This is a genomic window from Streptomyces sp. NPDC088810 (assembly GCF_044750305.1).
Classification (GTDB): domain Bacteria; phylum Actinomycetota; class Actinomycetes; order Streptomycetales; family Streptomycetaceae; genus Streptomyces.
The window spans coordinates 246,781-301,355 of the sequence record NZ_JBIVJQ010000009.1; the positions used below are offsets into that span (position 1 = coordinate 246,781).

Below are 54,575 nucleotides of genomic sequence, written 5' to 3' on the forward strand. Positions count from 1 at the left end.
GCGCCCGGGGAGGGCGGGACGGGGTGCCGCGGCGGGGAGTTGGTCACCATCAGCTGCAGACCGTTCGGCAGGTGCCCGACCTCGACGTCGACCCGGGACCCCGGCGCGTGCCGCAGGGCGTTGCTGAGCGCCTCCTGCACGATGCGGTAGGCCGACAGCTCCACCCCCGGAGCGTACGGCCGGACCTCGCCGACGACGTTCGCGGTCACGTCCAGCCCGGCCGCGCGGGTGTTCTCGATCAGCGCGTCGAGCCGGTCCAGCGTGGGCTGCGGGGCGTCCGGGGCCGCTCCGGTGCCGGGGCCGCCCAGGCCGTAGGGGTCCTCGGGGTTCTCGGAACGCAGCACGCCCAGCACCCGGCGCAGCTCGGTGAGCGCCTCCAGGGCGTTGCCGCGGATGCCGGCGAGGTTCTCCAGCAGTTCCTCGGAGGGGTCCTTCACCAGGTGGGGGGCCACCTGGGCCTGGATCGAGATCACCGACATGTGGTGGGCGACCACGTCGTGCAGTTCGCGGGCGATCCGGCTGCGCTCCTCCAGCAGGGTGCGGCGGGCCCGCTCCTCGGCGGTGATCGTCGTCTGCTGGACCAGTTCGCTCCGGGCCTGCTGGCGGCTGCGCAGGATGCCGCCGATGGAGACGGCGACGCCGAACAGGCCGACGGCGACCGTGGCGGTGCCGGAGTAGTGCCCGGTCGCCAGGCCGGCTCGCAGGACGTAGGTCACCAGGGTGGTCACGGCGAGCACGGTCACCGTGCCGCCCAGCCGCACGCGCACTGCGACGAGCAGCAGGACGGCCGTGTGGGCCAGCAGCGTGGGCGTCGACCAGGGCCAGTTGGGCCCGGACGACGTGACGGACTCCAGATGGGGACGGGCCAGCAGGGCGGTGAGGGTGGCGGCGGTCAGGGACACCGCCCAGGCGGGCACGGGACGCCGGACGGCCAGGACGATGGCGGCGGCCTGGAGGGACGTGGTGAGCAGGGCGACGGGGTAGGCGAGGTCGTACGACTCGGAGACGTCGACGCCGCCGGCGAGGGCGATGGCCAGGGCCGCCCAGGTCAGGAGGAGGTAGGTGAGGAGGCGGACCCAGCGGTACCGGGAGAAGGGCGGCGAGTGGCGGGCGGGGGCCTCGCCCAGCCAGACGCGCAGGCGCCGGCGGAAGCGGACGGTGTCGCCGGACAGGAGCTGCGGGCCCTCGGCGGGGGCGCGGCTGGGGCTCGGGTCCGGGGGCGTCACGGGGCAACCTTAGGCATGGTGGGGCGACTTGGTCGGCGGGAGGTGGCGGTGGACCACCCGGGACGGGCGGTTGCGGGGGCGGCGCGGGCCCTGTTCGTGGTGCCGGAAGGCCGCCCGGCACACGGTCAGCGCCAACAGGAACAGGGGCAGCCAGGCGAGGCGGTACGCCACCCAGGCCGGGGAGTCGGGCGCGGTGTGCAGGCCGGGCAGGCGGCCGGCCAGGAGGCCCGTGGCCGTCACGGCCATCATGGCCGTCTGGTGCCAGAGGAATATCGTCATCGCCGACAGGTTGACCAGCGCCACCGCCGCCCACGCGAGCGGGCGGGCCAGCGTACGGCGCAGCCGGTCGCGCAGCAGCAGCGCCAGGCCGCACTGGGCCAGGCCGAACGTGACGGCCGCCAGGGTCGGGGGGTTCAGGTTGGAGACCGCGCCGCCGGGGACGCCGACCATGGACGCCGGGTAGCCCGCGCACCCGACGAGGGCCGCGGTGGCCGCCGTACCGCCGAGGAGCAGGGCCCACGCCGAGCGCCGGCTGTGCAGCTCGCCCCGGGCCCAGGCCGCGCCCAGGGTGTAGGGGACCAGCCAGCCGGCGGCCAGGTTCACCCAGCCGAGCCAGGACGGGCCGAGGTGCAGGCCGAAGCGGAGCAGGTCCACGTGCAGGACCACGGCGAGCGGCCAGAGCGGGTTGAGGCGGGCGACGAGCGGGGTGGCGGCCGTCAGCGCGGCGAAGACCAGCAGGAACCACAGGGGGGACAGCGCCAGCTTCAGCAGGGTGTGGAGGGTGGCCAGGGAGGTGCCGGTGAGCAGCAGGGTGGTGGCCGTCACCGTCCACAGGACGAGGAGGGCGGCGACGGGGCGGAGCAGACGGGCCAGGCGGGCCCGCAGCCAGTCGGCGTAGGAGTCGCCTCTCGCCCGGGCCGAGGCCAGGCCGCGGGTCGCCACCTGCCCGCCGACCAGGAAGAACACGGCCAGGGTCTGGAACAGCCAGGAGACCGGGGCCAGCCGGGGCATGTGCTGCAGCGGACTCGCCGTGTGCAGCGCGCCGTCCTGCGCGACCAGGGCGGTGACCAGCCAGTGGCCGAGGACGACACCGAGGATCGCTACGGCGCGCAGGGCGTCGACCGCACGGTCGCGGGAGGCGGGGGTGGCGGCGTCCACGCGGTGGGCGGCCCGGCGGATCGCGTGGAGGGTGCGGGGGCTCGGGGTCGGCTCAGCCACGGGTTACCTCCGAGGGGGTGTCGAGGGTGATCCGGGCGAGGTTGGCGAGGGAGGCCGAGCCCGGGGTGAAGTAGCCGCTGTGGTCGGCGCCGGCCGCGTCGAAGAGCCGGGCGCCGAAGGCGGGGGAGACGGGGTCGGTGCCGAAGCCGACGGTGGTGCCGAAGAGGTCCGCACGGAGGTGCGGGACGTCCGCCACCCAGTCGCCGGCGCCGCGGGCCGCCCAGATCCGGGCGCGGGTGTGCAGGGCGGCGACGGAGTCCGCGGTGGTACCGGGGCTGCCGACCAGGGCGATGTCGTCCGCGTCCAGGCCGGGGGCGGCCCGGCCGCAGACCACCGAGCCGTAGGAGTGGCAGAGGACGGAGACGTGCGCGCCGACGGGGGTCAGGGTGCGCAGCCGGCGGACGAAGTCCCGCAGGTGGGGGGCGGCCTCGCCGGCGCGGGTGGCGGTGGCCACGGTGGTGCTGACCGTGGCCGGGGTCTCGTAGCCGAGCCAGGCGACGACGGCGACCCGGGGGTTGCGGCGGGTGAGTTCCGTGTACAGGGACGCGGCGGCTCGGTGGAAGCGGGCGTAGGTGTCCAGGGAGGTGTCCGAGCCGGGGACCAGGACGGCGATGTGCCGTGCGTGCGTGAGGTCGCCGAGGACCTCGGTGGCCTGGCCCTCTCCCCGGCCGTCGAAGGTGAGGAGCCGGCGGGACGGGGAGGCGAGGGCGCGGTCCGCCGCGGCGCGGTGGGGGTCGCCGTGGGCGGCGGCCATGCGGGCGGCCTCGACGGCGTTCTCCCGGTTCGCCTCGTAGGCGGCGCGCAGGGTGGAGGGGGTGAGGGGGGTGGTGAGGGGTGCTGGGGGCGGGGCGGGGACTCCGGGGCGGGCCGCGCCGGCGAGGGGGATGACTATGGCGGCGGTGAGGAGAGCGGCCAGGAGGGCGCGGAGGGGGCGCGGGCGCGGAGGGGGTACGGCGTCGCGTGACCGTGCGGCACGCCCGGAACCCGCCACCGGGCCACGCCGGGCCGTGCCCCGCCGAAGTGCCGCCGGACCGAGCGAAGCCGAGCCGGCCCGAGGCGGAAAGGACGCCGGGACGGGGCGGGTCGGGCTGGGATGGGGGTGCCCCATGGGTGGCTTCCTTTCCGGGGGCCCGGGTGGTGGGCCTGGGTGGGAAGGAAGTTACGGAGTGGGGACGGTCGTCGGCGTCCCGCCAGGGAGCTGTCCCGGGGAGTAGCTCTCAGGTATTACGGGTAGCACCGGGGGCGTCCCGGAGGGGCTGAACCCGGTGGCCTACCAGGCCAGTTGGGCGATCTCCTCCGCCACCACCGCACACGCGTCGGCCGCCGGGTCGATCAGCGGGAAGTGGCCCACGTCCTCCAGCAGCGTCAGCCCGGCCACCTCCCCCGCCTTCGCCGCCGCCTCCGCGTACGACTCGGCCACCTGCTGCGGTACCACCAGGTCGCTCCGGCCCTGGACCAGGGTCGTGGCGATGCCCGTCGGCAGCAGCAGCACCGGGTCCGCGTACGGCCGGCGCAGGGCGAAACCGTCCTGCCCGCCGAGGAGTTGCAGGGACGCGTGCCCGCAGACGTCCAGCTTCTCCGCCACCTCGAAGTCCGCGATCGGCGCGAGCGCGACGACCCCGCGCAGCGGCGCCGGGCCGTCCGTGCGCCAGGCGGCGTCCGCGGGGAGGACATGGCGGGCCGCCGCCCACAGCGCCAGATGGCCGCCCGCCGAGTGCCCGGTCAGGACCGTACGACGGGGGTCCGCCTGCGGCAGCGCCTCGCGGACCAGCGCGGGCAGGGCGTCCAGGGCCGCCGCGATGTCGTCGAAGGTGTCGGGCCAGCGACCGGCCGGCGGTGTGCCGTCAGCCGCCGCGTCCTCGGCACCTCCCCGTCGGTACTCCACGTTCGCCACCGCGAAGCCCCTGCGGGCCAGGTAGTCCGCGAAGGGCGTGATGTGGCGGCGGTCGTAGCGGGCGCGCCAGGCGCCGCCGTGCAGGACCACCACCAGCGGGGCGAGCGAGGTCGCGTCCCGGCCGGGGCGGGGAGCGTAGAAGTCGATCACCTGGTCGGGGTGGTCACCGTACGCGGCCGTGACGTCGGGATCGACCGGGGAGTGCGAGAAGGCCGACTCCTCTTCGGCGGCGGCGCGGGCTGCTGCGGCGTCGTCCGGCATGCTCCAACCTCTCAGCGACAGAACACGTTTGGCGGACCAGGTGGCAGATCGGCCGTTGGCCGGGACGGTATCAGGACGGTGACGTGCGCGGATACGGGGATGTCACGCACGGTGAGGCTGGAACGGTTCCGGAGCGGATGCCGGGGCCCCGCGCCGGGCGGCGCGGGGCCCCGGCACCACCGGTGCTAGGCCAGCTCCTCCCCCAGCACCCGGGCCGCCCGCTCCACGTCCCGGAAGCCCACGTACAGCGGCGTGAAGCCGAAGCGGAGGACGTCCGGATGGCGGAAGTCGCCCACCACGCCCCGGGCGATCAGGCGTTTCATCACCTCGCCCGCGTCCGGGCAGCGCAGGGCGATCTGGCTGCCCCGCTCCGCGTGCCGCTCAGGGGTCACGCACTCCACCCGGCCGGGCTCGGTGTACTCGGCCACGCACCGCAGGAAGAAGTCCGTCAGCGCCAGGGACTTGGCGCGGACGGCGGCGACGGAGACCCCGTCCCAGACGTCGAGGGCGGCCTCGAGCGCCAGCAGGGACAGGATGTCCGGTGTGCCGACCCGGCCGCGCGGCGCGCCCGCCGCCGGGGTGTAGGACGGGCTCATGCCGAAGGGCTCGGCGTGCGAGTTCCAGCCGGGCAGCGGCGAGTCGAAGCGGTCCTGCAACCCCTTGCGGACGTACAGGTACGCCGGTGAACCCGGGCCCCCGTTCAGGTACTTGTAGGTGCAGCCGACCGCGAGGTCGACGCCGTGCTCGTCCAGGCCGACCGGCAGTGCGCCCGCGCTGTGGCACAGGTCCCAGACCGCGAGGGCGCCGGCGGCGTGGACCGCGGCGGTGAGCGCCGGGAGGTCGTGCAGCCGGCCGGTGCGGTAGTCGACGTGGTTGAGCAGCACCGCGGCCGTGCGGTCGCCCAGCGCCCCCGGCACCTCGGCCGGGGTCACCGGGCGCAGCGTACGGCCGGTCAGCCGGGCCGCCGACTCGGCGATGTAACCGTCGGTGGGGAAGGTCGTCGCGTCCACCAGGAGTTCGTCCCGGCCGGCGTCCGCCATGCGGATCGCGGCGACCACCGCCTTGAAGACGTTGACGCTGGTCGAGTCGCCGACGACGATCTGGCCGGGCGCCGCGCCGACCAGCGGGGCGATCCGGTCGCCGATCCGCTCGGGCGCCGTCCACCAGCCGCTCTCCTCCCAGGAGCGGATGCGCAGTTCGCCCCACTGGCGGCGGACGACGTCCGCGACCCGGTCGGGGACGTGCGCGGGCAGGGCGCCGAGGGAGTTGCCATCCAGGTAGACCACGTCGTCGAGGACGAAGCGGTCGCGCAGAGCCGCCAGTTCGTCGGCCTGGTCCAGCTCCTTCGCGAGCAGGGGCAGCTCAGACATGGGACCTCGCCGTCCACAGCTCGGGGAAGACGTTCTTCCGGGCGCGCTTCTCCAGCCAGGCCACGCCGGCGGAGCCGCCGGTGCCGGCCTTGGCGCCCATCGCGCGCCGGGTGGCGACCAGGTGGTCGTTGCGCCAGCGCCAGACCAGTTCGGCGACGTCGGTCAGCGCCTCGCCGAGCCGGGCCAGCTCGTCGCTCTCGTCGCCCGCGTAGACGGCGGTCCAGGCGGCCTCGACGGCCTCCGAGGGCTCGTACCGCTCGGAGACGTCCCGGTGCAGCACGGAGTCGGGGACGGCGTGGCCGCGGCGCGCGAGGAGCCGTACCACCTCGTCGTACAGGCTCGGCTCGTGCAGGGCCTTCTCCAGTTCCGCGTGGACGCGGGGGGCGCCGCGGTGCGGTACGAGCATGGAGGCGGACTTCTCGCCGAGCAGGAACTCCAGGCGCCGGTACATCGCCGACTGGAAGCCGGAGCCCTCGCCGAGCGCGCTGCGGTAGGAGTTGAACTGGGCCGGGGTCAGCTGGCCGAGCGGCTTCCAGGAGGCGTTCAGGGCCTCCAGTTCCCGCACGGAGCGCTTCAGCGCGGCGATCGCGGTGGGCACGTCGTCCGAGCGGAGCGCCTGGGCGGCGGTCTCCCACTCGTGCACGATGACGGTGAACCACAGCTCCATGACCTGGGTGGTCACCAGGAAGACCATCTCTCCGGGGTCGTCGGAGAGGGTGTGCTGGAGGTGGGTGAGGACGTCTGCCCTGACGTAGTCCTCGTACGGCGTCGTCCCCGCGAAATCCAGGTTCGGGGTCTCGGGCTCAGCGGCCTCGTAAGGGGGGTGAGCCTGTTGGGACATCGCTGTCTCCTGTTGTTACTCCGGGTAGCGGTCCGCCCCTGCCGATGCCGGCACGGGGGCCCCGGTCCCCACCCCGCATCCTCCGCAATGCCCCCGGCTACGGCAAGGCCCGCCTGCTGCCAGACGGGCCACACCGGTGTCCCGCCGCCGTCAGCCCAGGGTCTGGGCCGCCGTCGGCGAGGAGTCCTTCAGGAACTGCGTGCAGCGCTCGTACTCGTCCTGCTCGCCGATCGCCTGCGCGGCGCGGGCGAGGGCGTGCAGGGCGCGCAGGAAGCCGCGGTTCGGCTCGTGCTCCCAGGGGACGGGGCCGTGGCCCTTCCAGCCGCTGCGGCGCAGGGCGTCCAGGCCGCGGTGGTAGCCCGTACGGGCGTAGGCGTACGACTCCACGACCGAGCCCCGCTCGAACGCCTCGTCGGCCAGCTGGGCCCAGGCGAGCGAGGAGGTCGGGTGCTGGGCGGCGACGTCCGCGGGCGCGGTGCCGTCCGCCAGGGCCTGGCGGGGCTCCGGGTCGTCGGGGAGATGGGTGGGGGGCGGACCGCCAAGAAGGTTCTCGTGAATCGTCATGGGTTCAGTTTGGCGTACGGGGCGCTGCGCGGCTTGACCGGTGGGGCCGCCTGCCCACGCCGACGGCACCGCAGCTCCCCAGGGACGCGGGCAACTGCGCGACCGGCGGCAGCCGGGGCTCGGGGCCGCTCGCCCACGCCGACCGCACCGCAGCTCCCCAGGGACGCGGGGAACTGCGCGACCGGCCACGACGCACCCCACAGGCCAGCACGGCCCCCACGCCCACAGCGCAGCCGACCGACGGCAGCCAGGGCTCGGGGCCGCTCGCCCACGCCGACCGCACCGCAGCTCCCCAGGGGCGCGGGGAACTGCGCGACCCGCCACGACGCACCCCACAGGCCAGCACGGCCCCCACGCCCCCACGGTGCATCCGTCACGCCCCCCGGCTACCCCCGGCCCCCGCCTCCAGCGGCGGAGCCGTCACGCTGCCGTGGGTGCGGCATTCCGGGCGGCGGCAGCCGGGGCCCGGGCGGCGGACCAGGGCGAACGCCACGGCCGAGCCCAGCACCAGCACCCCCGCGCACATCGGCATCGCCCGGTCGAACGCCGCGTCGAAGGCGGCCGGGGAGCGGTACGCCTCCGGGCCCATCCCGGCGAGCAGCGGGAGCGCCGCCACCGCCACCAGGCCCGCCGCCCGCGCCGCCGCGTTGTTGATGCCGCTGGCCAGCCCCGCCCGGGTGGCGTCGACGGAGGCGAGGACCGTGGCGGTCAGCGGGGCCACCAGGGTGACCATGCCGGCGCCCATGACCAGCAGGGCCGGGAGCACGTCGGTGAGATAGTCCGCGTCCTTCCCCACCCGCAGCATCAGCAGCATCGCCGCCGCGCAGAGCAGGGGGCCCACCGTCAGCGGCAGGCGGGGACCCGTGCGGTCGGCGAGGGCGCCGGAGCGCGAGGAGAACAGGAGCATCAGGGCCGTGGTGGGCAGCAGGGCCGTACCGGCGGCCAGCGGCGAGTAGCCGGCCACCACCTGGAGCTGGAGGGCGGTGAGGAAGAAGAAGCCGCCGAAGGCCGCGTACACGCACAGGGTGACGAGATTGACCGCCGTGAACTGGCGGGACGCGAAGATGTCCGGCGGGAGCATCGGGTCCGGGCGGTGCCGCTCGACCCGGACGAAGGCGACGGCGGCCGCCAGGCCCGCCACCGCGGTCACCGCCACCGCAGCCGAGCCGCCCCGGGCCTCGATGAGCGCGTACGTCAGGAGGGCGAGGGCCAGGGCGCCCAGGGCCGCGCCGAGGACGTCGAAGCGGCCGTGGGCGCGCTGGTCGGCGGATTCCGGCACGTGCCGGAGGGCGACCGGCACGCACAGCAGCGCCAGCGGCACGTTGAGCAGGAACACCCAGCGCCAGCCGGGGCCGGCCACCAGCCAGCCGCCGAGGAAGGGGCCGACGGCGGCGCCGATGCCGCCGAAGCCGGACCACAGGCCGACCGCGCGGCTGCGGTCGTCGGGGTCGAAGGACGCCTGGATCAGCGCGAGGGAGCCGGGGGTGAGGAGGGCGCCGCCGATGCCCTGCAACGCGCGCGCGGCGATCAGTACGGCGGGGCTCGGCGCGAGACCGCACAGCAGGGAGGCGGCGGCGAACCACACCACGCCCAGCGCGAAGATCTTCCGCCGGCCGTAGCGGTCGCCGAGCGAGCCGCCCAGCAGGATCAGGCCGGCCAGCGTGACCATGTACGCGTTGACCGTCCACTGCAGGGCGGCGAGGTCGGCGTCGAGGTCGTGGCCGATGCGCGGCAGTGCGACGTTGACGACGGTGGAGTCGAGCATCGCCATGCTGGAGCCCAGGACCGTGGTGAGCAGGATCCACTTGCCCTGGGGCGAGGCCAGCCGGACGTCGGGCATGCCCCCAGGTATACAGCGGGCCCGGCGGCATGGACAGCCGCCGGGCCCGCCTCGAGCACCGCTTACTTGATCTTGTTGCCCGCCGAGCGCAGGTTCTGCGTGGCCTGGACGACACGCGCGGCCATGCTCGCCTCGGCCAGCTTGCCCCAGGTGCGCGGGTCGTAGGCCTTCTTGTTGCCGACCTCGCCGTCGACCTTCAGGACGCCGTCGTAGTTCTGGAACATGTGGCCGGCGACCGGACGGGTGAAGGCGTACTGGGTGTCCGTGTCGATGTTCATCTTCACGACGCCGTTCTCCAGCGCGGTGAGGATCTCCTGCTCGGTGGAGCCGGAGCCGCCGTGGAAGACGAAGTCGAACGGGGCGGCCTTGCCGAACCTGGCGGCGACGCCGTCGTTCAGCTCCTTCAGCAGCTCCGGGCGGAGGACGACGTTGCCCGGCTTGTACACGCCGTGCACGTTGCCGAAGGAGGCGGCCAGCAGGTAGCGGCCCTTCTCGCCCAGGCCCAGGGCCTCGGCGGTGCGGATCGCGTCGTCGACGGTGGTGTACAGCTCGTCGTTGATCTCGTGGGTGACGCCGTCCTCCTCGCCGCCGGTGGGGGTGATCTCCACCTCGAGGATGATCTGGGCGGCGCGGGCCTGCTCCAGCAGCTCCTGCGCGATCTCCAGGTTGTCGGCGAGGGTCTCGGCCGAGCCGTCCCACATGTGGGACTGGAACAGCGGGGTGAGACCGGCGTCGACGCGCTTCTTGGAGAGCGCCAGCAGCGGACGCACGTACCCGTCGAGCTTGTCCTTCGGGCAGTGGTCGGTGTGCAGCGCGATGTTGACCGGGTACTTCTCGGCGATGATGTGCGCGTACTCGGCGAGCGCGACCGCGCCGGTGACCATGTCCTTGCTGTACTGACCGCCGAGGAACTCGGCACCGCCGGTCGAGATCTGGACGATGCCGTCGCTCTCCGCCTCCGCGAAGCCGCGCAGCGCCGCGTTCAGGGTCTGCGAGGAGGTCACGTTGATGGCCGGGTAGGCGAACTTGCCTGCCTTCGCCCGGTCGAGCATCTCGTTGTAGACCTCGGGGGTTGCGATGGGCATCTGTCCGCTCCTTGTGTTGCGGGTTGGGTTCTGCGTTACGGCCCTGACCTAGACCTGGGGTTGCGACGTCATCGTCGGCCCCATCTTTCCAGACGAGGGGCGCGACGCGGCGCCCCCGGTCAAGTGCAGGTCACACCGCGTCGTCAGTCCAGACCCAGTTCATCCTTCGAGAAGGCGAACACGTACGGCACACCGGCCTGCTCGGCGATCGCCTCGGCCGCGCCGGTGGCCCGGTCCACGATCGTGGCGACGGCGACGACCTCCGCGCCGGCCTCGCGCAGCGCCTCCACGGCGGTCAGCACGGAGCCGCCGGTGGTGGAGGTGTCCTCGACGGCCAGCACCCGGCGGCCCTTGACCTCGGCGCCCTCGATACGGCGCTGCAGACCGTGCGCCTTGCCCTGCTTGCGGACCACGAAGGCGTCCAGCGTCTTGCCGCGCGCGGCGGAGGCGTGCAGCATCGCGGTGGCCACCGGGTCGGCGCCCAGGGTGAGTCCGCCGACGGCCTCGTAGTCCAGGTCGGCGGTCAGGTCCAGCATGACCTGACCGACCAGCGGCGCTGCCTCGCCGTCGAGCGTGATGCGGCGGAGGTCGATGTAGTAGTCGGCTTCCTTGCCCGACGACAGAGTCACCTTGCCGTGCACCACGGCCTTGTCCTTGATCTGCTGCAGCAGCGCGCCGCGTACATCCGTCATGCCGACCAGCTTAGAGGCGCCGCCAGCTCCAGGTGGTCGTGGCCTCCAGCGGGTCCAGCGGGGTGACCAGGCGCGGAAGGGTGTTCAGCCCGTTCGGCGGACCGGTCTGCGGCTCGACGCAGACGGCCTCGGCCTGCTCGTCGTAGATCACCACCCACTCCTCGCGGCTGGTCACCTTCAGCTCCAGCTGCTCCGGCCAGGTGAGGGTGACGTCGACGCCGCCGGGCATGCCGAAGCAGTCGTCCCAGGGGCCCGGCCGCGGGTCGATGCGGTTGCCGGTGGGCAGGTGGTCGGCGCCGCGCTCCTCCTGCCAGGCGGGCTTGAAGTCCAGCTGCACGTCCCGGCCGCCCAGGTTGCGGTGGAACCAGGGGTGCCAGCCCAGCTGGGCCGGGAAGGAGTCGTCGTACGTCTCCACGGACATCGTCAGCGTCAGGCTGTCCTCGGCGAGCGCGACGACCTGGGTGACGCGGCCGGGGTGCGGCCAGGGGTCGGTCAGCTCGTGCGTGATCACCGCCTCGTCCACCGTGACGCGCGCGGTGCGCCAGGCGCCGTCGCGTGCGGTGCCGTGCATGGCGTGCGGCGGGGCGTTCAGCGGCATCTGGCGGACGGTCCCGCCGTCCAGGAAACGGCCCTCCCGGGTCCGGCCGCACCAGGGCACCATCGGGAAGCAGCCGTAGCGCTCGCCCTGCCGCAGCAGCTCCACGCCGCCGATCCGGAGTCCGCCGATTCGGCCGCCGTTGCCGGGCCGCACGGTCACTTCCGCGTCGCCCGCGGTCAGCGTGATGTCTTCGTTACTCACGGAACCGACCCTACTGGGGCGATCAAGGGGGCGTGCGGGAAGCGTCAGCGGCGTTTGCGCAGGACGCGGGTGACCACGATCGCCGAGGCGAGGGCCAGCGCCGCGGCGGGGGCGGCCCAGCGCACGGCCGGGCTGCCGGTGACGGTCTGGGGGGCCGGTACGGGGGCGTAGCGGCCGCGGGGCGGGGCGTGGTCGACCTCCTCGGCGCTGCGGCCGATCATCGTGCGGCGCGCGTGCGCGGCCTCGGCGGGCGGTTCGCCCGTGTCGGCGAAGTCGCCGGAGAACCGGTCGGGGTGCAGGACGCGGGCGGGTTTGCCGGTGGCCCCCGCCACCTCCTCGTCCGTGTCCTCGGCTTCGGCGGCCGGCTTCGACGGCTCGTCGTCGTCCGCCGCCAGGGTTTCCAGGAAGCGGGTCAGCAGCCTGGTCGCCGCCACGCTCACCGTCTCCGCCGGCAGTTCCGTGATCCGGCCGGACACGTCCGCGGTGCCCTCGGCCGTGACCGTGCAGCCGCCTTCGGTGTCCGTGAGGGTCAGGGTCAGGGCGAGCTTGACCGCGCCGGTGCCGCGGGACTCGGTGGCGTCGCCGTCCACGGCGTACGTGCCGTCCTCCCGGGGGGTGATGCGGGCGCTGCCCCGGTAGGTGACGGAGTGTCCGCCGACACGGAGTTTCAGCCGGCCGGTGAGCGGTTCGGCACCGGCCTCCTGTTGCAGGCCGGGGACGGCCCGGGCCACGTGGGCCTTGTCGGCCAGCGCGGTGCGGAGCCGCTCTGCGGGGACCGGGACGAAGACCTGGTGCTCCATGGTCGGGGAGCCTACCCAGTTGTGGCCGGAACGCACCCGGCCCTGCCGAGGGCTCCGGCCCCGACCCCCGGTTCGCCACCCGTCCCGGTCGGCTGGAAGGCGTCCCCCCGGCACCGCTCAGTACCTCGGATGCACCAGCGTCGACGCCCGCACCCCCCGGACCCTCGTCCGCTCCGCCGCCCGGGCGTCCGCCGTCAGGTCGCTCTGGGTCAAGGTGGCCGAGTGGCCGGCGGGCACGCGCAGGGGCGGTGGGGCGGGGCCGGGGGCCGCGAGGAGGAAGCCCCAGTCGTGGGGGGCCCGGGACGTGCCGGTCGAGCGGTCGGGGCCGGGGGCGAAGCCGGTGTCGTGGCCGAGGACCCGGTAGGGGGAGACGGCGAAGCCGGCGGTGCGCAGGGTCACGGCGACGGTCCAGAAGGCGCGGGGTCGGGCGGTGACGGGGCCCGCGTGCACCACCAGGCGGCCGTCCCGGGCGAGGACACGGCGCGCGAGGCCGTAGAACTCCTGGGAGTACAGCTTGGTGCTGGCGGTGATGCCGGGATCGGGAAGGTCGGCGATGACGACGTCGTACGTCGGCCCGCGCGCCTGCCGCAGCCAGCCGAGCGCGTCGGCGGTGGTGACCCGGACGCGCCGGTCGGCGAAGGCGTGCCCGTTGGCGGCGGACAGGCCGCGGTCGCGGCGGGCCAGGTCCACCAGGCCGGGGTCGAGTTCCACGACGTCGACGCGGCGCACCCCGCGCCGGCGCAGCACCTCGCGGGCGGCCAGGCCGTCGCCGCCGCCGAGGATCAGGACGCGCGCGTGCGGGCCGGTCAGGGCGGGCCCGACCAGCGCCTCGTGGTAGCGGCGGGCGTCCCGGCCGCCGACGCGCAGGCGGCCGTCGAGGAAGAGGTCGAGGGGCCGGCCGTGGGTGCCGCCGGCCAGCACGACCTCCTGGACGTCGGTCTGTACGGCCACCCGGACGTCGGTGCCGTACACGGCGTGCCGGGCGGCCCGTTCGAAGTCGCCGGCGAGGGCGGCGGCCGAGGCGAGGACGCCGAGGACGACGAGACCGGTGAGCAGCAGGGTCCAGCGGGCGCGGCGGGTGAGGTCGCGGCGGAAGAGGCCGAGGACCAGGGCGCCGCCCGCGACCACGTTGACCGTGCCGGTCAGCAGCGCTCCGGTCAGCTGGCCCAGGAACGGCAGGAGCAGGAAGGGGAAGGCGAGGCCGCCGACGAGGGCGCCGACGTAGTCCGCGGCGAACAGGTCGGCCACCGCGCCGCCCGCGTCCTGCCGGCGGATGCGCTGGATCAGCTCCATGAGCAGCGGGACCTCGGCGCCGATGAGCAGGCCGATGGCGAGGGAGAAGGCGACCAGGAGGCAGCGCGGCCCGTCGGCCCACATCCCGCCCCAGCCGGCGGTCCAGGCGAAGACGGCGTACAGGGCCATGGCGCTGCAGCCGCCGACCAGCGCGAGGGCCGACTCGACGGCGCCGAATCCGGCCGCCGCGTGCCAGCGCAGCCGTTTGGCGGCGAGGGAGCCGATGCCCATCGCGAACACCATCACGGACAGCACCACGGAGGCCTGGGTGACCGAGTCGCCGATCAGGTAGGAGGCGAAGGCGACGAGTTCGAGTTCGTACACGAGTCCGCAGGCTGCGCAGACGAAGACACACACGAGGACCAGGAACCGCCCGGTGCCGGGCCGGACGGGCAGCCGGGCGGGGCCTGTCCAGGAGGGCGGGGCGCCCGGGGGCGCGGGGGCGTGCGGTTCGATCACGCTGCGACGTTACGTCACACACTCGGCACGCTTCGTCACCCACACGTGTGGATCTGAGGTCAGTTGACGCAGTGCGGGTTTATGCCGCCGTCACCGCGGCCGTGCCGCTTTCACTCGCGGTCCGACCCGGGTCCGGGTGGCCACCAACTGCCCGTCCTGCGGGTAGGCGTGCCACGTGCGCCAGTGCACCTGGCCCTCGTGCCACTGGGCCAGCAGCGCGGTGAACGCGTGCGGGCTGCCGGGGAAGACACCGGCGAGGCCGTGCGGATGGTCGGAGACGAGGGCCAGCAACTCCTGGGCGCGGCCGGCGAACGAGCCGGGGGTGAGCACCTCCACGCGGGCGGCGAACTCGTACTCCCAGTCGCCGACCCGCTTGGCGACGCCCAGCGGCAGCGGGGTGCTGGAGCCGGGGATGCACGCGACCGTCTCCGAACAGCTGCCCCGCTCCTCCTCCAGGAGCACCTGGTGCGACGCACCGAGCAGCCGCAACTGCAGTTTGGCGCCCGTGAGTTCGAGATCGAGCGTGGCCAGGGCGGGCAGCGGCTCGCGTCCCAGGGCCCAGGCGAGGTCGGCAGCGCGCGTATCGGTGTAGGAGGTGTTCAGGGTCGTGAGCATGGATCGGCTCCGCTAACACGCAAATGAGGGGGAGAACGGCCATGTCAGCCCAGCCGGTCCGGCCGGGGTGGGGAGTCTGGAGGACGTCCGAGGGGCTGCGTTGGCGATGTAGAGGGAATCATGAACAGTGGCGCCGCCACAGCGTTTTTACCCAACTTCGCCGGGTTTCCATCCCTCAGAGGGCTACACAGTTCAACTGTTCAACCATGGCGTGCGCCGGGCGCGGGGACGAACAGGCCGAGCGCCCGCCGATGGTCCCTCCGGCGGGCGCTCGGTGGTGTGCGGCCCGGATGCGGTTCCCCCTGTTCCGGAAGCTCGGCTGCCCCGTGTCAGCTGCCTCCCCCGCATCCGCCCCCGCCGCACGAGGAGCCCCCGCCGCACGACGAACCTCCGCCGCAGGAGTGGCCCCCGCATGAGTGGCCCCCGTGTCCCCCTCCGTGCCCTCCGTGCCCTCCGTGTCCGCCGTGTCCGCCGTGTCCGCCGGACGAGCCGGAGTCCCCGCCGCCGACCCACCAGCTGCTCGACCCGCTGTCCGTGTAGGCCGAGGACGACGAGGACGAGGACGACGAGCCGTACGACCGGTTCCGCCCGCGGCCGGCCCTGTGCAGCGAGAGCCGGGTGTTCCGGCTCCGGCGGGCCCGGCCCGCCGCGAGGAACACGATCACGACCACCGCCAGGATGATGCCTGCGAACATGGCGCCACCCTCCTTCCGTTCCCCCGAAGCGGCCCCCCGTGGGCGCCTCGCGTGTTGCCGCGCCTCGCGCGGTGCCGGGGGGATGCCCGTCCGCTTCCCACCGCAAAGCAGAGTTGAGCAAGTTCTGAGGGTCCATCCGGGAAAATGCCCTCTGACCTGCGGCGCAAGGTGAGTCGGGGGCCGCCGGGACGGATGCGCGTCATTGCCTGGAGGTGAGTTGAGGAAACCCCGGGCATGCGCGCAGGATGGCCGGCATGACCTCCAGCGCACGTCCTCACCTCAACCGCCGGCTCGCCGCGTTCGGGACGACGATCTTCGCCGAGATGTCGGCGCTCGCCGTGGCGACCGGGGCGATCAACCTGGGCCAGGGCTTCCCCGACACCGACGGCCCCGAGGAGATCCGGGAGGCCGCCGTCCGGGCGCTCCGCGACGGCCGCGGCAACCAGTACCCGCCCGGCCCCGGCGTCCCCGAGCTGCGCACCGCGATCGCCGCGCACCAGCAGCGCCACTACAACCTGTCCTACGACCCCGACACCGAGGTGCTGGTCACCGCGGGCGCGACCGAGGCGATCGCGGCCTCGCTGCTGGCGCTGGTCGAGCCGGGTGACGAGGTGGTGGCGCTGGAGCCGTACTACGACTCGTACGCGGCGAGCATCGCCATGGCGGGCGGCACCCGGGTGCCGGTGACGCTGCGGCCGCACGACGGGAGCTTCCGGCTGGACCTCGACGAACTGCGGGCCGCCGTCACCGACCGCACCCGGCTGCTGCTGATCAACACCCCGCACAACCCGACCGGTACGGTCCTCACCCGCGCGGAGCTGGCAGCGATCGCCGAGCTGGCCGTGGAGCGGGATCTGCTGGTGGTGACCGACGAGGTCTACGAACACCTGGTCTTCGACGGCGCCGGACACCTGCCGCTGGCCACGTTCCCCGGGATGCGCGAGCGGACGGTGAGCATCGGCTCGGCCGGCAAGACGTTCTCGTTCACCGGCTGGAAGGTCGGCTGGGTGACGGCCGCGCCGGCGCTGGTGAGCGCGGTCCGCGCGGTGAAGCAGTTCCTGACGTACGTCACCTCGGGCCCGTTCCAGTACGCGGTGGCCGAGGCGCTCGCGCTGCCCGACTCCTACTTCGAGGAGTTCCGCCGGGGCATGCTGGCCCGCCGGGACATCCTGGCGGAGGGGCTCACGGCGGCGGGATTCGAGGTGTTCCGGCCGGCCGGCACCTACTTCGTCACCACCGACATCCGGCCCCTCGGCGAGAAGGACGGCTTCGCCTTCTGCCGTGCCCTCCCGGAGCGGGCGGGCGTGGTGGCCATCCCGAACGCGGTGTTCTACGACGACCGGGAGGCGGGGGCGCCGTTCGTGCGCTTCGCCTTCTGCAAGCGGGAGGAGGTCCTCCGGGAGGCGGCGGAGCGGCTGCGCCGCATGTGAGCGCGGACGGGGGCACGGTCCGGGGGCGGGAGCCCCCGGACCGGCCCGGGGGTGCTGTTACTCCCCGTCGTCCTCGGGCTGCTCGGAGTCGTTGACCTCCTGCTCCAGGCCGAGCTGCTCCACCAGCCACTTGTCGAACTCGATCGCGGCCCGCACCCAGCTGACCGTGGAGGAGACGAAGTGGTTGATGTCGACGCCCGTGCCGATCAGCATCTGGGCCTCGCCGATCAGACGGACGGTGCCGTCATCGTGGGTGTGGGTGTACACCTTCGGCCACAGGGTGCGGCGGTTCCAGTCGTCGATCGACTCGAGCAGCTGCGGCTTCTCGTCGATCTTGTGCGGCCGGTCGTAGAAGGTCCGCACCGAGAAGATCGCCTGTTCGGCCTCTCCGCGGAACATGAAGTAGGTGCGGAACTGCTCCCACGGCGCGGCGAGGTCACCCTCCTCGTCGACGACGTACTTCAGCTCCATCTGGTCGAGAAGCTGCTTCACCAGGTCCTGATCCGGGAGGACGGGGCCCGCCGGTCCTTGGGGCTGCGGTTCGGGCTGGCCCCCGAAATTCGGAATCGAGGACGGGTCGATGCTCACCGTGTTTTTCCCTTCATGCGGATGCGGCCATCCTCCCACCGGCGGGTCGGGGGATGGCAACCCCCGACCCGCCGGTCAGCCCAGAGCTGACAACCGGGGTGTCCGCTAGAGGGTCTTTCCGGTCGCGGGGCCGACCAGCAGGCCCTCGCCGAAGCGGTCCACGCGGACCGTGTCGCCGTCCTTGACCTCGCCGGACAGGATCTCCTTGGCGAGCCGGTCGCCGATGGCGGTCTGCACCAGGCGGCGCAGCGGCCGGGCGCCGTACGCCGGGTCCAGACCCTCCTGCGCCAGCCAGGCCAGCGCCTCGGGGGTGATCTCCAGCGTGAGCTGCCGCTCGGCCAGCCGCTTGGCGAGCCCGTCGATCTGGAGCTGGGCGATCCGCTCCAGCTCCGGCTTGGTGAGCGCGGAGAAGACCACCAGGTCGTCCAGCCGGTTCAGGAACTCCGGTTTGAAGGAGGACCGGACCACCTCCAGGACCTGCTCCTTCTTCTGCTCCTCGCTGGTGAGCGGGTCCATCAGGAACTGGCTGCCCAGGTTGGAGGTGAGTACGAGGATGGTGTTGCGGAAGTCGACCGTGCGGCCCTGACCGTCCGTCAGCCGGCCGTCGTCCAGCACCTGGAGCAGGATGTCGAAGACCTCCGGGTGGGCCTTCTCCACCTCGTCCAGCAGGACCACGCTGTACGGACGCCGCCGCACCGCCTCGGTCAGCTGGCCGCCCTCCTCGTAGCCGATGTAGCCGGGAGGCGCGCCGACCAGCCGGGCCACGGTGTGCTTCTCGCCGTACTCCGACATGTCGATGCGGACCATGGCCCGCTCGTCGTCGAAGAGGAAGTCCGCGAGCGCCTTGGCGAGTTCCGTCTTGCCGACACCGGTCGGGCCGAGGAAGAGGAAGGACCCGGTGGGCCGGTCGGGGTCGGCGATCCCGGCCCGCGACCGCCGTACGGCGTCACTGACGGCCCGCACGGCCTCGCTCTGCCCGATGAGCCGCTTGCCGATCTCCTCCTCCATGCGCAGCAGCTTCTGGGTCTCGCCCTCCATGAGCCGCCCGGCGGGGATACCGGTCCAGGCGGCGACGACGTCGGCGATGTCGTCGGCGCCGACCTCCTCCTTGACCATGGTGTCCTTGGCGACCTCCTCCTCGGCCTCGGAGGCGGCCTCCAGCTCCTTCTCCAGCTGCGGGATCTCGCCGTAGAGCAACTTGGCGGCGGTGTCGAAGTCGCCGTCGCGCTGGGCGCGTTCGGCCTGTCCGCGCAGGTCGTCCAGCTTCTCCTTCAGCTCACCGACCCGGTTGAGGGACTGCTTCTCCTTCTCCCAGCGGGCGGTCAGGCCCCGCAGCTCCTCCTCCTTGTCGGCGAGGTCGCGGCGCAGCTTCTCCAGGCGGGCGAGGGAGGCCGGATCGGTCTCCTTGCCGATCGCCAGCTCCTCCATCTTCAGCCGGTCGACGGCCCGCTGGAGCTCGTCGATCTCCACGGGCGAGGAGTCGATCTCCATCCGCAGCCGCGAGGCGGACTCGTCCACCAGGTCGATGGCCTTGTCGGGGAGGAAGCGGGAGGTGATGTACCGGTCGGACAGGGTGGCGGCGGCCACCAGCGCGCTGTCCGCGATCTGCACCTTGTGGTGGGCCTCGTACCGGCCCTTGAGTCCGCGCAGGATCGCGACGGTGTCCTCCACCGTCGGCTCGGCGACCAGCACCTGCTGGAAGCGCCGCTCCAGCGCGGGGTCCTTCTCGATCCGCTCCCGGTACTCGTCCAGCGTGGTGGCGCCCACCATCCGCAGCTCGCCGCGGGCGAGCATGGGCTTGAGCATGTTGCCCGCGTCCATGGCGGAGTCGCCGCCGGCGCCGGCACCCACGACGGTGTGCAGCTCGTCGATGAAGGTGATGATCTGCCCGTCGGAGTCCTTGATCTCGGCGAGGACGGCCTTCAGCCGCTCCTCGAACTCGCCGCGGTACTTGGCACCGGCGACCATCGCCCCGAGGTCGAGCGCGACCAGCCGCTTGTCCTTCAGCGACTCGGGCACGTCCCCCTTGACGATCCGCTGCGCGAGCCCTTCCACGACGGCGGTCTTGCCGACGCCGGGCTCACCGATGAGGACCGGGTTGTTCTTGGTACGGCGGCTCAGCACCTGCACGACCCGCCGGATCTCCTGGTCCCGCCCGATGACCGGGTCGAGCCGGCCCTCGCGGGCGGCGGCGGTGAAGTCGGTGCCGAACTTCTCCAGGGCCTTGTACTGGCCCTCGGGGTCGGCGGTGGTCACGCGGCGTCCTCCCCTGGCCTTCTTGAAGGCCTCCAGCAGCTTCTTCGCCTCGGCGCCCTGCCGGACGAGCAGCTCGGCGGCGGCACCGCCCTTCGCGGCGACACCGATCAGCAGGTGCTCGGTGGACAGGTACTCGTCACCGAGCTCCTTCGCGCGCTCGCCGGCGTCCGCGATCACGGCCAGCAGGTCCCGGTTGGGCTGCGGCGGTGCGACGGTGGACCCGGTCACGCTGGGCAGGCCGGCCAGGATCCGCTCCGCGCCGGCGCGTACGGCTGCCTGGTCCGCGTCCACGGCCGCGAGCAGGTCGGTGATGTTCTCGTTGTCCTGCCCCTGGAGCAGGGCCAGCAGCAGGTGAGCAGGGGTGAGGTCCGGGTGCCCCTCGGTCACGGCGCGATTGCTCGCCGCGTTGATCGCGTCCCGGCTCCTGTTGGTCAGCTCGGCGTCCACGGTGTCCCTTCTCCTCCTCGACCACTGTCCACTGCTGACTTAACCAGCATACGCAAACTTGAGTCTATTCCACTCAAGGTTCCTTGCGGGAGTGCTTCGGGGCTAGGTTGCGCGCATGGACGAGCCGTACCTCGCCTTCTGGCGTGAACGACACCTGTGCACCCTGACGACCCTGCGCCCCGACGGCAGCCCCCACGTTGTGCCGGTGGGCGTGACGTACGACGCCGAGGCCCGGCTGGCCCGGGTGATCACCAACGGAACGAGCGCGAAGGTCCGGCACATACGCACGGCCGGGCCCGAGGGCGCCCGGGTGGCGGTGTGCCAGGTGGACGGCCGGCGCTGGGCCACGCTGGAGGGGCGGGCGCGGGTACGGACCGAGCCGGAGCGGGTGGCGGAGGCGGTGCGGCGGTACGCCGAGCGGTACGAGCGGACGCCGTCGCCGAACCCGTCCCGGGTGGTCATCGAGATCGAGGTGGAGCGGGCGCTCGGGCACGGCTGAGTACCGGCGGTTTTCCGCCACCGTGAAGCCCGGCGAAAGTGCGCCTATACCCCGATATCTCCCCGGAAACTGCAGCGGCGTCACCGTGTTCAGGTCACGGTGACGCCGCTGCGGGGGGAAGCGCCTGAGCGATCTGTTACGACGGGGGAATCGCGTCAGGCACTGCGGGGGGTGGCCGAGATGGTCCTCAGGTCGGACTCCGCCGGCTCGGCGAGCCGGTGGTCCCGCTGGTCCAGGTTCACAAAGATCATTCCGTACCGGATGGCACAGCGCACCGGCTGCGGCGCCCCGCGCGGCTTGCGCAGACACCGGAACGCCCGTACGTCCCCGTCGTCGTCGCGCGTGACGACGACCGGCTCCCCGAACACGGTCACCATCAGCGAGTCACCACTGTGGGGGATGGCGGTGACCAGGTCGATGAAGTGCCAGCCGGAACGGTAGGCGGTGGCCATTTCGCGACGGAAGGAGCGGTCGTCGGGTGGAGTGGTCACATCAGCTCCCCGCCACGCTTGCCGTCGACTCCGCTGCCGCTGCCGCCGGCCAGACACTGTCCGCCAGCACATGCCCCTTCGGAGCCAGTGGCCAGACACTGTCGCCCGCGTCATCACCTCTTCCGCCGGACCCTCCACCGAGAACCCCGACGGTCGCGACGGCGGCGAAGGTGGCGACAAGCACCGAGCGAAGCATTCTGTTACGCATAGTCGGCTTCGTCCTCACTTGAAGGTCCCCTCTTCCCCCGTCGGGTACGACGATGGCTCATTCGGGCACATCAATGCCACACGATCGGTGCATCATGTTCCTGCATGTTCAGGACCCTGGGGGGTGGAGATTTGGTGGCAAATCGGACTAAGGCGACACATCCCCATGCGATGACCGAGATGTGCGAAGTAGGCGGACAACTTTATGCTGCCGCCCTGCGTACTGGGCGAATCGCTCGGGAAGACGTGACGCCGGCTCCGTGCCTGATGGAGTTCGCCCTCCTCCATCCCGACCCCGACGATCCGGAATGGCTGCGTCCGGTGCCGCCTGCCGTCGCCCTCGCCCAGCGGCTCAATCCGATCGAGCACGAGATCACCGAACGCCGACGGCAGTCGATCCAGTTGTCCGACGCCTTCGCCCCCTTCATGGCGCTCGGCGCCCAGATGTCGACCACCAGCGACTCGATCACTGTGCTGGAGGGCAGTGAGCGGATCAACGCGGCGCTGGATCTGGCCACTTCGCAGTGCCAGACCGAGATGCTCACGGTTCAGCCGAGCGGCCACCGGCCCGAGCGCAGCCTCAAGCAGGGGCTGGGACGCGACCGGCCGCTGATCGAACGCGGGGTGCGCATCAGAACGCTCTACCCGCACACCGCCCGGTACAGCTCGGAGCGGCTGGATTACGCCGCCCGGCTCTCCGACGGCAAGGTGGAGCAGCGCACCATCGACGGACTGGTCGAGCGGCTCATCATCTGCGACCAGACCGTCGCCTTCATCCCGACCCGGGACGACCAGAAAGTCGCCCTGGAAATCCGTCAGCCGGGCCTCGTCAGCTACCTCATCAAGGTGTTCGAGTTCATGTGGGACCACGCCGTACCCCTGAGCGCCGGCACCCCCTACGAAACCGCCCCCGACGGCATCACCGAGATCCAGCACTCCATCGCCAAGCTCCTGGTCGAAGGCCACGTGGACGAAGCCATCGCCCGCCGCCTCGGCATGAACGTCCGCACCTGCCGGGCCCACATCGCCAAACTCGCCCAGGCCCTCGGCAGCGGCAGCCGCGCCCAGCTCGGCTATCTCATCGCCCAGTCCGGCATCCTGGACCGGGACCACTGACGGTGACCGGATCAGGGGAGGACACGCCCCAGGGGGTGAACGTGCGGACCGCGCGGCTGCACATCGCGCAGCCCTGGTACCTCATCGCGCGGTCGGGGGCTCTTGATCCGGACCGGTGAGGGCGGTGGCCGGCAGGGGCGGGCGGTGGCCGTCCAGGCCGACCTGGGCGATGCGGACACCGAGTTGCGTGCGGCTGGCGGCGCCCAGGGTCTCGGACAGCCGGGCGATGTGGGCCCGGCACGTCCGCACGCTGATGCCGAGCCGCTCGGCGATGACGGCGTCCTGGTGCCCCTCGGCGAGCAGCGCGGCGATGGACTGCTCGCGGTGGGAGATGCCCTCGATGCCGGTGTCGGGGAGGGGCGCGGTGAGCGGGATCGCCAGGCGCCAGAGGCGTTCGAAGACCGTGACCAGGTACTCCACCAGCGCCGGGTGGCGCAGCTCCAGGGCCATCGTGCGGTCGGCGTTGGCGGGGATGAACGCCACCGTGCGGTCGAAGAGGATGAGCCGGTCGATGACCTCGTCCAGGGTGCGGGCCTCCACCGTGTCGCCCATCAACTCCAGGTAGTTCAGCAGGCCCTGGCCGTGCCGGGCCACGTGCGTGTAGAGGTCCCGCATCCGCACGCCCCGGCCGCGCAGCGCCAGCGCCCGGTGCAGACCCTCGGTGAGTTCCGCCTCCCGCCGGATGCCGCCGGGCTGCACGGTGAGCACCTCGGTGGTACACGCCTCGGTCGCCTCGTCCATCGCGGCCTGGATGCGGGACAGCCCGTCCAGGACCCGGATGGCGCTGCCCTCGGCCGGTGCCAGCGTGTTCAGCTGCCGGCCCAGGCCCGCGTACCACTCGAACGCGGCCACCGCCGAGCCCACCCGCCGCTGGCTCGCGCTGACCTCGTCGTAGACCCCGCGCAGGAGCCGGGTCATGACCTCCTGCGGGGAGGTCGGCACCAGCCAGTCCATGTCGTCGGGGTCGGGGTGCAGCAGGGCCAGCTCCAGCAGGCAGGGCACCGGTTCGGCGTCCGTGCGCGGCACCCGTCCCCGGCGCACGGCACGGGAGTACACCCGATCCCCGGCCGCACACAGCCGGTCGGCACCGTGAGGATGCTCCTCCGCCCCGCGCCCGGCCATCGCCCATTCCACCCCCGGTGTGCTGCCACTTCCGCAGCGCAACTATGCGCGGCGCCGAAGGGGGTCCGCAACACGGCTCTCCCCACGGTGGCCACCGGAAAATCCCGCTATGCCCTGCTTTCGGCGCCGCTCCGTCCCCCGCATTGCAACAAGCTGACGGTGGCGGAGCGGACGGCGCTGCGGCGGGGCCGCCGGGCCTACTTGAGGCCGATCGCCGCGCAGGCGGCCTTGTACTTGGCGGTGCAGATGTCACCGACGCCGTAGATGCCGTCGGCGACGACGGTGTCCTTGATGCTGTGCTTGGTGAGCGCGGTGACCTGCACCAGCTTGGAGGGGATGTCCTTGGTGGTGGGGCTGTCCACCCGGTCCTGGGTGAGGGCGTCGAACTGGATGTCCTTGCCCTGGATCTTGGTGACGGCCATCTGCGCGGCGGCCTCGGCCTCGTCCGGGTAGGACTTGTAGACGCTCATGTACTGCTCACCGCCCAGGACCCGCTGCACGGCGTCCAGTTCGGCGTCCTGGCCGGTGATCGGCGGCAGTTCGGTGACGCCGGCCGCCTTCAGGGCCTTGATGACACCGCCCGCCATGCCGTCGTTGGCTGCGTAGACGCCGGCGATGTTGCTCTTTCCGATCTGCGCGATGGCCTTGGCCATGAAGGCCTCGGCGTTCTCCGGCTTCCAGTCCGGGGTGTCGAAGCTCGCCGCGATGTCCACCTTGCCGTTCAGCTCGGAGAGCGCGCCCTCCTTGAACTGCTTGGCGTTGGGGTCGGTGGGCGAGCCGTTCACCATGACGACCTTGTCGGAGGTGTCGACGTTCGGCCCGAGCGCCTCCAGCAGGGTGCGGCCCTGCACCTCGCCGACGAGTTCGTTGTCGAAGGAGATGTAGGCGTCGATCGGGCCCTCGGCGAGCCGGTCGTAGGCGATGACCGGAATGCCCGCGTCCTTGGCCTTCTTCACCTCGTCGGCGATGGCGTGCGCGTCCACCGCGTCGAGCAGGATGACGTCGACCTTGGCGTCGATCATGTTCTGCATCTGCTCGGACTGCCGGGCGGCGCTCGCGTCGGCGTTGGCGTACTGCACCTTGCCCTGCTTCTTGGTGAGTTCGGCCACCTTGTCCTTGATGATGGGGTAGTCGAACTTGTCGTAGCGGGTGTTCGCCTTCTCCGGCAGCAGCAGGCCCACCGTGACGTCGTTGCCCTTGGTCGGGCTCGCGCTCGCGCCGTCCCCCGTCGCGTTCAGCACGCCACAGCCGGCGAGCGAGAGGGTCATCGTGGACGCGGCCACGGATATGGCGATTCGACGCATTCGAGGGCTCACTTCAGGTGCGTTCCGGACGTGGGTGCTGCTTTACGACCCAGGTGTCTGAAAAGACAACTTCGGTGCCGCACCCGACGTCAAGAAGAATCACTTAACGAGTGCGCAACACCACGCTCAGCTGTCCCTGTGGAGGTCACGCGAAACCCCCTTCAAATACCCTTTACGGACCGTACATCCAAAGGGAGTTCACGGGTCTGCAAAGATCCGTACAACCAACACGGTTCGTCACGAGTCGTGATCATGACGGCCTCGAGCCGCACTACGACTCGATCAGAGGACCGAATGAACTCAGCCAGACGTACGACCGCCACGGCCGTCGTGCTCGCCGCCTCCGGTGCCCTGCTGGGCGCGGTCGCCCCGACCGCCTCCGCCGCGACCGGCTGCGCCTCGCCCGTCTACACCCGGCAGTTCTTCGCGAACACCACGTTCTCCGGCACTCCGAAGAAGGCGGACTGCGACAGCGCGGTCGCCGAGCAGTGGGGCACCGGCGCCCCCGCCACGGGCCTGCCCAAGGACAACTTCGGCGTCCGCTGGACCGTCACCCGCGACTTCGGCTCCGGCGGGCCCTTCGCCCTCACCGCCGCCGCGCAGGACGGGATCCGGGTCTACCTGGACGGCACCCGCAAGGTCGACCTCTGGAAGAACGTCTCCACGACCCAGAAGAAGACCGTCAACGTCACCGTGCCGTCCGGCAAGCACACGCTCCGCGTGGACTTCGTGAACTGGACCGGCTCCGCGAACGTCTCCCTCGCCTACACGCCCCGCACCTCGCCCGACGTCGACAAGGTCAAGCCGCTGGTGCCCACCGGCACCGCGGTGACGTACGACTCCGCGACCGGCAAGGCGAAGATCGGCTGGTCGAAGAACAAGGAGATGGACCTCGCCGGCTACCGCGTCTACCGGCGGCTGGCGGGCTACCCGTACGAGGCCGCGCCGCTGGCGACGACCACCGCCACCACGTACACCGACACCACCCTCCCGGCGACCGGCGACACGTACTACTACGAGGTCCGCGCCTACGACAAGGCCGGCAACGAGTCCGCGGGCACGGCGGACAAGCCCGTCACCACCGCCGACCGCACCGCGCCCGGCGCGCCGTCCGGCCTGGAGGTCACCGACGCCTCCGAGCAGGACGGCCTGCGCATCGGCTGGAGCTCCGAGCCCGGGGCGGCCTCCTACCGGGTGTACCGGGCGGCGACCGCGAACGGCACCTACACCCGCCTGGGCAGCACGCAGGAGCTGTCCTACCGCGACGCCTCGGCCGCGGTGGGCACCACGTACTACTACCGGGTGACCGCGGTGGACGCGGCGGGCAACGAGTCCGCCCGGTCCGCCGTCCTCACCGGCAAGCGCCGGGACGACACCCCGCCGCCCCTCGTCACCGGGCTGAAGGTCACCCCGACCGACTACGGCTTCGAGCTGACGTGGGACAAGAACCCGGCGCCCGACCTGAACCGGTACTCCGTCTACGCGGGCCGGATCCTGAGCGACGGCGAGGAGCGGGTCTGCTCCGCGTCCCAGGACGCCTGGCTGATGCCCGACGTCACCTCCTACCGGTACCAGTCGACCCCGGACGGCGAGGAGCGCTGCTTCTTCGTGGACGCCGTGGACACGAACTGGAACTCCCGCTACCAGCTGACCCGCGAGGCCAACGTGGTGGTCGCGACCGAGCTGGGCACCCCGCCGGCCGAGGACGGCACCGAGCCGGCGTCCGCCGGCTGACAGGCATGCAGAAGAGGGGCCCGGTGTCCGGGCCCCTCTTTGTGCGCCTGAACGCGTCAGTCCTGCTGCTGCCGCTTCGGCCGCCACACCACCAGCGCGCTGGTCTGCTGGACCTCCTGGTACGGCACCAGGTCGCGCCGGTAGGAGGCGTGCACGGCGGCCTCGCGCTGCTGCATCGCGGCCGCGGCGCCGTCCAGGGCCGCCTCCAGCTCCGCGACGCGGGACTGGAGAGCGACGACCTGGTTCTCCAGTTCGATGATGCGCTTGATACCGGCCAGGTTGATGCCCTCGTCCTGCGACAACTGCTGCACCTGGCGGAGCAGTTCGATGTCACGGGCCGAGTAGCGGCGGCCCCGGCCCGCGGTGCGGTCGGGGGAGACCAGGCCCAGGCGGTCGTACTGGCGCAGCGTCTGCGGGTGGAGTCCGGAGAGCTGGGCCGCCACCGAGATGACGTAGACCGGGGTCTCCTCGGTCAGTTCATACGGGTTACGCCGACGGCCGTCCATACTCTCAAGCTCCCTTCGCGGCCTCGAACAGCTCCGCCCGCGGGTCCTCGCCCGCGGTCGCCTCGCGATACGCCTCCAGCGCGTCACGAGCCTTCCCCGACAGGTCCTTCGGGACACTCACCTCGACGGTGACCAGCAGATCGCCGCGGGTGCCGTCCTTGCGGACCGCGCCCTTGCCCCGCGCCCGCATGGTCCGGCCGTTCGGGGTGCCGGGCGGCAGCTTCAGGGTGACGGCCGGGCCGCCGAGCGTCGGCACCCGCACCTCGCCGCCCAGGGCCGCCTCGGCGAACGTCACCGGCACGGTGACGGTGAGGTTGTCGTCCTTGCGCCCGAACACCGGGTGCTCGCCGACGTGGACGACCACGTACAGGTCGCCGGCCGGGCCGCCCCGCTCGCCGGGCGCGCCCTTGCCGCGCAGCCGGATCCGCTGCCCGTCGGTCACGCCCGCCGGGATGCGGACCTGCATGGTCCGCGACGACTTGGCGCGCCCGCTGCCCTTGCACTCCAGGCAGGGGTGCTCGGCCATCAGACCGCGGCCCTTGCAGTCGGGGCAGGGGTCGGTGAGCGAGAAGCCGCCGCCGGAGCCCCGCGCGACCTGACCGGTGCCGACGCAGGTCGGGCACACGCGCGGTGTGCCGTTCTTGTCGCCGGTGCCCGAGCAGGCCTTGCAGGGCGCCTGGGAGGACATCCGCAGCGGCACCGTGGCGCCCTCGATGGCCTCCGTGAAGCTCAGCGTGACCTCGGTGTCGATGTCCTGGCCGCGCCGGGGCTGGGTACGGCTCGTCCCCGTGCCGCCGCGGTTGAACAGGCCCCCGAAGACGTCGCCGAGTCCGCCGCCGAAGCCTCCGCCCTGGGCGCCGCCCGCTCCTCCGAAGAGGTCGCCCAGGTCGAAGTTGAAGGAGCCGCCGGCCCCGCCCGGTCCGGGGCGGAAGCCGCCGTTGCCGAACAGCGCGCGCGCCTCGTCGTACTCCTTGCGCTTCTTCGGGTCGCCGAGGACGTCGTTCGCCTCGGAGATCTCCTTGAAGCGCTCCTCGGCCTTGGCGTTGCCCTTGTTGGCGTCCGGGTGGAACTCGCGGGCGAGCTTCCGGTACGCCTTCTTGATCTCGGCCTCGGTGGCGTCCTTGGGGACGCCGAGGACCTTGTAGTAGTCCTTCTCGATGAAGTCCTTGGTGCTCATCCTCGACGTACCCCCTTTCCGCGGTTCCCCTCAGTCTTCACGTCAGCCCTCGTCCGGGCCACCGCTCTCCTTGTCGTCGGCCGCCGGGGTGTTCTCCTCGGCGTCCTCGGCCTTGACGGTCTGCGCGCCGGGCTGCGGCTCGGCGACGGCCACCCGCGCGGGGCGGATGGTGCGCTCGCCGATGCGGTACCCCGGCTGCAGGATCGCCACGCAGGTCGTCTCCGTGACGTCCGGTGCGTAACTGTGCATCAGGGCCTCGTGGATCGTCGGGTCGAAGGGCTCGCCCTCCTTGCCGAACTGCTGCAGGCCCATCTTGGCCGCGACGGTCTCCAGCGACTCGGCCACCGACTTGAAGCCGCCTACCAGCTCGCCGTGCTCCCGTGCCCGGCCGATGTCGTCGAGCACGGGCAGGAGCTCGGTCAGGAGGTTCGCGATGGCGATCTCCTTGACCGCGATCCGGTCCCGCTCGACCCGGCGGCGGTAGTTCTGGTACTCGGCCTGGAGCCGCTGGAGGTCCGCCGTGCGCTCGCCGAGCGCCGTGCGCACCTGGTCCAGCTGGGCGACCAGACCGGCGTTCTCTGCGTTCGCGTCCCCGGCCGGGGCCGCCCCCTCCTCGGAGGAGGCGTCCTTCGGCTCGGCGTCGTCAGGGGTGGCGCCGGAGGGGACGTCGGGCTTCTCCTCGAAGCCCGGGGTCTCCTCCGTCATTACGCGGCACCGTCCTTGCGCTCGTCGTCCACGATCTCGGCGTCCACCACGTCGTCGTCGGCGGCCTTGGCGCCACCGGCGGTCGCGCCCTCGGGACCGCCCGCGGCCTGCGCGCCCTGGGCGTCGGCGTACAGGGCCTGGCCCAGCTTCTGCGAGACGGCGGCGACCTTCTCGGTGGCGGTGCGGATCTCGGCGGTGTCCTCGCCCTTGAGGGCTTCCTTCAGCTCGCCGACCGCGGCCTCGACCTCGGTCTTGATCTCGCCGGGGACCTTGTCCTCGTTGTCCTTGAGGAACTTCTCGGTCTGGTAGACCAGCTGCTCGCCCTGGTTGCGGGCCTCGGCGGCCTCGCGGCGCTTGTGGTCCTCCTCCGCGTAGCGCTCGGCCTCCTCGCGCATGCGGTCGACCTCTTCCTTCGGGAGCGAGGAGCCGCCGGTGACGGTCATCTTCTGCTCCTTGCCGGTGCCGAGGTCCTTCGCCGTGACGTGCATGATGCCGTTGGCGTCGATGTCGAAGGAGACCTCGATCTGCGGGACGCCGCGGGGCGCCGGCGGCAGACCGGTCAGCTCGAACATGCCGAGCTTCTTGTTGTACGCCGCGATCTCGCGCTCGCCCTGGTAGACCTGGATCTGCACCGACGGCTGGTTGTCCTCGGCCGTGGTGAAGATCTCCGAGCGCTTGGTCGGGATCGTGGTGTTGCGCTCGATCAGCTTGGTCATGATGCCGCCCTTGGTCTCGATACCGAGGGACAGCGGGGTGACGTCGAGCAGCAGGACGTCCTTGACCTCGCCCTTGAGGACACCGGCCTGGAGCGAGGCGCCGATGGCGACGACCTCGTCCGGGTTCACACCCTTGTTGGCCTCCTTGCCGCCGGTCAGCTCCTTGACGAGCTCGGCGACGGCGGGCATGCGGGTGGAGCCACCGACGAGAACGACGTGGTCGATCTCGTTGATGGAGATGCCGGCGTCCTTGATGACGTTGTGGAACGGCGTCTTGCAGCGCTCCAGCAGGTCGGCCGTCAGCTGCTGGAACTGAGCCCGGGTGAGCTTCTCGTCCAGGTGCAGCGGGCCCTCGGCGGACGCGGTGATGTACGGCAGGTTGATCGAGGTCTCCGTGGAGGAGGACAGCTCGATCTTCGCCTTCTCCGCGGCCTCGCGCAGACGCTGCAGCGCCATCTTGTCCTTGCTCAGGTCCACGCCGTGGCCGGACTGGAACTGCTTGACCAGGTAGTCGACGACGCGCTGGTCCCAGTCGTCACCACCGAGGTGGTTGTCACCGTTGGTGGCCTTCACCTCGACGACGCCGTCGCCGATCTCCAGCAGGGACACGTCGAAGGTGCCGCCACCGAGGTCGAAGACGAGGATCGTCTGGTCGTCCTTGTCGAGGCCGTAGGCGAGCGCGGCCGCGGTCGGCTCGTTGACGATGCGCAGGACGTTCAGACCGGCGATCTCGCCGGCCTCCTTCGTCGCCTGGCGCTCGGAGTCGTTGAAGTAGGCCGGGACGGTGATGACCGCGTCCGTGACCTTCTCGCCCAGGTAGGCCTCGGCGTCCCGCTTCAGCTTCTGCAGGATGAACGCGGAGATCTGCTGCGGGTTGAAGTCCTTGCCGTCGAGCTGGATCTTCCAGTCGGTGCCCATGTGGCGCTTCACCGAGCGGATGGTCCGGTCCACGTTCGTGACCGCCTGGCGCTTGGCGACCTCGCCGACGAGCACCTCGCCGTTCTTGGCGAAGGCGACGACGGACGGCGTGGTCCTGGCACCCTCGGCGTTGGTGATGACGGTGGGCTCGCCGCCCTCCAGAACGCTGACGACGGAGTTAGTCGTGCCCAGGTCGATGCCGACCGCACGTGCCATGGTTGATTCCTCCAGCTGACTTGAGTGGAACAGGCTCAAGTGTGCATGAGCAGAACCGCCGGGTCAACAGACCTGAGTCAGCCAGACTCAACTCTTATCCGTTCCTTACACGCAAGTGCCCGCTGACCTGCGTTGATGGCGGGCGGCGCCCCTGTGGAGCAGGAATCAGAAGGAGTACGAGGACGGCCAGCAGCACCCCGCCGGCCACCCAGAGCACGGCCTTCTCCCCCGTCCACCCGGTGTGCACGAGCACCCCCACGAGCACCGAGGAGAACGAGCCCGCCCCGAGCAGCACGACCGACCCCTGCGGGGTGAGCCCGAGCCGCCGCAGCCGGTGCGCGAGATGGTCCGGGCCGCGCCGGAGCAGCGGACGCCGGGCCACCCCCCGGGCGAGGACCACGAGCAGGGCGTCGGCGACGGCGACGGCACCGAGGCAGAACACCACCGCCGCGCTCGGCCCGACGTCGTACCCGGCGCGCGTGAAGACGACCGCCGACGACAGCACGAACCCGGTGAACAGCGAGCCGCAGGCGCCGAGGCCGATCCGCGCGGGATGCCAGTTGTGCATCAGGAAGCCGGTGAGGGCGGCGGCGACCACGCTCAGCAGCACGGCGAGCCCGTCCATCACCTCGGCGGCGGCGCAGACCCCCGCACCGAAGGCGGTGACCACCCCGATCGTCCCGGCCAGCCCGTCGGCGTGGTCGAGCCCCTTGAAGGCGAGGGTGGCGAGGACGATCCAGCCGACGGCCAGCACCCCGCCCGGCAGGCCCGTCTCGTCGTACGGCACCACGCAGACCGCCGCCACGGTCGTACCGGCGACGAGCACGCGCGCGCGGAGCCGCCAGACGTCGGCCACCAGGCCGATCGCGGCGACCACGGCGGCGGCCACGAGCAGCTCGGCGACCCCGTCCCCGAGCGGGGCGACCCGGGTCCACTCCCCCGCTCCGGCGACCAGGCAGGTGACGACCACGACGGCGAGTCCCCCGAGCAGCGGCAGCGGACGCTGCCGGCGGCGGTCGAGGATTCCGGCCCTCAGGGCGGGCAGCCGGAGCACCGCCGCGAGCACGGCGGTGCAGAGCAGAGCGGCGGTGGCGGCGGCGATCCCGTAGAGCACGGCTCTAAGGTAGGGGCGAAAGTATCAATTCGGTACGAATAACACGATCTGATTGCCCGGCGGCGACCCAGATCACCCCGCGCTCTACTGCATCCCGACGGAAGATGGGGGTAGTCTCAGACGGACTACATAAGTTACCGCTTAGTAATGTCGGCCGCCTCAGGAGCCCCAATGCAACTCGCCGCGATCATCGTGTCGCTGGTCCTGATCGTGGTCGGCGTGGCACTGTTCGGCCGCGCCCTCCTCCAGATCTTCAACCACCTGCGGCTGGGCCAGCCCGTGCCGGCCGGTACGCGGACCAACGATCCCGCCCAACGCACCCTCACCCTGGCCAAGGAGTTCATCGGCCACACGCGGATGAACCGCTGGGGCGTCGTCGGCGTGGCGCACTGGTTCGTGGCGGTGGGCTTCCTGACCCTGCTGCTGACGATCGTCAACGCCATCGGGCAGCTGTTCAAGGCCGACTGGATCCTGCCGGTCCTCGGCGACTGGGCTCCGTACAACATCTACGTCGAGCTCATGGGCACGATGACGGCCGTCGGCATCCTCACCCTGATCGTGGTCCGCCAGCTGAGCCACCCGCGCAGGCCGGGCCGCAAGTCCCGGTTCGCCGGTTCCAACTTCGGCCAGGCGTACTTCGTCGAGACCGTCATCCTCGTCGTCGGCGTCTGCATCTTCATGCTGCACGCCCTCGAAGGCGCCCAGCACCACGTGGACGGCTACGAGGCGTCCTTCTTCATCTCCTACCCGGTCGTGTCGTGGCTGGAGGGCATGGACGTCTCCACCCTCCAGAACCTCACCTACTTCTTCGCCGGCCTGAAGATCGCGACCTCCTTCATCTGGATGATCACGGTCGCCCTGAAGACCGACATGGGTGTGGCCTGGCACCGCTTCCTGGCCTTCCCGAACATCTGGTTCAAGCGCAACGCCACCGGTGAGACCTCCCTCGGCGCCCTGCTCCCGATGACCTCCGGCGGCAAGCCGATCAACTTCGAGGACCCGGGCGAGGACGACGTCTTCGGCGTCTCCCAGGTCGAGCAGTTCTCCTGGAAGGGCCTGCTGGACTTCTCCACCTGCACCGAGTGCGGCCGCTGCCAGTCGCAGTGCCCCGCCTGGAACACCGGCAAGCCGCTCTCCCCCAAGCTGCTGATCATGTCGCTGCGGGACCACGCGCACGCCAAGGCGCCGTACCTGCTGGCCGGCGGCGGCAAGACGATGGAGGGCGAGGAGAAGGCCTCCGAGGAGCAGCTGAAGGACGTTCCCGCCGCCGCGCTCGCCGAGGCCGAGCGCCCGCTGATCGGCACCGCCGAGGAGAACGGCGTCATCGACCCGGACGTCCTGTGGTCCTGCACCACCTGCGGCGCCTGCGTCGAGCAGTGCCCGGTGGACATCGAGCACGTCGACCACATCGTGGACATGCGCCGCTACCAGGTCATGATCGAGTCCGCGTTCCCGTCCGAGGCGGGCACGATGCTCAAGAACCTGGAGAAGAAGGGCAACCCCTGGGGCCTGGCCAAGAAGCAGCGCCTGGAGTGGACCAAGGAGGTCGACTTCGAGGTCCCGGTCGTCGGCAAGGACATCGAGGACCTCACCGAGGTCGAGTACCTGTACTGGGTCGGCTGCGCCGGCGCCCTGGAGGACCGCGCCAAGAAGACCACCAAGGCCTTCGCCGAGCTGCTGCACATCGCGGGCGTCAAGTTCGCGATCATGGGCGGCGACGAGAAGTGCACCGGTGACTCCGCCCGCCGCCTCGGCAACGAGCCCCTGTTCCAGGAGCTCGGCATGGAGAACGTGATGGCCCTGAACACGGCGTTCGGCGAGGAGCTGGACGACGAGGGCAAGGTCGTCCCGGAGTCCGCGAAGCCGAAGTCGGCCAAGAAGATCGTCGCCACCTGCCCGCACTGCCTGAACACGCTTGGCAACGAGTACCCGCAGCTCGGCGGCGACTACGAGGTCATCCACCACACCCAGCTGCTCCAGCACCTGGTGGACGAGGGCAAGCTGGTCCCGGTCACCCCGGTCGAGGGCATCATCACGTACCACGACCCGTGCTACCTGGGCCGCCACAACAAGATCTACACGCCCCCGCGCGAGATCATCGGCAAGGTCCCGGGCCTGCGCAACGAGGAGATGCACCGCCACAAGGAGCGCGGCTTCTGCTGCGGCGCCGGCGGCGCCCGGATGTGGATGGAAGAGCGCATCGGCAAGCGCATCAACAACGAGCGCGTCGACGAGGCCCTCTCCCTCAACCCGGACATCGTCTCCACCGCCTGCCCCTTCTGCCTGGTCATGCTCACCGACTCGGTGAACGGCAAGAAGAACGAGGGCAAGGCCAAGGAGTCCGTCCAGGTCGTGGACGTCGCCCAGCTGCTCCTCGACTCCGTCAGGACGCCGGTCGACCCGGCGGGCGAGGCCGAGACGGAGAGCGAGCCGGAGCCGGAGCCGGTGAAGTAACGGCCCCTGGAACCCGACGGCGCCCCCTGACCCGCACAGGCAGGGGGCGCCGTCGTATGTCCGTCAGGCGCCCTTGGGCGCGGCCTGCTGCACCACCTCGAAGGACCACAGGGTCGAGCCGGAGGCCGCCGGCTTCGGACGCTCGCCGCCCTCGCCGCCGCCCTGATGCGCGGACTTCATCGGCCCCTCCATCCAGGCCTGGAACGACTCCTCGTCACGCCAGCGGGTGTACACGAGGTACTGGTCGGTGCCCTCGACGGGGCGCAGCAGCTCGAACCACTCGAAGCCGTCGGAGCTCTCCACCGCGTGGGCCCGCGAGGCGAACCGCTTCTCCAGCACCTCCCGCTGCTCGGCGGGCACGGTCAGCACGTTGATTTTTACGATGCTAGGCACATGACACCTCTCACAAAACGGGGCCCGGGCTGGACCCCTAACCTGGACCATGTGCGTGCAGTCTCCTACATCCGGCAGTCCAAGAAGCGTGAGGACGACAGCAAGTCGTCGCCGGAAGCCCAGCTCACGAAGTGCGAAGCCCTGATCACCGCGAAGGGCTGGGACAACGCCGGGCACTTCGCCGACGTCGGCAAGTCCGGCTGGGACCCGAACGTCGTCCGCCCGGAGTTCGAGGAGATGATGGCCGCCGTCCGGGCCGGTCACGTAGACGCGGTGGTCGTGTTCTCCCTCTCGCGGCTCACTCGTCAGGGTGCACTGGAAGCGATGCTGATCAACGACGAGCTCGCCAAGCACGGCGTCCTGCTCGTGTCTGTCGAAGAGCCGTACCTGGACACCTCGACCCCGATGGGCGTCGCGATCTTCGGCCTGATCGCCGCGCTCGCCCAGCAGGAATCCGACATGAAGTCGGCGTACATCTCGGCGACCAAGGAGACCTTGCGGGCAGCCGGCTCGCACGTTTCGGGCATGGCTCCCTACGGCTTCCGGTCCACCCGCGAGGCGCGCGGCGAACTGGTCGTCGTGAAGCTCGTTCCCGACCCTGCCGAAGCCCCGCACGTCCGCGACATGGTGGCCTGGGCAACCGACGGCGTGGCCGCATCAGCCATCGCGCGCAAGCTCAACGAGTCCGGCGTACCGACCAAGGCCGCCGACATGACGGCTCGTGTCGCCGCCCGGCGGGCACGCGGGAAGTCCGACCCGCTGGAGCGGACCTCGTGGACGTCGTCGACGGTGCTGCGGATACTCCGTGACCCGCGCCTCGCCGGATACGCCGCGGAACGCCAGGGCACCAAGCGCGTCATTCTCCGCGATGACACCGGCGCACCGCTGGTCGCGCACGAGCCGATCGTCCCGGCTGATGACTGGTGGCGACTTCAGGACGTCCTCGACGGCCGGACGCCGGTCGTCAAGCAGGGCGGTCGCTCAGTCCCGTCGCTCCTCGGCGGTGCTGGGATGTTGTTCTGCGGCGTGTGTGGCTCCGTCATGGTCACCGACCGGCGGAGCGGAAAGCAGCTCTACCGCTGCAACCGGGCGCAGTCCGGCGCCGTCCCCGGGCACGGCGGCCTAGCCATCGACATGGCTACGACCGACGACGTCGTTACCCGTCGCCTGTGGACACGGCTCGCTGCGATGGACCCCGAGGACCCCGCCGACGTCGCCTGGCTCGATGAGGCCGCCCGTCGGTTCGCCGCCCAGCAGGACACGTCCGAGCGGGTCGCCGAGCTGGCCGCAGCCCGCGCCGAGCTGGAGCACGTCCGCGAAGCGCTGCGGACGCTGTACGCCGACCGGCAAGCCGGACTGTACGCGGGCAGCGTCGGCGACCAGATGTTCCGTGAGTCCGTAGAACGACTCACCGCGCACGAGGCACGTACCGCCGGTCGCGTCGCCGAGCTGGAAGCGGCCGGCTCTGACGCGGTCGCGATCCCGGCGGAGTGGACGGACCCCGGAGAGGACCCGATCGGACCGGGGTCGACCTGGGCGGGCTGGGAGCTCGCGGAGCGGCGAGAGTTCCTGGCGTTCTTCGTCGACCGGGTGGCCGTGGCGAAGTCCATCGGGCGCGGACGGAACGCCAACACGGCCGAACGCGTGTCGGTGCACTGGGCGGAAGCACCGGCCAGCTGACGGCCGAGGGGCGGCGTTCCGGGGTGTGGTCCCGGGGCGTCGCCCCCGTCGTCTACACGCCCGGCTGGCCCGGATCGGGCGGGGCCGTACCTTCTGCGTCGTCGGCCGGTGCGGAGTTCATGTGCTTGGCCACCTCATCAAAGAGCACTGTCGCTCGCGGTGCCTACACCTCGACCTGTTTCCAGGACCACGGTTCCTCGTATGCACCACCGGTCGTCGTTCGACATGTTCCAGGACCGGGGCACGCTTTTCGTCCGGCCAGCCGGCTCGGGGGACGTCCCCCGTCCGGCGTCCGTCGCGGTGCTGGTCGACATGGTCACCGACGCCGCCGCATCGCTTCCGGACGTCCTCGGTGCCCGTCAGGCGTACCGCGACCTGCGCACGTTCGCCCAGGACGACCGGCCGCACTAACGTGCACGGCTACTTCGGCGAGGTGGCTGCCGCCGTCCGCGTCATCGTCCCGCTTTGGAAGCCGCCGAAGGCACCGAAGGCACCCACCAAGCAGCTCACGCCCACCGAACGGAACGCCGACTACCGCGCGCGGAAGACCGCCGAGGAACGCGACACGTCGGCGAAGTGGCTGCAACCCATGCCGCGGCGGTGCCGCACGGCACTCGCGACCGCTGCGCCGGCAGGGCGGCCGACCGGGGTACGACGGCCATGACGCCACCGTCGGCCCGCGGTGCCGCGGCCGTCCGGTTCCCCCTCGGACGGCGCGCTCGGCGGCCCCGCGTGCGGGTGGGCGAGGATGTGGCACCGGTACCCCGCCGGCCGTCGTCGCACGGACGGCCGGACCACCGGGTGCGGCCCGCAATCAGGACTGCGCCTGCTCCTCGACCTCACCCTCCGGTGACACCCCGGCCGTCCCCACCCGCAGTTGCTCGGTGATCTGGACGAACGCGGCGCGCAGGTGTTCCGGGATGCCCAGGGCCGCCGCCGCCTGCTCGGCGGAGAGAGCCGCCGGCGACGGCACGGCGGGCGGGGCGGGCGCCTGGGGCAGGTCTTCCTCCGTCAGCTTGCCGGACCGGATGAGGACGTCCCGGACGGGGACGTCCAGGGCGCGGGCGAGCCCCCGCATCGTGTCCAGGTCGGGCATGCTCTGCCGTTGCAGCAGACGGGTGACGGCCGCCCGGTGCACGCCCGCGTCCTCGGCGAGCTTGGTCTTGCCGCCGCCGCGCGGGCTGTCGATGTCGTAGCCGCGCGCCCGCATCACGTCCTCGACCCAGCCGGCGAAATCCTCGATGTGCTCGGCATCGCTCTTCATCTGTGGTGCTCCCCTGTTCTTCGCTTCCCCCCGTGCTCACCTTAGCGTTCGCGCGCACGCGAAATCTGTGGGTGCGCGCACGCACAAGTAAGGATCCCGTGAAAGGGCAGAGGCGTCGACCCCATCCACCGAACCTCCCGGTCACGCCCCGTACCCATTGCGTGCGCCTGCGCAACATGCGACGCTAGATGCGCGCCCGCAACAAGCGGGCCCGGCAAGTCCGCCGGTGCGACCTTCCCGGCTCCCTGCCCGTCGGCCTCCCGTGCCGACCCCGCCCGTCGACACCGGCCCCACCGCCGACGAACCCGCCGACACACGATCGGAGTGCCCTTCCATGACTGTCCGCGCCGCCCGTCAGGACACCGCACGCGCCGCCCGCTGGATCGACATCCTCGCCCGCCAGTTCCCCGACCTGCTGGCGGAGCTGGCCCCGGGCGGCGGTCGCACGGGCATCTCGGCCGGCCGCTCCCGCGGCGCAGGCGGCGGCGCGGGAGCCGCCCCGATCCGGCTCCACGTCTCCGACGCCCTGCGGGACATCACCGACGGCGTGACCGAACTGGAGGAAGCGGTACGGGACAAGCTCGGGCTCGGCCGTGCGCCGCGCGCCGACGTGCCGGAACGGCTGCGCCGTATCGCCGGGCTGCTGGACCGGATCGCCGGCCACCCCGCCCTCGCGGCCCACGTACTGGACGAGTGCCGGCGCATGGCCCGCCGCGGCGGCCGCACCCTCGGCACGCCGGAGGCGATGGTCCGCGTCGACGGCCGCTGCCCGTGGTGCGACTCGGTCTCCCTGCGCGCGCTGCCCGCCGCGCGGACCGTCCTCTGCGTCAACCCCGGCTGCCGGTGCACGGATCCGCAGTGCGCGTGCGCCGAGGACCCCGGCCACCGGCACAGCTGGGCGGAGTCGGCGTGGGCGCGGCTCGCCCGGGAGTCCGGGGCGGACGCCGACGTGATCGCCGCACTGGTCGACGCCGCCGAGGCGGCGGAGGAGGCCGCCCGATGAGCCGTACGCCGAGCCGGCTGCTGCCCGCCGGGCCGACCCTGGTGACCGGCCCCGCGGCCGCCGCCGAAGCGGGGGTCACGGCCGCGACCGTGCGCAAGTGGGTGCAGCTGGGCCGGCTGACCGCGGCCGGCAAGCAGGGCCGGGCCCACCTCTTCCGCCTGGAGGACGTCTTCGCCGCCGAGCGGGCCGCGCGGGGGCGGCCCGGCCGCAGCTGACCACGTCTCCCGTCCGACCGCCCCGTCGCACCCCCTGGTGCGGCGGGGCGGTCCGCGTTCCGGCGCAGCGCCACGACCCTCTCGGAAACTAGATGTTGCGCTCGCGCTCGCAACGTGTCACAGTTGGTGCAGCGGCGGAGCTGTGCCCGGTGCCGGAAACGGACCGGACACCGGCCCGCCGCTTCGTCGTAGCCATTCGTAGCCATCCCCTCCGCGAAGGGAGGCCATCCCGTGGCCGATCCGACGGTCACCTTCCCCGACGTCGAACGACTCGTCGTCGACTACCTGAAGACCCGCGCCGAACTCGCCACCGCCACCGTGGACAACGTCCCGCCGAGCGGTTTCGACGGCACCCAGCAGGTCGTCCTGGTCTCCCGCTCCGGCGGGGCCTGGATCGACGACCAGCGTCTCGACCAGCCGCTGGTGGACTTCGAGGTCTACGGCCCCGACAAGACCACCGCGCACACCCTGGCCCTGAAGGTCCGCTCGGCACTCCTCACGCTGCGCGGCACCCTCTACGGCACGGCGCGCGTCACCGACGTCGTCGAGGCCGACGGCCCGCGCTGGCTGCCCGACTGGAACCGGTCGGCGGCCAACCGCTACTACTCCACGGTCCGGCTGCTCATCCACACGGCCTGAGCGCCGCACCCGAACAGGCCCTGCCCTCCTTCCCGTGCACGGCAGGGCCTTCGTGCTGCCCGGACACCTCCCGGTGCCGGGCGATTCACCATCCACTCAGAGGAGTCACACATGGCTGGCAACAACGCCAACGAGATCCGCGTCGCCGGTACCGGACGCATCCTGGTCGCCCCGGTCGGTACGGCCGCGCCGACCGACACCGCCGCCGCCTGGGCGGCGGCCTGGAAGGACCTCGGCTACACCTCGCAGGACGGCATCAAGCTGTCCAAGAAGGACAAGCTGGACCCGGTCGAGACCTGGCAGTCCGTCTCCCCGGCCCGGTTCATCTACTCGGACCGCGACCTGACCGTGAAGTTCCAGCTGCTCCAGCTGAACGAGGACACCCTGCCGTTCTTCATGGGCGGCGACGCCCTCGCCGAGACGGCCACCGGCTCCGGCATCTACAAGTACGACCTGGCCGTCGCCCCGAAGTTCAACGAGAAGGCGCTGGGCATCGAGTTCACCGACGGCAGCTCGATCACCTACCGCTTCGTCATCCCGCGCGGCCAGGTCACCGAGACCGAGGAGCTGTCGCTGACCCGCACGGCCTCCATCAAGCTCGGCGTCACCTTCACGGCCCTGTCCGTCGACGACACCAAGCCGCTCGCCACCTTCCTGATGAAGGACCCGGCGTACAGCCCGGCCTCCTGACCCTTCCCCTCCCCCCCGGCGGGCGGGCCGGGACGCACCTCCCCGCGTCCCGGCCCGCCCGCACCACCCGCTTCTCCTCATGAACGGAGTTGATCCATGGCAGGCTTCGACGTCAGCGCCGCCCGGGCCCAGCGCCTGGAGGCGCTCGGCCGCAGCTGGTCGTTCACCATCGACGGCGACACATTCACGCTCCCCACCGAGCTGACCCGCAAGACCGCCCACGCCCTGCGCCGGCTGGACGACAACGACGTGGACGGGCTGCTGCGCGTGCTGCTCGGCGACGCCCAGTACGCCCGCTTCGACCGGCACGACATCACCATGCAGGACATCGCCGCGATCATGGAGGCGTACGGCAAGGAGACCGGGCTCGGCCTGGGGGAAGGCTGAGCCTCGGCGAGCTGGTCGACGAGCACGCCGAGGCCCTGGAAGCGGACCTGCTCCGCCACTACGGCGTGGACCTGCTGGACTGGCACCGCGGACGGCTCTCCTCGCGCCGGCTGGCGGTGCTGGTCAGGCACCTGCCGCAGGACAGCGCGACGCTGCGGGAACTGCACGGCGAGGCGGTCGACTGGTCGGTCACCGACTACCTCCTCGCCGCCGTGGTCGACCAACTCGCCGAGGCCAACTGGATGTTCGCGACGGTCAACCGGGACGAGGACGCGGAACCACTGGAGTACCCGAAGCCGGTACCGCGGCCGGGCACGGCCGAGCGGACGACCGGTGCGGACGCCGCCGAACCGCCGTCCGGTGCCCCGGAGCCGCCGCCGGTCCGCAACCCCACGGCGACCGAACTGGTCCAGTTCTTCTCGTAGTCCCGCCCGGTTCCCCTTGTCGCACGCAGGGAGCGATGACCCATGACGAGCTACACCCCGCTCAACGCACTGCCCTATCCCCAGCCCACCGATCCCGCGAACCTTCCCCTGCACCTGCAGTCCCTGGCCGAGGGCATCGACGGACGGACGATCCTGCGATACGCCACCGCCGCCGACCGGGACGCGGCGGTCACCACCCCGGCGGCCGGCATGGTCGCTTGGCTGACCATGCCCGGCACGCTCAGCTACTACACGGGCTCGGCGTGGATCGCGCTCGGCGCGTGGAACACGTACGCCCCCGCCTGGACGGCCACGACGACCGCGCCCGCGATCGGGAACGGCACGCTGACCGGCAAGTACGCGGTGGTGGGCAAGGTGTGCCACTTCACCGCGCTGGTCACCTTCGGCTCGACGACCGCGTACGGGAGCGGCTACTACTCCTTCGGCCTGCCGGTCACGGCCGGGGCGCTGGGTGGCCTGCCGCAGTTCCACGGCATGGCGACGGTGACCGGCAACCGTGCGGTCCTCGCCGCCCAGCCGGTGGCGTCGACGGGCGCGACGTCGTACACGCTGTGGGGTCCCACCTCGGCGTCCGCTTCCGGGATCGGGCAGATCGGCAGCGGGGGTGTGTTCGGTACGGCGTTCGCGAGCGGCAACGTCATCCGGATCGGCGGCACCTACGAGGTGGCCTGAAGCACCCCCCTGTTTTCCGACCGGCTTCAGAAGGGTGTCGGGTATTCTCGATGGGTAATCGCTCATGTGTTCGATCACGGGGAGAGCGGTGCGGAGGGATGGGGCCGAGTGACGAAGAACGAGGGTGCGGTGCCGGGCGGGATCGACTACGTCGAGGCCACGGGCGAGCTGCGGCGCACGCTGGCCGAACGCCTGCGGGGGCGCCCCCTCCCTCCCGATCTCGTGGTCACCACGCGGTCCGAGATCGAACGGCGGGAGTTCCGGGCGTACGGGCAGGGCTGGCGCGACCGGGGCGAACACGAGGCGCGGCGGGCGGAGGGCACGGATCCCGCGGCCCGGACGGCGGACGGCGCGAAGGTCCTGCCGTTCCCGCAGTCGCCTCCGGCGCCCGCACCGGCCCCGCAGCCACCGGTGCCGCAGCCACCGGTGCCGCAGCCGCCGGCGTCGCGGTCGCCCGGTCCGCACGCGCATCCGTCGGGTCCGCCGACCGCGCGTCCACACCCCTCGGACGACCCGTCCTGAGCGCTCAGTGATCGAAGAAGTCCCGGCGGTCCTTCCGCCGGGACCTTCCGCGTTCCACCTTCGGTATGGTCGGCGCCTTCGACCGGGGACTCTTCTGCGCGAACCGGGGGCGCTGCCGGGCCGGGACCGTACCGCCGTCAACCGGTCCGTCGCCGCGTTCGCCCTCCGGCTCCTCCGGCACACCCTGCCGCTCCGGGAAAGGAATGACCTCTCCGCCTTCCAGCAAGGTCAGTTCGGGCCGGCGCAGCTGCGCGGGCAGGGAGGCGAGGGCATCTTTCCAGCCATGGGCGTACGCGTCGAACTCCCTGCGTTCGACCTCGTCCTGCGTGTACACGGCGTCGCCCCCGTCGCCGAACTCCTTGACCAGTCGCCGCAGTGCCGCCAAGATCTCGGCCAACTCGGCCTCCTGGCGGCGGTCTCCGCTCGCGTCCACCCCAGGTCGCCCTCACGATCGACCGCACCACGAAGGCCGGCCCCGCCCCCTCGCCGCCCCCGGCCGGGAACGGCACGCCCACCTGCCTGATCGGGCGGATGGACATTACCTGATGTGCCGTCAACAAACAGTTGCGCACAACACACTCCGCCCGGGAACTGATTTAGCGACGCGACGAACACCGGCACAATGGATGCCGCTTGGGCGCGACCGCACCGGGCTGGAGGGAAACCCGATGGACCATCTGCCCGGCCTGATGTTCATGGCCCCTGATACCCACCGTGTTCGGCATAGTTCTCGTCCACACGTACCGCAAGTACCGGTCGGCCCGGTTGCTCCAGGCATCGGGGATCGAGACGACCGGCGTGTGCACGTTCCTGTCCTGGCATGACGGCGAGGCGTCGGTGTCCTTCTCCTACACGTTGCCCGACGGTACGGAGCACAGCGCGGACTCGGTCCACGTACACAGCGTCTCCGTAAGCCCCGGTGACACGGTCCGGGTCTTCTACGACGCCGCGTCCCCGGAGAGGGCGGAACTGGCGAGCCTGCTCGACACCGCCCTGCGTATCTACCGCAAGACGCTGATCGGCCTGGTGCCGGCCACACTCCTCTTCCTGGGCATGTTCCTCACCCTCGCCGTCGCGGTCGTCATCACCATGTAGCGAACGTGATGACGATCGCCAGCACGCAGAAGAGGAGCAGCAGGCTGGAGCCGATGGCCAGCAGCAGCGCGACGCGGCCGGTTCCGACCTCGTCGGGCATCAGGACATTGCTCAGATCCCGTGGGTCGTAGACCACCTCGACCGTGCCACCGACCGAGACGGGAGGCCACTTGAACGGACCCACCGCGACCCGCTTGGAACCTCCTTCGACGGAGAACCGCACCAGCAACTCGGTCCGGCCGTTCTCGCTCCGGGTCCCCACACATCTCGCCCGCGTCCGAATCCCACGGGTCCGCAAGGCGCGCCCCCGCCAATAGATCCCCCACGAGAAGAAGAGTACGAACCCCGCAATCACGGCAACAGGAATCGCCGGCCCGCCCATACCGCCCCCTCCGTCACCGATGAACCGTCCCCCTCGCCGTCACACTCGACACTCGATCGACGAAGTTCACAGCGCAGTCAAGGCAATCGCGGCCAGCAGCGCGGCGACTCCCAGCCACAGCAGTGCGCGATCCTTGACGAGTCTGCGGGGACGATCCAGGGAGCTCGCCAGATAAAGTTCGTTCGCGTTCTGTGGGTTGTAGTAGATAGATATACTTTGCCCGATTTGGGGTATCTCCTCCGTGCTCTCAGGGACGAGTTTGCTGGAAAAGGCGGATCCATTGGGGGCCACGTACCTGACCATGACCGCTGTCGGCTTTGAGGAGCCGGTCTGAAACAGCCGGTCCTCGACCACCCCCGTGGCCGGCTTACCCACCCTTCTCATCCGCCTGTAAGCCCTCTCGTCCATGGCACCTATGGCGCCGAAGACGATGCCGAACAACCACAGCACGACCGACACCGAACCTCCATGGGACCGTGTAGCCGCCTCAGCCGACGAAGGTGATGACGATCGCCAGCACGCACAAGAGGAGCAGCAGGCTGGAGCCGAGGGCCAGCAGCAGCGCAACGCGGCCGGTCCCGACATCGTCGGGCATCAGGACATTGCTCAGATCCTGCGGGTCGTAGACCACCTCGACCGTGCCACCGACCGAGACGGGAGGCCACTTGAACAAGCCCACCTCGATCCGGTTGGAACCTTCCTCGACGGAGAACTGCACCAACAGCCTGGTCCGGCCGTTCTCGGTCCGGGTGGCCACACATCTCGCCCGCGTACGACGCCCACGCGTCCGCAAGGCGCGCCCCCGCCAATAGATCCCCCACGAAAAGAAGAGTACAAACCCCGCAATCACGGCAACAGGAATCGCCGGCCCGCCCATACCGCCGCCCCCTTATGCGCCCGCACCTCGGCGAGTCAGCTCACGACCTCCAGGGACCACTTCGTCAGCGGCCCCCATTTCAGCTCCGGACCTTCCACCGCGAGCAGACCCTTCACATCCGGCACGGTGACGACGTCGTCGAAGCGATGACCGCGTCCCGCGAGGACACGGATGCACCGCCCCCGTTCGTCGTAGACACCCAGCCGCCCCCCGGCGTCACCGAACTGCGCGGCGATCCGCGTTCCCGGTGCCGGGCACCGGAAGAACCGTGAAGCACCGCCGCGGACCTTCGACGGCATGGCCTCCATGGACATCGCATCCAGGAACCGCACCTTCCAGCGGCCCGACATATGGGTACCGCGAATGATGCGCACCTCCTCGCACTCCCCCGGCTCCAGAAGGATGTGCGCCTTCTCGCGCATCCCCCCGGACTCTCCGGCACGCTTCTCGGTGTAGCGCCCACGCGGCCGGGTCACCCCGACGACCTCGAACCCGCCGGCGCTGCCGAGCCATCCCCACGCCTCCATCACGACGGCCCGCCCGCGCAACTCCTCAGGCACCGGCACGACACGGGACCGGTATCCAGAGAAATAGTTTTCCTGACCACGATTGCCAGACATACCCACCCCAACCCCCAGATATGGGAGAATCATGCCGGAAAAGAAGACTGTTGACGAAAGGCTAAAGGACCTCGAGTCCAGCGTCCAGGAGTTCACAACCAAGTACGAACACGGATATGCGAAAGCGGAGAACGTAGGAGCGGCAGCCACGGCGACCGGCGCGTCCATCGAGGCTACTGGCGTTTCCGCAGAAGCGACGGCGTTCTCCGCCAGCCTTCGGCTCTGGGGCTACGACTGGGACCTGAAGGCGAAGTTGGAGGAAAACAAACTCCGCCGCCAGAAGAAGCACGCGGACAACCTCGATGCCCGGATCAAGGAGCTCAAGGCCGACCACGAGAAGTTCGTCCGCCGAATCGTCCCGATCATCAACCCGATCAACCGCCAGTTTCCAGAACTAAAGAACGATGTTGCCCGGGCGCTTACGAGGATCGACGGCCTCAGGGACAACCTCCGCGAATCCCGTGACGAGCTGCGCGAGGAACGGGAGGCCATCCGCCGGCTGCGGCACAACGCCCTCCAGGCGGAACCGACGCTCGAGTCCCTGCACCGGCACGTGCGCACGCTGGCAACGGTTCTCGGCGGCTGAACCGTGCCCACATCGTGGAAGATCAGGAGAACACCATGACTCTCGTCTCTTCGGTGAACAGCGCCGCGTCGAGCCTGGCCCGGCTGCGCAGCGGCATCAGCCAGACGGCGTCCGGCATGAAGCAGTTGCAGAACTCGATCACCGGCACGAACACCGCGGTCGCGAGGATCAAGTCCTCGGCCGGCGGAGCGACCTCCGGCATACAGGCCATCAAGGCGCCAGCGGGGCAGGCGGAAGCAGCGCTCGTCAAGGCCAAGGGCGGTGCCGACAAGCTCCACACCTCCCTCGGCAAGCTCAAGACCGCCGCGACCCAGGGCGGCGGGGGGCTCGACAAGGTGAAGTCGGCCTCGCGGGACGCCGACGGCGGGCTCGGCAAGGCGCGTACCGGGACCGACAAGCTCAAGTCCTCCTTCGACAAGCTCAAGGCCGCCGCCAAGGGGGCCCACGGCGAGCTGAAGAACGTCAAGAAGCAGTCGGACGCCGTCGAGAAGTCCGTCGGCAAGGCTGCGAAGAACGCCGACAAGGGCGGCAAGTCCATGGGCGGCCTCGGCAAGGGGCTCAAGGGCGCCTCGCTGGCGCAGAAGGGGCTGAACCTGGCGATGGCCGCCAACCCCTTCGGCCTGGTGATGACCCTGCTGACCCCGCTCATCGCGCAGTTCGTCAACATGGACAAGATCACCAAGCTGCTGCAGAAGGGCGTCTCGTACGCCATGAAGGCCATCGGCTCCGCGGTGGGCGGCCTGGTGCACAACGCCGGCCCCCTGCTGCGCGGCCTCGGCAACGCGATGCTCGCCCCGATGACCGGCCTCGCCAACGCCCTGAACGGCCTGCTCGGCGCGCTCGCCGGGATCCACATCAGCATCCCGGACTGGGTGCCGAAGTTCGGCGGCCGCTCCTTCGGCTTCCCCCGCCTGCACGTGCCGGTCCCGCACCTGGCCACCGGCGGTGTCGTCCAGGCCCGCCCCGGCGGCACGCTCGCCCTGCTCGGCGAGGCCGGCGAGAACGAGGCCGTCATCCCGCTGTCCAAGCTGGAGCGGATGCTCGGGCACGGCGGTGGTCTGCGCACCCTCGCCGCCGCGGTGGAACGGCTGGCCGACCGGCCCGTCGTCGTCCAGGTCGACTCGCAGGAGATCGCCCGCGCCGTGTTCCTCGGACAGCGGCAGCTGGCCCGGCGGTAGCACCACCCCGCAGAAGTACGCCTCCGGTCGACGGCTCACGCCCGTCGGCCTTTTTTCATGCCCTCAGGAGTCCTCATGGGAAACCTCTGGATCGGCCCGCCCGGGGCCATGACCGAGATCGACCAGGCCGCCAAGTCCTTCGACCGCAGCGCCGACCTGGGCGTCACCGAGTTCAAGTCGCTCGGCGGCCGGGTCACCGTCACCCGTAACCAGTCCCCCGTCCGCCGGCTGAAGCTGTCCTGGGACCTGCTCGCCCCGGCGCACGCGCGCGCCCTGGACCGCATCGCCCGCCGCGTCGACGGCCCCGGCCCGGTGTACGTCGTCGACCCCGCCGCCGGGAACGTGCTGAGCGCGTCCCAGGCCGCCGGTACCGGCGCCGCCGGCGCCACGGACATCACCGGCCTCGCCCAGTGGTTCAAGACCTCCGCGACCGGCACGGTCGCCGAGAGCGCCACCGCGCCCGGCACCTTCGTCTTCACCGCCGCCGACGCCAACAGCGCCCTGGGCTGGCGCCACACCAGCACCTTCGGCAACTTCCCCGTCTCGCCCGGCCTCCAGGTGTCCTTCCGCGCGCCCGCCGCCCTGGCCGCGCTCGGCACGCTCAGCGTCGGCATCGACTTCAAGAAGGCCGACGGGAGCTGGCTCGCCTCCGCGACAGCCACGGGTCCCTACGTCACCGGCACCGTCCCCGCGGGCGCCGTGTACGCCACCCCCACCGCCAAGCCGGGCACCGCCGGCACCTACGCGCTCGCCGGTGCCTGCTTCACGTACGGCGCGGTGGCGGAGTCCGGGGTCCCCGGTGACGGCCTGCCACCGATGTCGGTCACCGGCTACAGCGACACCCCGGGCCGCCCGCTGCCCTACCGCAGCATCGGCCTCGACCTCGTGGAGGTGTCCGGTGCAGCCGGCTGACGACACCACGGCCGCCGCCCTGTCCGCCGGCGAGCGGACCACCCGGCACCGCACCCGGCTCGGCGGCAAGGACGTCTCCGCGCAGGTGCAGTCCTGGCAGCTGGAGCGGTCGTACGCCACCGACCTGCCGGCCGCGATGCGCGCCTTCTCCGGCTCCTCCGCCGCCCAGTTGCAGCTGCAGCTGTCCGGCGCGGGCGGGCGGACGGCCCCGGAGCTGTACTCCCCGTGGGCCGCCCGGGCCACCGGCGACGTCGTGCGGCCCGGACAGTCCGTGGTCCACGAAGGCGGGGTCGGTGGCGCCCCGCTGCCCGCGTTCCGCGGCACGGTCCGTTCCCGCTCCGCCGCCTCCGGCAGCGACGCCGTCCAGATCACCGCGCTCGACGGGGCGGAGCGGCTGCGCGGCCCGGCCTGGCTGCCGAAGCCGTACGCCGGTTTCTACTCGAACCGGCCCGTCTCCTCGGCCACCTGGTGCGTCTCCGAACTGCTGCGCCAGGGAGGCATGTACGCCTGCCCGCCGCCCCGTTACCCGGACTTCGCCGACGGCAAGCCGCTGACCCTGGTGTACGCCACCCTGCACGGCGGGTTCAGCACCCCCTACGGCCAGCCGGAGGTCCTGCCCGACCCGGCGACGTACACCTTCAGCCGGGAGGGGGCGCCGCACGAGATGGCGCTGGTGCCCAAGCAGCCCCAGCTGCGGGCGACCTGGTTCCCGCGCAGCCGGGTCACCGTCCCCGGCAGCAAGCTCTTCGCCGAGGTGTGGGTCGACAACTCCGTCCGCTACGACAGCGACAGCGGCGACGACGGGATCGGCAACGGCGACAAGGTCGTCCTCCAGCTGGACCTGAACCGCAACGGCACGGACGTCGGCTTCCTGAAGCTCATCGTCAACTTCGCCGAGCGCTGGGTGCGCATCGTCTCCAACGACCTCGACTCCGTCTGGTACTTCGAGTGGACCTGGCCCGCGCTCAACCAGCGGGGCGCCTGGCACCTCGGCTTCTGGGTCGACACCACGAACGGCACCACCAGCGTCCACCCGACCGTGCAGCCCCGGCTCACCGCGCCGGACGGCTCCCAGCTCATCGGCGGCGAGGCGACCTTCACCAACCCGGAAGCCCTGCAGTACGCCTCCGAGCTGTACCAGGTGTCCCTCTTCACCGACCTGCCCACCGAGTGCCTGCAGGTCACCAGCGGGCTGCCGGCGATCCCGACGGCCACCGAGTTCTCGCACGCCGGCGCCTGGGCCTGGACGAAGAGCGTCGAACTGGACGACGTGGTCCTGCCGTTGTACGCGCTGCCCCGGGTCAGCGGCTCCCAGTGGGAGGTGCTCTCGCAGATCGCCAAGGCCAGCATGTCCACGGCCGAGATCGACGAGCGGGGCCTGTTCCGGTGGCGCAACCACACCCGGTTCGCCACCCGTCACACCACCCCCGACCTCACCCTCACCAGCACCCGGGAGATCGCCTCGCTGACCGCCACCGAGGAGATCGACGCGTGCCGCAACTACTGCGTCCAGCCGTACCGGGACTGGCGGAACGCCGGGTTCGACACGGGCGTGCGGACCCAGGACAGCGTGATCCGCACCCTGCCGGCCCGCTCGACGACCACGGTCAAGTACCTGTTGTCGAACGACGAGTACGACATCAGTCCACCCACCACCGACGACGACTCCGGCGTCACCGGCGGCAGCAACGTCCGCTTCGGCACGGCGCCGACGGGCGGCACCGCCGTCAAGGGCATGGTGGACATGCTCATCCGCCGGGAGGACGGTTACCTGGTCGTCCGGTACACCAACCGCGACACCCGGACGCTGTACACCGTCACCACCGACGGAAAGCCGTCCCTCGTCCTGGTCACGCTCAAGCCGAAGTCCGACCCCGTCGACCGGGTGGCCGTCGCCATGCTGGACGACCCGGCGAACGACCCGAACGGCGTCGCCAGCGAGAAGTACTACGGCCGCCAGGAGTACACCGCCGACAGCACCGACTGGATGCAGGACGCCGCCTCCGCCGCGGCCCTGGCGAAGGCGATGCGCACCGCGGGAGTGCTGCCCGTGCCGGTCATCGGTGACGTCGACGTGCTGTACGACCCGCGCATCCAGCTCGGGGACGTCGTCCGCGTCGTCGACGGCACCGGTGCCGCCCTCGACACCCTCGCCTGGGTCGTCGGCATCCGCACCGCGGCCACCGCGGACGGCGGCGTCCAGCAGACCCTGACCCTGCGCGGGGTCGAGCCGGGCGCCCTGCCGGCCGACTCCGGGCTGACCCCGGACGCACCGAGCAGCCCGGCGCCGGTGCGCTCGGTGACGTACGGGGCGGTCACGGCCGCCTACCCGAAGCTGTCGGATCTCACCGCGTCCGGTCTGACCTGGTCCGCGGTCAAGGAGGGAGCACGTGTCTGAGACCACCGTGGACCAGCCGCCGCCCGTCCCGGACGACACCCCCGGCGACCCGGTCGTGATCATGACGCCCGTCGAGGTCACCGTCACGCAGCTGCCACCCGAGGAGCCGCCCCCGCCGCCGGAGACCGACGAGGACGCCGTGGTCGCCGAAGCGCAGCCGGGCCCCGCCCCGGCCGTACCCGCCCCACCGCCGGACGGCGACCCGTCCGACCCCGACCTCAGTGAGGAGCCGAGCCCCGCATGACCGCCTACACCCCGCTCAGCGGCATCCCCTACCCCCAGCCCACCGACCCGGCGAACCTGCCCCAGCACCTGCAGAGCCTCGCCGAGACGGTCGACGCCCGGACCATCCTGCGCTACCCGAACGCCACCGCCCGCGACGCGGCCGTCACCACCCCGGCCGCCGGCATGGTCGCCTGGCTGTCCAGCCCGGGCCAGCTGACGTACTACACCGGCACCGCATGGCTGCCGGTGGCGGCGACACCGGTGTTCCTCTACAACAACGACGCCGGTACGACCACCTCGACCACCCCGGCCGAGACCCTCTCGGGCGCGACCGGCGACCCGCTGGTGGGCGCGTTCACCGCCCCGCCCAGCGGCAAGGTGATCATCACGGTGGGCGCCTGGATCAACTGCTCCATGGCCGCGTCCGGCTTCATGGGCGCGACCGTGAAGAAGCTCTCGGACAACTCGGTGTTCCTGGCGTCCTCCATCGACCGCGCCTGCTCGGTCTACAACACCGACCGCATCTCCGCGTCGAGCCAGTTCGTCGTCACCGGTCTCACCCCGGGCACGGCGTACTCGGCCACCCCGACGTACTGGTCCTCCGTGCCCGCCTCGGGCACCAACACGGTCGGCTACGACAACCGGTTCATCCGCGTGGACCCCGTCCTCTGACCTGCCGTACCTCCAGCCGTACCGAACACCCCGGAGCCCCGGTGCGCCGTGCCCGTCACGGCCACCGGGGCTCCGGCGTTCCCACCCCACGAAAGGGACTCCCATGGCGACACCCCTGTCCGCCTCCGCCTTCCGCGCCGCGCTGCGCGCCGAGGGCGTCAAGGCCGCCGAACACGGCACCTGGTCCACCCACAACCGCAACGCCATCGGCGCCTGGGGCCCGATGGCCGGCGTCATGCTCCACCACACGGTCGGCGCGAGCAGCGTCGACATCTGCCGTACCGGCCGCCCCGATCTGCCGGGCCCGCTGTGCATCGCGGTCATCGCCAAGGACGGCACGGCCCACCTGGTCGGCTACGGCCGCACCAACCACGCCGGCCGCGGCTCCCAGGCCGTCTACGAAGCCGTCCGCACCGGCACCGCCCTCCCCGCCCGGCCGGGCCCGGACGCCGTCGACGGCAACGCGCACTTCTACGGCTTCGAGATCGAGAACTGGGGCAACGGACGCGACCCCTACCCCGAGGTCCAGCTGTCGGCCGTGGAGAAGATCGCGGCGGCGATCTGCCGGGCGCACGGCTGGGGCGCGGACCGCGTGATCGGCCACAAGGAGTGGACGACCCGCAAGATCGACCCCAGCTTCTCCATGTCGTCGATGCGCGCCAGGATCGCCAAGCGGCTCGGCACGGGCACCGGCACGGACCCGTACGAGCCGTTCCCGGGCTCGGCGTTCTTCGTGCCCGGCCGCCACAGCGCTGTGATCACCGCGATGGGCCGGCGCCTGGTGGCCGAGGGCTGCGGCCGCTACATCCAGGGGCCGGGCCCCGACTGGACGGAGGCGGACCGCCGCTCGTACGCGGCCTGGCAGCGCAAGCTCGGCTACTCCGGCGCCGACGCGGACGGCATCCCGGGCCGCACGAGCTGGGCGAAGCTGCGCGTGCCGCGAGTGTGAGGGAGCCGACGAGAAGCACATGTCCGAGATCGACGAGAACGGAGCTGGCTGAGATGTCCGACTCGACCCGCAGGGCCGTCCGTACGGCGTTCCAGACCGTACTGGCGGTCGCGGCGGCCCTCCCGCTGCTGGCCGACGACGCCCGGCTGGCCGACCTGCCCGCGTTCGGCGCGCTGGTGACCGTGGCGACGGCGGTCAGCCGGCTGATGTCGGCGCCCGCCGTGGAGAACGCCCTGCCGGACTGGCTGCGCAAGGAGGAGTCACCATGACGGGCCACCCGGGCGAGGGGGTCGCCCTGGAGCTGGAGCGCCTGCGCCGCTCGGTGGACGTCGGCTTCGCCACCACCCGCGGTGACCTGGCCCTCCTCCTGCAGCGCGCCGACCAGACCGACAAGACCCTCGGCGACCACGAGGACCGCCTCGACGCCCTGGAGCGCACCCGCTGGCCCCTGCCGTCACTGGCCGCGGTCGTCTCGTGCACGGCCCTGGCGGTGGCCTTGTGGGAGGCGGCAGGCCGATGACCCGGCAGCGGCGGCAACATTTCCAGCACCCCGTACAACCCTTGCCGCGCCCCGGTGAGTCTCCTGATCGCCGACCGCCCGCGCACCGCGGAACAACCCGGGACGAACACGGGCGGACCGCACCCCATCGTCTGCGGACGCCCCGCCCGGGGCGTCCCCCGCATGCAGCAGGAGACCGCATGCACGCGTACTCCCGACTCGCCCTCGCGACGGCCGCGGCCGCCGCTGTGACGGGCGGTCTGCTCACCGCCGCCGCGACGCCGGCCACCGCCGCCGACTCCTCCAGGGTCGCCAGGGCCGACTTCAACGGCGACGGCATCGGTGACGTCGCCACCTCGGCCGCCACCGCCTACGTCAGCGGCCACAAGGACGCCGGCCAGGTCGTCGTCCTGTACGGCACGTCCACCGGCGTTTCCTCGGCCAAGCGCACCACCCTCAGCCAGAACTCCACCGGCGTCCCCGGCACCGCGGAGACCGGCGACCAGTTCGGCTACGACCTGGCGTACGCCGACTTCAACCACGACGGCTACGACGACCTCGCCGTCGGCACCCCGCACGAGAAGGTCGGCACCGACGCCAACGGCGGCGCCGTCACCCTCCTGTGGGGCTCCAGGAGCGGTCTGACCGGCAAGGGCGTGGAGATCCCCGACCCGGCCGCCGGCTCCCACGACTACTGGGGGCAGAACCTGGCCGCCGGCGACTTCGACGGCGACGGCAAGGCCGACCTGGCCGTCGGCAGCTCCGCCGCCACTCTCTACCTCTACAAGGGCGGCTTCGGCAGCACCGGCACCCCGGGCAGCCGCACCACCGTCAAGCCGCCCATCGAGTCGGGCACCAACGACTACCCGTACGGGCCGATGAACCTCACCGCCGGTGACGTCAACGGCGACGGCCGCACCGACCTCGTCGTCGACGGCTACGAGACGAAGACGTCGTCCCACTGGAACACCAACTACTGGCTGCCCGGCACCGCGAACGGCCTGAGCACCGCCTCCGCCAAGGCCCTCAAGTCCGGCATCGTCACCGGCATCGGCGACATCAACCGCGACGGCTTCGGCGACATCGTCACCGGTGCCTCCTGGGACAACAAGACCAGCGACGGCCACACCGTCCCGGACGCCGCCAAGGGCGGCCGGATCAGCGTCACCTACGGGTCCGCCTCCGGCCCGGCCACCGTCAAGGTCATCAACCAGGACACCGGCAACGTGCCCGGCAGCTCCGAGACGGGCGACGGCTTCGGCTGGGACCTCGACCTCGGCGACGTCAACGGCGACGGCTACCAGGACGTCGTCGTCAGCTCCCCGAACGAGGACATCGGCGGCGTCGCCAACACGGGCCAGGTCACCGTCCTGTACGGCTCCCGCGCCGGCGTGAACACCACCTCCGGCGCCCAGGCCTTCGCCCAGTCCACCGCGGGCGTCCCGGGCGGCGACGAGAAGAACGACCTCTTCGGCGCCGACGTCAAACTCGACGACGTCACCGGCGACGGGAAGGCCGACCTGGTGATCGGCTCCTACGAGAACGGCGGCGACGGCGCGATCACCTACCTGCCGTCCGACGGCAAGAAGATCACCACGTCCGGCTCGCGCGCCTTCGGC

57 protein-coding genes (2 of these 57 only partly in view) are annotated in these 54,575 nt (G+C 71.6%); 26 read left to right on the forward strand and 31 right to left on the reverse strand.

From position 1 onward, the window contains the following. The 14 genes from ACIP4Y_RS27320 to ACIP4Y_RS27385 form a co-directional block, all read right to left on the reverse strand. Nucleotides 1-1,226 carry the 5' portion of a sensor histidine kinase gene (locus tag ACIP4Y_RS27320; RefSeq protein WP_401398248.1) on the reverse strand. It extends 163 nt beyond the left edge of the window, so the window shows 1,226 of its 1,389 coding nt (coding positions 1-1,226); it begins with the start codon at nt 1,224-1,226; its stop codon lies beyond the left edge, outside the window. Between the two features lie 9 nt (nt 1,227-1,235). Beyond that, nucleotides 1,236-2,444 (reverse strand): acyltransferase, encoded by a 1,209-nt coding sequence (locus ACIP4Y_RS27325; RefSeq protein WP_401398250.1) that lies wholly within the window; start codon nt 2,442-2,444, stop codon nt 1,236-1,238. Further along, nucleotides 2,437-3,435, reverse strand: coding sequence for an alpha/beta hydrolase (locus ACIP4Y_RS27330; protein ID WP_401398252.1), 999 nt, complete (start codon nt 3,433-3,435; stop codon nt 2,437-2,439). Before ACIP4Y_RS27330 ends, ACIP4Y_RS27325 begins: the two co-directional genes overlap by 8 nt. A gap of 279 nt (nt 3,436-3,714) precedes the next feature. Then, complete coding sequence (locus tag ACIP4Y_RS27335) at nt 3,715-4,599, reverse strand: alpha/beta hydrolase (RefSeq protein WP_401398254.1); 885 nt, start codon at nt 4,597-4,599, stop codon at nt 3,715-3,717. Nucleotides 4,600-4,784: 185 nt separating this feature from the next. Then, complete coding sequence (gene kynU / locus ACIP4Y_RS27340) at nt 4,785-5,969, reverse strand: kynureninase (protein WP_358639699.1); 1,185 nt, start codon at nt 5,967-5,969, stop codon at nt 4,785-4,787. Further along, nucleotides 5,962-6,810, reverse strand: a complete 849-nt coding sequence (locus ACIP4Y_RS27345; RefSeq protein ID WP_401398256.1) for a tryptophan 2,3-dioxygenase family protein — start codon at nt 6,808-6,810, stop codon at nt 5,962-5,964. Before ACIP4Y_RS27345 ends, kynU begins: the two co-directional genes overlap by 8 nt. 150 nt (nt 6,811-6,960) lie before the next feature. Further along, the gene (locus ACIP4Y_RS27350) at nt 6,961-7,374 is read right to left on the reverse strand and encodes a DUF3151 domain-containing protein (RefSeq protein WP_059250259.1); all 414 of its coding nucleotides are present in this window, start codon (nt 7,372-7,374) and stop codon (nt 6,961-6,963) included. A 373-nt stretch (nt 7,375-7,747) separates the two neighbouring features. Continuing rightward, nucleotides 7,748-9,214 (reverse strand): MFS transporter, encoded by a 1,467-nt coding sequence (locus ACIP4Y_RS27355; protein WP_401398259.1) that lies wholly within the window; start codon nt 9,212-9,214, stop codon nt 7,748-7,750. Between the two features lie 62 nt (nt 9,215-9,276). Then, nucleotides 9,277-10,299, reverse strand: coding sequence for a class II fructose-bisphosphate aldolase (gene fbaA / locus ACIP4Y_RS27360; RefSeq protein WP_358639693.1), 1,023 nt, complete (start codon nt 10,297-10,299; stop codon nt 9,277-9,279). 143 nt (nt 10,300-10,442) lie between these two features. After that, a complete protein-coding gene (pyrE, locus tag ACIP4Y_RS27365) occupies nt 10,443-10,991 on the reverse strand; it encodes an orotate phosphoribosyltransferase (protein WP_358639691.1) in 549 nt (182 codons plus the stop codon). A gap of 10 nt (nt 10,992-11,001) precedes the next feature. Continuing rightward, the gene (locus ACIP4Y_RS27370) at nt 11,002-11,790 is read right to left on the reverse strand and encodes an aldose 1-epimerase (protein WP_401398262.1); all 789 of its coding nucleotides are present in this window, start codon (nt 11,788-11,790) and stop codon (nt 11,002-11,004) included. 44 nt (nt 11,791-11,834) lie between these two features. Beyond that, on the reverse strand, nt 11,835-12,590 hold the full coding sequence (locus ACIP4Y_RS27375) for an SRPBCC family protein (RefSeq protein WP_401398264.1): 756 nt from the start codon (nt 12,588-12,590) through the stop codon (nt 11,835-11,837). A gap of 117 nt (nt 12,591-12,707) precedes the next feature. After that, entirely contained in the window at nt 12,708-14,342 is a 1,635-nt protein-coding gene (locus tag ACIP4Y_RS27380; protein ID WP_401398266.1) for a polyamine aminopropyltransferase, read from the reverse strand. Nucleotides 14,343-14,432: 90 nt separating this feature from the next. Then, nucleotides 14,433-14,957 (reverse strand): DUF2617 family protein, encoded by a 525-nt coding sequence (locus ACIP4Y_RS27385; RefSeq protein WP_358639684.1) that lies wholly within the window; start codon nt 14,955-14,957, stop codon nt 14,433-14,435. Between the two features lie 940 nt (nt 14,958-15,897). Here ACIP4Y_RS27385 and ACIP4Y_RS27390 point away from each other — a divergent pair. Beyond that, nucleotides 15,898-17,082: a pyridoxal phosphate-dependent aminotransferase gene (locus tag ACIP4Y_RS27390; RefSeq protein WP_401398268.1), complete on the forward strand. Its 1,185-nt coding sequence runs from the start codon at nt 15,898-15,900 to the stop codon at nt 17,080-17,082. Between the two features lie 57 nt (nt 17,083-17,139). On the opposite strand, the gene ACIP4Y_RS27395 is transcribed toward ACIP4Y_RS27390, so the two are convergent. Continuing rightward, entirely contained in the window at nt 17,140-17,670 is a 531-nt protein-coding gene (locus ACIP4Y_RS27395) for a YbjN domain-containing protein (protein WP_015493304.1), read from the reverse strand. Between the two features lie 105 nt (nt 17,671-17,775). Next, nucleotides 17,776-20,373 carry an ATP-dependent chaperone ClpB gene (gene clpB, locus ACIP4Y_RS27400; RefSeq protein WP_401398270.1) on the reverse strand — a complete coding sequence of 866 codons (2,598 nt, stop codon included), beginning with the start codon at nt 20,371-20,373 and terminating at the stop codon, nt 17,776-17,778. A gap of 115 nt (nt 20,374-20,488) precedes the next feature. On the opposite strand from clpB, the gene ACIP4Y_RS27405 reads away from it, so the two are divergent. Further along, nucleotides 20,489-20,872 (forward strand): TIGR03618 family F420-dependent PPOX class oxidoreductase, encoded by a 384-nt coding sequence (locus ACIP4Y_RS27405; protein ID WP_358639678.1) that lies wholly within the window; start codon nt 20,489-20,491, stop codon nt 20,870-20,872. Between the two features lie 155 nt (nt 20,873-21,027). Here ACIP4Y_RS27405 and ACIP4Y_RS27410 read toward each other — a convergent pair whose 3' ends face one another. Further along, the gene (locus ACIP4Y_RS27410; protein ID WP_401398273.1) at nt 21,028-21,363 is read right to left on the reverse strand and encodes a hypothetical protein; all 336 of its coding nucleotides are present in this window, start codon (nt 21,361-21,363) and stop codon (nt 21,028-21,030) included. 312 nt (nt 21,364-21,675) lie between these two features. Between ACIP4Y_RS27410 and ACIP4Y_RS27415 the strand changes: the two genes are divergently transcribed. Next, nucleotides 21,676-22,686 carry a helix-turn-helix transcriptional regulator gene (locus tag ACIP4Y_RS27415; RefSeq protein WP_358639676.1) on the forward strand — a complete coding sequence of 337 codons (1,011 nt, stop codon included), beginning with the start codon at nt 21,676-21,678 and terminating at the stop codon, nt 22,684-22,686. Between the two features lie 81 nt (nt 22,687-22,767). On the opposite strand, the gene ACIP4Y_RS27420 is transcribed toward ACIP4Y_RS27415, so the two are convergent. Together ACIP4Y_RS27420 and ACIP4Y_RS27425 are read right to left on the reverse strand one after the other, a co-directional pair. After that, nucleotides 22,768-23,808, reverse strand: a complete 1,041-nt coding sequence (locus ACIP4Y_RS27420) for a LuxR C-terminal-related transcriptional regulator (protein ID WP_358639674.1) — start codon at nt 23,806-23,808, stop codon at nt 22,768-22,770. Between the two features lie 197 nt (nt 23,809-24,005). Further along, nucleotides 24,006-25,112, reverse strand: coding sequence for a sugar ABC transporter substrate-binding protein (locus tag ACIP4Y_RS27425; protein ID WP_401398275.1), 1,107 nt, complete (start codon nt 25,110-25,112; stop codon nt 24,006-24,008). A 294-nt stretch (nt 25,113-25,406) separates the two neighbouring features. Between ACIP4Y_RS27425 and ACIP4Y_RS27430 the strand changes: the two genes are divergently transcribed. Then, complete coding sequence (locus ACIP4Y_RS27430; RefSeq protein ID WP_401398277.1) at nt 25,407-26,846, forward strand: PA14 domain-containing protein; 1,440 nt, start codon at nt 25,407-25,409, stop codon at nt 26,844-26,846. A gap of 56 nt (nt 26,847-26,902) precedes the next feature. On the opposite strand, the gene ACIP4Y_RS27435 is transcribed toward ACIP4Y_RS27430, so the two are convergent. From ACIP4Y_RS27435 to ACIP4Y_RS27455, 5 genes are all read right to left on the reverse strand, one after another. After that, a complete protein-coding gene (locus ACIP4Y_RS27435) occupies nt 26,903-27,352 on the reverse strand; it encodes a heat shock protein transcriptional repressor HspR (protein WP_208033393.1) in 450 nt (149 codons plus the stop codon). Between the two features lie 4 nt (nt 27,353-27,356). Continuing rightward, entirely contained in the window at nt 27,357-28,529 is a 1,173-nt protein-coding gene (gene dnaJ / locus ACIP4Y_RS27440; RefSeq protein ID WP_401398280.1) for a molecular chaperone DnaJ, read from the reverse strand. A 42-nt stretch (nt 28,530-28,571) separates the two neighbouring features. After that, entirely contained in the window at nt 28,572-29,234 is a 663-nt protein-coding gene (gene grpE, locus ACIP4Y_RS27445) for a nucleotide exchange factor GrpE (protein WP_401398282.1), read from the reverse strand. Next, the gene (gene dnaK / locus ACIP4Y_RS27450) at nt 29,234-31,084 is read right to left on the reverse strand and encodes a molecular chaperone DnaK (protein ID WP_358639664.1); all 1,851 of its coding nucleotides are present in this window, start codon (nt 31,082-31,084) and stop codon (nt 29,234-29,236) included. The genes grpE and dnaK overlap by 1 nt, the downstream gene beginning before the upstream one ends. Before the next feature lie 94 nt (nt 31,085-31,178). Then, nucleotides 31,179-32,198 carry an MraY family glycosyltransferase gene (locus ACIP4Y_RS27455; RefSeq protein WP_401398284.1) on the reverse strand — a complete coding sequence of 340 codons (1,020 nt, stop codon included), beginning with the start codon at nt 32,196-32,198 and terminating at the stop codon, nt 31,179-31,181. Between the two features lie 171 nt (nt 32,199-32,369). Here ACIP4Y_RS27455 and ACIP4Y_RS27460 point away from each other — a divergent pair, with 171 nt between their 5' ends. Continuing rightward, nucleotides 32,370-34,652, forward strand: coding sequence for a (Fe-S)-binding protein (locus ACIP4Y_RS27460; protein ID WP_401398286.1), 2,283 nt, complete (start codon nt 32,370-32,372; stop codon nt 34,650-34,652). A gap of 63 nt (nt 34,653-34,715) precedes the next feature. On the opposite strand, the gene ACIP4Y_RS27465 is transcribed toward ACIP4Y_RS27460, so the two are convergent. Continuing rightward, on the reverse strand, nt 34,716-35,045 hold the full coding sequence (locus tag ACIP4Y_RS27465; protein WP_401398288.1) for an antibiotic biosynthesis monooxygenase family protein: 330 nt from the start codon (nt 35,043-35,045) through the stop codon (nt 34,716-34,718). Nucleotides 35,046-35,096: 51 nt separating this feature from the next. Here ACIP4Y_RS27465 and ACIP4Y_RS27470 point away from each other — a divergent pair, with 51 nt between their 5' ends. Together ACIP4Y_RS27470 and ACIP4Y_RS27475 are read left to right on the forward strand one after the other, a co-directional pair. Then, nucleotides 35,097-36,725 carry a recombinase family protein gene (locus tag ACIP4Y_RS27470; RefSeq protein WP_401398290.1) on the forward strand — a complete coding sequence of 543 codons (1,629 nt, stop codon included), beginning with the start codon at nt 35,097-35,099 and terminating at the stop codon, nt 36,723-36,725. 201 nt (nt 36,726-36,926) lie between these two features. Further along, entirely contained in the window at nt 36,927-37,136 is a 210-nt protein-coding gene (locus ACIP4Y_RS27475) for a hypothetical protein (protein WP_401398292.1), read from the forward strand. Nucleotides 37,137-37,539: 403 nt separating this feature from the next. Here the strand turns inward: ACIP4Y_RS27475 and ACIP4Y_RS27480 are convergent, their stop codons facing one another. After that, the gene (locus tag ACIP4Y_RS27480) at nt 37,540-37,989 is read right to left on the reverse strand and encodes a helix-turn-helix domain-containing protein (RefSeq protein WP_401398294.1); all 450 of its coding nucleotides are present in this window, start codon (nt 37,987-37,989) and stop codon (nt 37,540-37,542) included. Nucleotides 37,990-38,323: 334 nt separating this feature from the next. Here ACIP4Y_RS27480 and ACIP4Y_RS27485 point away from each other — a divergent pair, with 334 nt between their 5' ends. The 8 genes from ACIP4Y_RS27485 to ACIP4Y_RS27520 all read left to right on the forward strand — a co-directional run bounded on the left by ACIP4Y_RS27485 (nt 38,324) and on the right by ACIP4Y_RS27520 (nt 42,563). Continuing rightward, nucleotides 38,324-38,992: a hypothetical protein gene (locus ACIP4Y_RS27485; protein WP_401398296.1), complete on the forward strand. Its 669-nt coding sequence runs from the start codon at nt 38,324-38,326 to the stop codon at nt 38,990-38,992. Beyond that, nucleotides 38,989-39,207, forward strand: coding sequence for a hypothetical protein (locus tag ACIP4Y_RS27490; protein WP_361481629.1), 219 nt, complete (start codon nt 38,989-38,991; stop codon nt 39,205-39,207). The genes ACIP4Y_RS27485 and ACIP4Y_RS27490 overlap by 4 nt, the downstream gene beginning before the upstream one ends. A gap of 231 nt (nt 39,208-39,438) precedes the next feature. Further along, the gene (locus ACIP4Y_RS27495) at nt 39,439-39,846 is read left to right on the forward strand and encodes a hypothetical protein (protein ID WP_361481632.1); all 408 of its coding nucleotides are present in this window, start codon (nt 39,439-39,441) and stop codon (nt 39,844-39,846) included. Nucleotides 39,847-39,957: 111 nt separating this feature from the next. Next, nucleotides 39,958-40,536 carry a phage tail protein gene (locus ACIP4Y_RS27500; RefSeq protein ID WP_401398298.1) on the forward strand — a complete coding sequence of 193 codons (579 nt, stop codon included), beginning with the start codon at nt 39,958-39,960 and terminating at the stop codon, nt 40,534-40,536. 96 nt (nt 40,537-40,632) lie between these two features. Continuing rightward, complete coding sequence (locus ACIP4Y_RS27505; RefSeq protein WP_030342363.1) at nt 40,633-40,923, forward strand: hypothetical protein; 291 nt, start codon at nt 40,633-40,635, stop codon at nt 40,921-40,923. A gap of 65 nt (nt 40,924-40,988) precedes the next feature. Further along, nucleotides 40,989-41,348: a hypothetical protein gene (locus tag ACIP4Y_RS27510; RefSeq protein WP_401398300.1), complete on the forward strand. Its 360-nt coding sequence runs from the start codon at nt 40,989-40,991 to the stop codon at nt 41,346-41,348. Between the two features lie 42 nt (nt 41,349-41,390). Then, complete coding sequence (locus ACIP4Y_RS27515) at nt 41,391-42,041, forward strand: hypothetical protein (RefSeq protein ID WP_401398302.1); 651 nt, start codon at nt 41,391-41,393, stop codon at nt 42,039-42,041. Nucleotides 42,042-42,149: 108 nt separating this feature from the next. Continuing rightward, nucleotides 42,150-42,563, forward strand: a complete 414-nt coding sequence (locus tag ACIP4Y_RS27520; protein WP_401398304.1) for a hypothetical protein — start codon at nt 42,150-42,152, stop codon at nt 42,561-42,563. Nucleotides 42,564-42,567: 4 nt separating this feature from the next. Here ACIP4Y_RS27520 and ACIP4Y_RS27525 read toward each other — a convergent pair whose 3' ends face one another. Further along, on the reverse strand, nt 42,568-42,960 hold the full coding sequence (locus tag ACIP4Y_RS27525) for a hypothetical protein (protein ID WP_401398306.1): 393 nt from the start codon (nt 42,958-42,960) through the stop codon (nt 42,568-42,570). A gap of 317 nt (nt 42,961-43,277) precedes the next feature. Between ACIP4Y_RS27525 and ACIP4Y_RS27530 the strand changes: the two genes are divergently transcribed. Then, nucleotides 43,278-43,658 carry a DUF3592 domain-containing protein gene (locus tag ACIP4Y_RS27530; RefSeq protein WP_401398308.1) on the forward strand — a complete coding sequence of 127 codons (381 nt, stop codon included), beginning with the start codon at nt 43,278-43,280 and terminating at the stop codon, nt 43,656-43,658. On the opposite strand, the gene ACIP4Y_RS27535 is transcribed toward ACIP4Y_RS27530, so the two are convergent. From ACIP4Y_RS27535 to ACIP4Y_RS27550, 4 genes are all read right to left on the reverse strand, one after another. Further along, nucleotides 43,648-44,040, reverse strand: coding sequence for a DUF3592 domain-containing protein (locus ACIP4Y_RS27535; protein WP_401398310.1), 393 nt, complete (start codon nt 44,038-44,040; stop codon nt 43,648-43,650). The two genes, ACIP4Y_RS27530 and ACIP4Y_RS27535, sit on opposite strands and share 11 nt — an antisense overlap. A 66-nt stretch (nt 44,041-44,106) precedes the next feature. Further along, nucleotides 44,107-44,499, reverse strand: a complete 393-nt coding sequence (locus ACIP4Y_RS27540) for a DUF3592 domain-containing protein (RefSeq protein WP_401398312.1) — start codon at nt 44,497-44,499, stop codon at nt 44,107-44,109. Nucleotides 44,500-44,527: 28 nt separating this feature from the next. Continuing rightward, a complete protein-coding gene (locus tag ACIP4Y_RS27545) occupies nt 44,528-44,917 on the reverse strand; it encodes a DUF3592 domain-containing protein (protein WP_401398314.1) in 390 nt (129 codons plus the stop codon). Between the two features lie 35 nt (nt 44,918-44,952). Then, entirely contained in the window at nt 44,953-45,537 is a 585-nt protein-coding gene (locus tag ACIP4Y_RS27550) for a hypothetical protein (protein WP_401398316.1), read from the reverse strand. A gap of 31 nt (nt 45,538-45,568) precedes the next feature. Here ACIP4Y_RS27550 and ACIP4Y_RS27555 point away from each other — a divergent pair, with 31 nt between their 5' ends. The 10 genes from ACIP4Y_RS27555 to ACIP4Y_RS27600 form a co-directional block, all read left to right on the forward strand. Then, complete coding sequence (locus ACIP4Y_RS27555; protein ID WP_401398318.1) at nt 45,569-46,123, forward strand: hypothetical protein; 555 nt, start codon at nt 45,569-45,571, stop codon at nt 46,121-46,123. 35 nt (nt 46,124-46,158) lie between these two features. Further along, nucleotides 46,159-47,301 (forward strand): hypothetical protein, encoded by a 1,143-nt coding sequence (locus tag ACIP4Y_RS27560; RefSeq protein ID WP_401398320.1) that lies wholly within the window; start codon nt 46,159-46,161, stop codon nt 47,299-47,301. 75 nt (nt 47,302-47,376) lie between these two features. Next, the gene (locus ACIP4Y_RS27565; protein WP_361469583.1) at nt 47,377-48,213 is read left to right on the forward strand and encodes a hypothetical protein; all 837 of its coding nucleotides are present in this window, start codon (nt 47,377-47,379) and stop codon (nt 48,211-48,213) included. Continuing rightward, nucleotides 48,200-50,611 (forward strand): hypothetical protein, encoded by a 2,412-nt coding sequence (locus ACIP4Y_RS27570; RefSeq protein WP_401398322.1) that lies wholly within the window; start codon nt 48,200-48,202, stop codon nt 50,609-50,611. Before ACIP4Y_RS27565 ends, ACIP4Y_RS27570 begins: the two co-directional genes overlap by 14 nt. After that, nucleotides 50,604-50,855, forward strand: a complete 252-nt coding sequence (locus ACIP4Y_RS27575) for a hypothetical protein (RefSeq protein ID WP_401398324.1) — start codon at nt 50,604-50,606, stop codon at nt 50,853-50,855. Before ACIP4Y_RS27570 ends, ACIP4Y_RS27575 begins: the two co-directional genes overlap by 8 nt. Beyond that, nucleotides 50,852-51,508 (forward strand): hypothetical protein, encoded by a 657-nt coding sequence (locus tag ACIP4Y_RS27580; RefSeq protein WP_401398326.1) that lies wholly within the window; start codon nt 50,852-50,854, stop codon nt 51,506-51,508. The genes ACIP4Y_RS27575 and ACIP4Y_RS27580 overlap by 4 nt, the downstream gene beginning before the upstream one ends. A gap of 103 nt (nt 51,509-51,611) precedes the next feature. Next, nucleotides 51,612-52,457, forward strand: coding sequence for a peptidoglycan-binding protein (locus ACIP4Y_RS27585; protein ID WP_401398327.1), 846 nt, complete (start codon nt 51,612-51,614; stop codon nt 52,455-52,457). A gap of 53 nt (nt 52,458-52,510) precedes the next feature. Next, nucleotides 52,511-52,726, forward strand: coding sequence for a hypothetical protein (locus ACIP4Y_RS27590; protein ID WP_401398329.1), 216 nt, complete (start codon nt 52,511-52,513; stop codon nt 52,724-52,726). Beyond that, nucleotides 52,723-52,977, forward strand: a complete 255-nt coding sequence (locus ACIP4Y_RS27595) for a hypothetical protein (RefSeq protein ID WP_358639620.1) — start codon at nt 52,723-52,725, stop codon at nt 52,975-52,977. The genes ACIP4Y_RS27590 and ACIP4Y_RS27595 overlap by 4 nt, the downstream gene beginning before the upstream one ends. Before the next feature lie 179 nt (nt 52,978-53,156). Next, on the forward strand, nt 53,157-54,575 hold the 5' portion of the coding sequence (locus tag ACIP4Y_RS27600) for an FG-GAP and VCBS repeat-containing protein (RefSeq protein ID WP_401398331.1). The gene runs 63 nt beyond the window's last position; the window shows 1,419 of its 1,482 coding nt (coding positions 1-1,419); its start codon is at nt 53,157-53,159; its stop codon lies beyond the right edge, outside the window.

What these genes read in the sequence shown, in the direction of transcription:
- ACIP4Y_RS27335 (WP_401398254.1), bottom strand. Translation starts at nt 4,599, where the DNA reads ATGCCGGACGACGCCGCAGCAGCCCGCGCCGCCGCCGAAGAGGAGTCG.
- kynU (WP_358639699.1), bottom strand. Translation starts at nt 5,969, where the DNA reads ATGTCTGAGCTGCCCCTGCTCGCGAAGGAGCTGGACCAGGCCGACGAA.
- ACIP4Y_RS27345 (WP_401398256.1), bottom strand. Translation starts at nt 6,810, where the DNA reads ATGTCCCAACAGGCTCACCCCCCTTACGAGGCCGCTGAGCCCGAGACC.
- ACIP4Y_RS27350 (WP_059250259.1), bottom strand. Translation starts at nt 7,374, where the DNA reads ATGACGATTCACGAGAACCTTCTTGGCGGTCCGCCCCCCACCCATCTC.
- ACIP4Y_RS27355 (WP_401398259.1), bottom strand. Translation starts at nt 9,214, where the DNA reads ATGCCCGACGTCCGGCTGGCCTCGCCCCAGGGCAAGTGGATCCTGCTC.
- fbaA (WP_358639693.1), bottom strand. Translation starts at nt 10,299, where the DNA reads ATGCCCATCGCAACCCCCGAGGTCTACAACGAGATGCTCGACCGGGCG.
- pyrE (WP_358639691.1), bottom strand. Translation starts at nt 10,991, where the DNA reads ATGACGGATGTACGCGGCGCGCTGCTGCAGCAGATCAAGGACAAGGCC.
- ACIP4Y_RS27375 (WP_401398264.1), bottom strand. Translation starts at nt 12,590, where the DNA reads ATGGAGCACCAGGTCTTCGTCCCGGTCCCCGCAGAGCGGCTCCGCACC.
- ACIP4Y_RS27385 (WP_358639684.1), bottom strand. Translation starts at nt 14,957, where the DNA reads ATGCTCACGACCCTGAACACCTCCTACACCGATACGCGCGCTGCCGAC.
- ACIP4Y_RS27390 (WP_401398268.1), top strand. Translation starts at nt 15,898, where the DNA reads ATGGCCGGCATGACCTCCAGCGCACGTCCTCACCTCAACCGCCGGCTC.
- ACIP4Y_RS27405 (WP_358639678.1), top strand. Translation starts at nt 20,489, where the DNA reads ATGGACGAGCCGTACCTCGCCTTCTGGCGTGAACGACACCTGTGCACC.
- ACIP4Y_RS27415 (WP_358639676.1), top strand. Translation starts at nt 21,676, where the DNA reads ATGTTCAGGACCCTGGGGGGTGGAGATTTGGTGGCAAATCGGACTAAG.
- ACIP4Y_RS27420 (WP_358639674.1), bottom strand. Translation starts at nt 23,808, where the DNA reads ATGGCCGGGCGCGGGGCGGAGGAGCATCCTCACGGTGCCGACCGGCTG.
- ACIP4Y_RS27425 (WP_401398275.1), bottom strand. Translation starts at nt 25,112, where the DNA reads ATGCGTCGAATCGCCATATCCGTGGCCGCGTCCACGATGACCCTCTCG.
- ACIP4Y_RS27430 (WP_401398277.1), top strand. Translation starts at nt 25,407, where the DNA reads ATGAACTCAGCCAGACGTACGACCGCCACGGCCGTCGTGCTCGCCGCC.
- ACIP4Y_RS27435 (WP_208033393.1), bottom strand. Translation starts at nt 27,352, where the DNA reads ATGGACGGCCGTCGGCGTAACCCGTATGAACTGACCGAGGAGACCCCG.
- dnaJ (WP_401398280.1), bottom strand. Translation starts at nt 28,529, where the DNA reads ATGAGCACCAAGGACTTCATCGAGAAGGACTACTACAAGGTCCTCGGC.
- grpE (WP_401398282.1), bottom strand. Translation starts at nt 29,234, where the DNA reads ATGACGGAGGAGACCCCGGGCTTCGAGGAGAAGCCCGACGTCCCCTCC.
- dnaK (WP_358639664.1), bottom strand. Translation starts at nt 31,084, where the DNA reads ATGGCACGTGCGGTCGGCATCGACCTGGGCACGACTAACTCCGTCGTC.
- ACIP4Y_RS27460 (WP_401398286.1), top strand. Translation starts at nt 32,370, where the DNA reads ATGCAACTCGCCGCGATCATCGTGTCGCTGGTCCTGATCGTGGTCGGC.
- ACIP4Y_RS27475 (WP_401398292.1), top strand. Translation starts at nt 36,927, where the DNA reads ATGCACCACCGGTCGTCGTTCGACATGTTCCAGGACCGGGGCACGCTT.
- ACIP4Y_RS27480 (WP_401398294.1), bottom strand. Translation starts at nt 37,989, where the DNA reads ATGAAGAGCGATGCCGAGCACATCGAGGATTTCGCCGGCTGGGTCGAG.
- ACIP4Y_RS27485 (WP_401398296.1), top strand. Translation starts at nt 38,324, where the DNA reads ATGACTGTCCGCGCCGCCCGTCAGGACACCGCACGCGCCGCCCGCTGG.
- ACIP4Y_RS27490 (WP_361481629.1), top strand. Translation starts at nt 38,989, where the DNA reads ATGAGCCGTACGCCGAGCCGGCTGCTGCCCGCCGGGCCGACCCTGGTG.
- ACIP4Y_RS27500 (WP_401398298.1), top strand. Translation starts at nt 39,958, where the DNA reads ATGGCTGGCAACAACGCCAACGAGATCCGCGTCGCCGGTACCGGACGC.
- ACIP4Y_RS27505 (WP_030342363.1), top strand. Translation starts at nt 40,633, where the DNA reads ATGGCAGGCTTCGACGTCAGCGCCGCCCGGGCCCAGCGCCTGGAGGCG.
- ACIP4Y_RS27515 (WP_401398302.1), top strand. Translation starts at nt 41,391, where the DNA reads ATGACGAGCTACACCCCGCTCAACGCACTGCCCTATCCCCAGCCCACC.
- ACIP4Y_RS27535 (WP_401398310.1), bottom strand. Translation starts at nt 44,040, where the DNA reads ATGGGCGGGCCGGCGATTCCTGTTGCCGTGATTGCGGGGTTCGTACTC.
- ACIP4Y_RS27545 (WP_401398314.1), bottom strand. Translation starts at nt 44,917, where the DNA reads ATGGGCGGGCCGGCGATTCCTGTTGCCGTGATTGCGGGGTTTGTACTC.
- ACIP4Y_RS27550 (WP_401398316.1), bottom strand. Translation starts at nt 45,537, where the DNA reads ATGTCTGGCAATCGTGGTCAGGAAAACTATTTCTCTGGATACCGGTCC.
- ACIP4Y_RS27555 (WP_401398318.1), top strand. Translation starts at nt 45,569, where the DNA reads ATGCCGGAAAAGAAGACTGTTGACGAAAGGCTAAAGGACCTCGAGTCC.
- ACIP4Y_RS27560 (WP_401398320.1), top strand. Translation starts at nt 46,159, where the DNA reads ATGACTCTCGTCTCTTCGGTGAACAGCGCCGCGTCGAGCCTGGCCCGG.
- ACIP4Y_RS27565 (WP_361469583.1), top strand. Translation starts at nt 47,377, where the DNA reads ATGGGAAACCTCTGGATCGGCCCGCCCGGGGCCATGACCGAGATCGAC.
- ACIP4Y_RS27580 (WP_401398326.1), top strand. Translation starts at nt 50,852, where the DNA reads ATGACCGCCTACACCCCGCTCAGCGGCATCCCCTACCCCCAGCCCACC.
- ACIP4Y_RS27585 (WP_401398327.1), top strand. Translation starts at nt 51,612, where the DNA reads ATGGCGACACCCCTGTCCGCCTCCGCCTTCCGCGCCGCGCTGCGCGCC.
- ACIP4Y_RS27590 (WP_401398329.1), top strand. Translation starts at nt 52,511, where the DNA reads ATGTCCGACTCGACCCGCAGGGCCGTCCGTACGGCGTTCCAGACCGTA.
- ACIP4Y_RS27595 (WP_358639620.1), top strand. Translation starts at nt 52,723, where the DNA reads ATGACGGGCCACCCGGGCGAGGGGGTCGCCCTGGAGCTGGAGCGCCTG.